Annotated in this window: 49 protein-coding genes, 1 tRNA gene and 1 rRNA gene (1 of these 51 cut by a window edge); 32 read left to right on the forward strand and 19 right to left on the reverse strand. The window is 59.1% G+C overall.

Features of this window, described 5'->3' with window-relative positions:
* Nucleotides 1-512: 512 nt before the first annotated feature.
* The 6 genes from HMPREF2884_RS03590 (at nucleotide 513) to rrf (ending at nucleotide 4252) form a co-directional block, all read left to right on the forward strand.
* On the forward strand, nucleotides 513-1742 hold the full coding sequence (locus HMPREF2884_RS03590) for an inorganic phosphate transporter (protein WP_012902636.1): 1230 nt from the start codon (nucleotides 513-515) through the stop codon (nucleotides 1740-1742).
* 14 nt (nucleotides 1743-1756) lie between these two features.
* Nucleotides 1757-2050: a hypothetical protein gene (locus HMPREF2884_RS03595; protein ID WP_044149971.1), complete on the forward strand. Its 294-nt coding sequence runs from the start codon at nucleotides 1757-1759 to the stop codon at nucleotides 2048-2050.
* 50 nt (nucleotides 2051-2100) lie between these two features.
* Nucleotides 2101-2553: a DUF3349 domain-containing protein gene (locus HMPREF2884_RS03600; RefSeq protein ID WP_012902638.1), complete on the forward strand. Its 453-nt coding sequence runs from the start codon at nucleotides 2101-2103 to the stop codon at nucleotides 2551-2553.
* Between the two features lie 205 nt (nucleotides 2554-2758).
* A complete protein-coding gene (locus HMPREF2884_RS03605; protein ID WP_246827918.1) occupies nucleotides 2759-3952 on the forward strand; it encodes an acetamidase in 1194 nt (397 codons plus the stop codon).
* A gap of 107 nt (nucleotides 3953-4059) precedes the next feature.
* Nucleotides 4060-4132 (forward strand) — tRNA-Ala (locus HMPREF2884_RS03610).
* Between the two features lie 3 nt (nucleotides 4133-4135).
* Nucleotides 4136-4252: ribosomal RNA gene (gene rrf, locus HMPREF2884_RS03615) — 5S ribosomal RNA — on the forward strand.
* A gap of 324 nt (nucleotides 4253-4576) precedes the next feature.
* On the opposite strand, the gene HMPREF2884_RS03620 is transcribed toward rrf, so the two are convergent.
* Entirely contained in the window at nucleotides 4577-4912 is a 336-nt protein-coding gene (locus tag HMPREF2884_RS03620) for a hypothetical protein (protein ID WP_070615733.1), read from the reverse strand.
* Nucleotides 4913-5085: 173 nt separating this feature from the next.
* On the opposite strand from HMPREF2884_RS03620, the gene HMPREF2884_RS03625 reads away from it, so the two are divergent.
* From HMPREF2884_RS03625 to HMPREF2884_RS03635, 3 genes are all read left to right on the forward strand, one after another.
* The gene (locus tag HMPREF2884_RS03625; RefSeq protein WP_070615735.1) at nucleotides 5086-5613 is read left to right on the forward strand and encodes a peptidylprolyl isomerase; all 528 of its coding nucleotides are present in this window, start codon (nucleotides 5086-5088) and stop codon (nucleotides 5611-5613) included.
* A 171-nt stretch (nucleotides 5614-5784) separates the two neighbouring features.
* Nucleotides 5785-6609: a rhomboid family intramembrane serine protease gene (locus HMPREF2884_RS03630; RefSeq protein WP_070615737.1), complete on the forward strand. Its 825-nt coding sequence runs from the start codon at nucleotides 5785-5787 to the stop codon at nucleotides 6607-6609.
* A 58-nt stretch (nucleotides 6610-6667) separates the two neighbouring features.
* Nucleotides 6668-7480, forward strand: coding sequence for a rhomboid family intramembrane serine protease (locus HMPREF2884_RS03635; protein WP_083309671.1), 813 nt, complete (start codon nucleotides 6668-6670; stop codon nucleotides 7478-7480).
* Between the two features lie 337 nt (nucleotides 7481-7817).
* On the opposite strand, the gene HMPREF2884_RS03640 is transcribed toward HMPREF2884_RS03635, so the two are convergent.
* From HMPREF2884_RS03640 to HMPREF2884_RS03660, 5 genes are all read right to left on the reverse strand, one after another.
* Nucleotides 7818-8636 (reverse strand): shikimate 5-dehydrogenase, encoded by an 819-nt coding sequence (locus tag HMPREF2884_RS03640; protein ID WP_005504124.1) that lies wholly within the window; start codon nucleotides 8634-8636, stop codon nucleotides 7818-7820.
* A gap of 1 nt (nucleotide 8637) precedes the next feature.
* Nucleotides 8638-8958: a glutaredoxin domain-containing protein gene (locus tag HMPREF2884_RS03645; RefSeq protein WP_005504125.1), complete on the reverse strand. Its 321-nt coding sequence runs from the start codon at nucleotides 8956-8958 to the stop codon at nucleotides 8638-8640.
* Between the two features lie 532 nt (nucleotides 8959-9490).
* A complete protein-coding gene (locus HMPREF2884_RS03650) occupies nucleotides 9491-9655 on the reverse strand; it encodes a hypothetical protein (RefSeq protein WP_005508004.1) in 165 nt (54 codons plus the stop codon).
* A 435-nt stretch (nucleotides 9656-10090) separates the two neighbouring features.
* Nucleotides 10091-11488 (reverse strand): galactokinase, encoded by a 1398-nt coding sequence (locus tag HMPREF2884_RS03655; RefSeq protein ID WP_070615739.1) that lies wholly within the window; start codon nucleotides 11486-11488, stop codon nucleotides 10091-10093.
* 263 nt (nucleotides 11489-11751) lie between these two features.
* Complete coding sequence (locus HMPREF2884_RS03660) at nucleotides 11752-12354, reverse strand: TetR/AcrR family transcriptional regulator (RefSeq protein ID WP_070615741.1); 603 nt, start codon at nucleotides 12352-12354, stop codon at nucleotides 11752-11754.
* A gap of 292 nt (nucleotides 12355-12646) precedes the next feature.
* On the opposite strand from HMPREF2884_RS03660, the gene HMPREF2884_RS03665 reads away from it, so the two are divergent.
* The 4 genes from HMPREF2884_RS03665 (at nucleotide 12647) to HMPREF2884_RS03680 (ending at nucleotide 16616) form a co-directional block, all read left to right on the forward strand.
* Nucleotides 12647-13597 (forward strand): biotin synthase, encoded by a 951-nt coding sequence (locus HMPREF2884_RS03665; RefSeq protein WP_070615743.1) that lies wholly within the window; start codon nucleotides 12647-12649, stop codon nucleotides 13595-13597.
* Nucleotides 13598-13845: 248 nt separating this feature from the next.
* On the forward strand, nucleotides 13846-15576 hold the full coding sequence (locus HMPREF2884_RS03670) for a cation:proton antiporter (protein ID WP_070615745.1): 1731 nt from the start codon (nucleotides 13846-13848) through the stop codon (nucleotides 15574-15576).
* 179 nt (nucleotides 15577-15755) lie between these two features.
* Nucleotides 15756-16280, forward strand: a complete 525-nt coding sequence (locus HMPREF2884_RS03675; protein WP_070615747.1) for a hypothetical protein — start codon at nucleotides 15756-15758, stop codon at nucleotides 16278-16280.
* Nucleotides 16281-16292: 12 nt separating this feature from the next.
* Nucleotides 16293-16616, forward strand: a complete 324-nt coding sequence (locus tag HMPREF2884_RS03680; protein ID WP_070615749.1) for an ATPase — start codon at nucleotides 16293-16295, stop codon at nucleotides 16614-16616.
* A gap of 128 nt (nucleotides 16617-16744) precedes the next feature.
* On the opposite strand, the gene HMPREF2884_RS03685 is transcribed toward HMPREF2884_RS03680, so the two are convergent.
* The 6 genes from HMPREF2884_RS03685 to HMPREF2884_RS03710 all read right to left on the reverse strand — a co-directional run bounded on the left by HMPREF2884_RS03685 (nucleotide 16745) and on the right by HMPREF2884_RS03710 (nucleotide 22671).
* Nucleotides 16745-17239, reverse strand: a complete 495-nt coding sequence (locus tag HMPREF2884_RS03685) for a hypothetical protein (protein ID WP_070615750.1) — start codon at nucleotides 17237-17239, stop codon at nucleotides 16745-16747.
* Between the two features lie 170 nt (nucleotides 17240-17409).
* Nucleotides 17410-18183, reverse strand: coding sequence for an HAD-IIB family hydrolase (locus tag HMPREF2884_RS03690; RefSeq protein ID WP_070615752.1), 774 nt, complete (start codon nucleotides 18181-18183; stop codon nucleotides 17410-17412).
* Between the two features lie 172 nt (nucleotides 18184-18355).
* Nucleotides 18356-19210: a PTS system mannose/fructose/sorbose family transporter subunit IID gene (locus HMPREF2884_RS03695; protein ID WP_005504142.1), complete on the reverse strand. Its 855-nt coding sequence runs from the start codon at nucleotides 19208-19210 to the stop codon at nucleotides 18356-18358.
* 11 nt (nucleotides 19211-19221) lie between these two features.
* A complete protein-coding gene (locus HMPREF2884_RS03700; protein ID WP_049326833.1) occupies nucleotides 19222-20091 on the reverse strand; it encodes a PTS mannose/fructose/sorbose transporter subunit IIC in 870 nt (289 codons plus the stop codon).
* Nucleotides 20088-21068: a mannose/fructose/sorbose PTS transporter subunit IIA gene (locus HMPREF2884_RS03705; protein WP_070615754.1), complete on the reverse strand. Its 981-nt coding sequence runs from the start codon at nucleotides 21066-21068 to the stop codon at nucleotides 20088-20090. The genes HMPREF2884_RS03700 and HMPREF2884_RS03705 overlap by 4 nt, the downstream gene beginning before the upstream one ends.
* A gap of 733 nt (nucleotides 21069-21801) precedes the next feature.
* A complete protein-coding gene (locus tag HMPREF2884_RS03710; protein ID WP_049345980.1) occupies nucleotides 21802-22671 on the reverse strand; it encodes a PRD domain-containing protein in 870 nt (289 codons plus the stop codon).
* A 259-nt stretch (nucleotides 22672-22930) separates the two neighbouring features.
* Here HMPREF2884_RS03710 and HMPREF2884_RS03715 point away from each other — a divergent pair, with 259 nt between their 5' ends.
* From HMPREF2884_RS03715 to HMPREF2884_RS03755, 9 genes are all read left to right on the forward strand, one after another.
* Nucleotides 22931-23674 (forward strand): response regulator transcription factor, encoded by a 744-nt coding sequence (locus HMPREF2884_RS03715; protein ID WP_049354120.1) that lies wholly within the window; start codon nucleotides 22931-22933, stop codon nucleotides 23672-23674.
* Between the two features lie 93 nt (nucleotides 23675-23767).
* On the forward strand, nucleotides 23768-25423 hold the full coding sequence (locus HMPREF2884_RS03720; protein WP_246827919.1) for a sensor histidine kinase: 1656 nt from the start codon (nucleotides 23768-23770) through the stop codon (nucleotides 25421-25423).
* Nucleotides 25424-25676: 253 nt separating this feature from the next.
* Nucleotides 25677-26378, forward strand: a complete 702-nt coding sequence (locus HMPREF2884_RS03725; protein WP_005507988.1) for a TetR/AcrR family transcriptional regulator — start codon at nucleotides 25677-25679, stop codon at nucleotides 26376-26378.
* A 183-nt stretch (nucleotides 26379-26561) separates the two neighbouring features.
* Nucleotides 26562-29375 carry an MMPL family transporter gene (locus tag HMPREF2884_RS03730; protein ID WP_070615756.1) on the forward strand — a complete coding sequence of 938 codons (2814 nt, stop codon included), beginning with the start codon at nucleotides 26562-26564 and terminating at the stop codon, nucleotides 29373-29375.
* Between the two features lie 73 nt (nucleotides 29376-29448).
* Nucleotides 29449-29904 (forward strand): fluoride efflux transporter FluC, encoded by a 456-nt coding sequence (locus tag HMPREF2884_RS03735; protein WP_070615758.1) that lies wholly within the window; start codon nucleotides 29449-29451, stop codon nucleotides 29902-29904.
* Nucleotides 29904-30356, forward strand: coding sequence for a fluoride efflux transporter FluC (locus tag HMPREF2884_RS03740; protein ID WP_012902665.1), 453 nt, complete (start codon nucleotides 29904-29906; stop codon nucleotides 30354-30356). Before HMPREF2884_RS03735 ends, HMPREF2884_RS03740 begins: the two co-directional genes overlap by 1 nt.
* A 225-nt stretch (nucleotides 30357-30581) precedes the next feature.
* Nucleotides 30582-31220 carry a VanZ family protein gene (locus tag HMPREF2884_RS03745; RefSeq protein ID WP_070507464.1) on the forward strand — a complete coding sequence of 213 codons (639 nt, stop codon included), beginning with the start codon at nucleotides 30582-30584 and terminating at the stop codon, nucleotides 31218-31220.
* Nucleotides 31221-31273: 53 nt separating this feature from the next.
* The gene (locus HMPREF2884_RS09105) at nucleotides 31274-31879 is read left to right on the forward strand and encodes a MarR family transcriptional regulator (RefSeq protein WP_065423934.1); all 606 of its coding nucleotides are present in this window, start codon (nucleotides 31274-31276) and stop codon (nucleotides 31877-31879) included.
* Entirely contained in the window at nucleotides 31857-32354 is a 498-nt protein-coding gene (locus HMPREF2884_RS03755; protein ID WP_083309672.1) for a HEPN domain-containing protein, read from the forward strand. Before HMPREF2884_RS09105 ends, HMPREF2884_RS03755 begins: the two co-directional genes overlap by 23 nt.
* A gap of 162 nt (nucleotides 32355-32516) precedes the next feature.
* Here the strand turns inward: HMPREF2884_RS03755 and HMPREF2884_RS03760 are convergent, their stop codons facing one another.
* From HMPREF2884_RS03760 to HMPREF2884_RS03770, 3 genes are all read right to left on the reverse strand, one after another.
* Nucleotides 32517-33524, reverse strand: coding sequence for an MIP/aquaporin family protein (locus HMPREF2884_RS03760; protein ID WP_070507461.1), 1008 nt, complete (start codon nucleotides 33522-33524; stop codon nucleotides 32517-32519).
* A gap of 506 nt (nucleotides 33525-34030) precedes the next feature.
* Nucleotides 34031-35260: an acetylornithine deacetylase gene (argE, locus tag HMPREF2884_RS03765; protein ID WP_070615762.1), complete on the reverse strand. Its 1230-nt coding sequence runs from the start codon at nucleotides 35258-35260 to the stop codon at nucleotides 34031-34033.
* A 145-nt stretch (nucleotides 35261-35405) separates the two neighbouring features.
* On the reverse strand, nucleotides 35406-35948 hold the full coding sequence (locus tag HMPREF2884_RS03770) for a flavin reductase family protein (protein ID WP_049338626.1): 543 nt from the start codon (nucleotides 35946-35948) through the stop codon (nucleotides 35406-35408).
* Nucleotides 35949-36343: 395 nt separating this feature from the next.
* On the opposite strand from HMPREF2884_RS03770, the gene HMPREF2884_RS03775 reads away from it, so the two are divergent.
* The 5 genes from HMPREF2884_RS03775 (at nucleotide 36344) to HMPREF2884_RS03795 (ending at nucleotide 42078) form a co-directional block, all read left to right on the forward strand.
* Nucleotides 36344-38347 carry a DUF6541 family protein gene (locus HMPREF2884_RS03775; RefSeq protein ID WP_070615764.1) on the forward strand — a complete coding sequence of 668 codons (2004 nt, stop codon included), beginning with the start codon at nucleotides 36344-36346 and terminating at the stop codon, nucleotides 38345-38347.
* Nucleotides 38348-38518: 171 nt separating this feature from the next.
* Nucleotides 38519-39256 carry a glycosyltransferase family 2 protein gene (locus HMPREF2884_RS03780; protein ID WP_070615766.1) on the forward strand — a complete coding sequence of 246 codons (738 nt, stop codon included), beginning with the start codon at nucleotides 38519-38521 and terminating at the stop codon, nucleotides 39254-39256.
* Nucleotides 39257-39634 carry a DUF2304 domain-containing protein gene (locus HMPREF2884_RS03785; RefSeq protein ID WP_005507976.1) on the forward strand — a complete coding sequence of 126 codons (378 nt, stop codon included), beginning with the start codon at nucleotides 39257-39259 and terminating at the stop codon, nucleotides 39632-39634.
* 51 nt (nucleotides 39635-39685) lie between these two features.
* Nucleotides 39686-40561 carry a glycosyltransferase family 2 protein gene (locus tag HMPREF2884_RS03790; RefSeq protein ID WP_070507453.1) on the forward strand — a complete coding sequence of 292 codons (876 nt, stop codon included), beginning with the start codon at nucleotides 39686-39688 and terminating at the stop codon, nucleotides 40559-40561.
* Between the two features lie 116 nt (nucleotides 40562-40677).
* Nucleotides 40678-42078 carry a hypothetical protein gene (locus HMPREF2884_RS03795; RefSeq protein WP_070615768.1) on the forward strand — a complete coding sequence of 467 codons (1401 nt, stop codon included), beginning with the start codon at nucleotides 40678-40680 and terminating at the stop codon, nucleotides 42076-42078.
* A 91-nt stretch (nucleotides 42079-42169) separates the two neighbouring features.
* Here HMPREF2884_RS03795 and HMPREF2884_RS03800 read toward each other — a convergent pair whose 3' ends face one another.
* The 3 genes from HMPREF2884_RS03800 to HMPREF2884_RS03810 form a co-directional block, all read right to left on the reverse strand.
* Complete coding sequence (locus tag HMPREF2884_RS03800; RefSeq protein ID WP_210398935.1) at nucleotides 42170-43285, reverse strand: acyltransferase; 1116 nt, start codon at nucleotides 43283-43285, stop codon at nucleotides 42170-42172.
* A 54-nt stretch (nucleotides 43286-43339) separates the two neighbouring features.
* Entirely contained in the window at nucleotides 43340-44332 is a 993-nt protein-coding gene (locus HMPREF2884_RS03805; protein WP_005507972.1) for a glycosyltransferase family 2 protein, read from the reverse strand.
* A 62-nt stretch (nucleotides 44333-44394) separates the two neighbouring features.
* On the reverse strand, nucleotides 44395-45381 hold the full coding sequence (locus HMPREF2884_RS03810; RefSeq protein ID WP_070615769.1) for a glycosyltransferase family 2 protein: 987 nt from the start codon (nucleotides 45379-45381) through the stop codon (nucleotides 44395-44397).
* Between the two features lie 236 nt (nucleotides 45382-45617).
* Between HMPREF2884_RS03810 and HMPREF2884_RS03815 the strand changes: the two genes are divergently transcribed.
* Nucleotides 45618-46910 (forward strand): MFS transporter, encoded by a 1293-nt coding sequence (locus tag HMPREF2884_RS03815; RefSeq protein ID WP_070615771.1) that lies wholly within the window; start codon nucleotides 45618-45620, stop codon nucleotides 46908-46910.
* 84 nt (nucleotides 46911-46994) lie between these two features.
* Here HMPREF2884_RS03815 and HMPREF2884_RS03820 read toward each other — a convergent pair whose 3' ends face one another.
* The gene (locus HMPREF2884_RS03820) at nucleotides 46995-47909 is read right to left on the reverse strand and encodes a shikimate dehydrogenase (protein ID WP_070615773.1); all 915 of its coding nucleotides are present in this window, start codon (nucleotides 47907-47909) and stop codon (nucleotides 46995-46997) included.
* A 240-nt stretch (nucleotides 47910-48149) separates the two neighbouring features.
* Between HMPREF2884_RS03820 and HMPREF2884_RS03825 the strand changes: the two genes are divergently transcribed.
* From HMPREF2884_RS03825 to HMPREF2884_RS03840, 4 genes are all read left to right on the forward strand, one after another.
* A complete protein-coding gene (locus tag HMPREF2884_RS03825; protein WP_070615775.1) occupies nucleotides 48150-53039 on the forward strand; it encodes an NAD-glutamate dehydrogenase in 4890 nt (1629 codons plus the stop codon).
* A 476-nt stretch (nucleotides 53040-53515) separates the two neighbouring features.
* Nucleotides 53516-54871: a hypothetical protein gene (locus HMPREF2884_RS03830; RefSeq protein WP_070615777.1), complete on the forward strand. Its 1356-nt coding sequence runs from the start codon at nucleotides 53516-53518 to the stop codon at nucleotides 54869-54871.
* 33 nt (nucleotides 54872-54904) lie between these two features.
* Entirely contained in the window at nucleotides 54905-56620 is a 1716-nt protein-coding gene (pelF, locus tag HMPREF2884_RS03835; RefSeq protein ID WP_049326812.1) for a GT4 family glycosyltransferase PelF, read from the forward strand.
* Nucleotides 56610-57671 carry the 5' portion of a putative glycoside hydrolase family 15 protein gene (locus tag HMPREF2884_RS03840; protein WP_049326811.1) on the forward strand. It continues 135 nt past the right edge of the window, so only the first 1062 of its 1197 coding nucleotides appear in the window; it begins with the start codon at nucleotides 56610-56612; the stop codon falls past the right edge of the window. The genes pelF and HMPREF2884_RS03840 overlap by 11 nt, the downstream gene beginning before the upstream one ends.

The raw sequence follows: 57671 nt of genomic DNA on the forward strand, positions 1-57671 counted from the left end.
GGGGGGGGGGGTAGATGCGAATACCTCGCGAAGCTGATGTGCTGCGTGCGCCGCGGGTATAGATTCAATTCTTCGTGATATTCGAATGCGCACGGCTGTAGGAAACCCCTACTGTGGAGAATGTGCTCCGCAGAAAGCCCAGCGCCGTAAAAACCCACAGGAGTATCCCGTGCGGGTAGCTTGGTGGCCCAAATGAGGTCTGAATAATAAAGGTGTGTCACAAAAAGAAAGCTGGGAGGTTCCTGAAAGTGAACACTTGGTGAACACACTTTAGCCTCTTGATGGATATAATCACCCCTCTCCCCCGCACTCTCGCATAAGCCACATAAACCAACTTAAGCATTCCGATAGGTGCACCCTTTTTTCCGCGGAATATCGGGAGATTTTCCCCTGAAATATGGGCTCTATAGTAAAACCCTCACGGAAACCCGCTCAATACTGTGGGTTTATCTGTTATTTCGTGTTAATTCGGAATACTTTAGATTTCGTGAAAACCGACAGATAATTTTCTTGTGACTACAGAACTCATTATTCTCGTGATCGTGGTGCTTACCGCACTCGCCTTCGACTTTACGAATGGCTTCCACGACACCGGTAACGCGATGGCAACCTCCATTGCCACCGGTGCACTGAAGCCTAAGACCGCCGTGGCGCTGTCTGCGTCCCTGAACCTTGTCGGCGCGTTCCTCTCTGTTGAGGTGGCACGCTCGGTTGGTAGCGGCATCGTGAACCTGGATCGTATCGATGTAACAACGGATGGCCCGGCGCTGATGCTTATCGTCTTTACCGGCCTGGTTGGCGGTATCCTCTGGAATGTTTTGACCTGGCTTCTGGGTCTTCCCTCCTCCTCGTCGCACGCTCTGTTTGGTGGCCTGATTGGTTCGGCTATTGTCGCGATCGGCTTTGACGGCGTGCAGTGGATGGGCGTTCTGTCCAAGATTATTGTTCCCGCGGTCCTCTCCCCCGTCATTGCGGCTATTGTGGCGGCAACCGGCACTTGGCTGGTATACCGTATTGCTGCCCCGGTGGCTGACGACCGTAAGCACGGCGGCTTCCGTAAAGGACAGGTTGCGACCGCATCCCTGATGTCTCTGGCGCACGGTACTAACGATGCGCAGAAGACCATGGGCGTGATCTTCCTGGCTCTGGTTGCCTCGGGCACTCTGAGCAACGATGACGCGATCCCCCTGTGGGTGAAGGCTTCCTGCGCTATCGCTATTGCTCTGGGTACTTACCTGGGTGGCTGGCGCATTATCCGCACCCTCGGTAAGGGTATCGTTGAGGTAGACACCCCGCAGGGTGTTGCTGCTGATGGTGCATCCGCCGCGATTATTCTGACCTCCTCCCACTTCGGTATGGCACTGTCCACCACTCACGTGGCATCCGGTTCGATTCTGGGTAGTGGCCTGGGCCGTAAGGGTGCTGAGGTTCGCTGGTCTGTTGCTGGCCGCATGGTGGTTGCTTGGCTGATTACTCTGCCGGCTGCCGCAATTGTGGGTGCTCTGACCTGGCTGATTGGTCACGGCCTGAACGCTCTGACCGGCACCCAGTTCGTTGGCGAAATGACCGTGTTCGCTCTGCTGGTGATCTTCTGCTTCCTGATGTGGCGTCATTCCCAGAAGGACAACATTGACGCTTCGAACGTGACTGGCGACTGGGATGAAAAGGAAGGCGCTGCAGTCACCAGCGCTGAGGCATCCGCAGAAGCCCAGACCCTTGCTACTGAGAAGGCAGGTTCGTAGTCGTGGAATATCTGATGGACATTGTGAACAAGGTTATTCCGGTGCTGATTGCCGGTTTGTTCTTTGGCGCGGGCCTTCCGGCGCTCTATGCGCTGGGTCTGCGTATGCTGGCTGGTCGTACCGAGTACACCGCGGACGGCAAGCTCGTTGAAATTGAGCCTCCGGGAACGGCGGCGAAGATTGCTGCGTTCTGCATTTTTGCTATTATCGTAGCAATCGTAATCATCGGTATTCTCTGGGTCGCTAAGGACTTTATCGACCACACTTTCGGCTGGAATATCTTCGGCGTAACCGGTGGAGGCCACTAATCCCGTGAACACTAAATTGCATATGATGACTGCTTCGAAGGAGGGGCTCGATGCCTGATAAGAGCATGATCTCTCGAGTAATCGACTGGCTGAGCGTCGGGTATCCCAAGGATGTTCCGGTGCAGGACCGCGCGGCAGTGATGGCTATTTTGAAGATGCGTCTGACCGATGAGCAGCTGCAGGAAGTTGTTCGCCAGCTCATGCAGTCCCGTGCTGCCCGTGGTGAGGCGTACGTGAGTGACCAGCGCATTAATGAGTACATTCGTCGAGTGGTGGATCATACCCCGACCCCGCAGGATATTGACCGCGTCGCTAAGATTCTTGGTGCGCACGGCTTCCTGATTGCGGAGAACCATGTGAATGAGGACGCCGAGCCTACGGCTGGCGGTACCGAGTACGTGACCTACGATGATCCGACGACCGGTGAGATTCGTATCGCTGAGTTGGCTGCCGAGTCGGCTAATATTCCGGCTCCGAACGCTACTGCTGCGCAGGACGACTAAATAGCCTGCTGTGAGAGGTGAAAACTCTCATGAATCTTGTGACCTATGGGGTGGACTCAAGTCCACCCCATAGGTTTTCTTTATGCCCTTCGAATGCTGCGCCGCGGGTTGTCAGCTCACCCATAGGTGTGGGCGGTATTCTAGAGAGACTCACTCCCTCAAACTAATGGCGGGCTTTGTGCTCGCCCTACATCATGGAGATTCTGTGTCTTCTTCACCTACTCCTGAACCCGAGAACTCTCACTTTACGTCCGCTCAAGAAGCCTCTCAGAGCTCTTCTGAGGCGGCATCGATTGCTGCGGAGGACTCTGTTGCTCAGACCCCCTCTACCCGCGTAGATGCCGCTAAAGAGGCTATTGCCGGGCAGGCGCGCCGCCTCGTGGTGCCCCGCCGTTCCCTGCTTCTGACTGGCGGAGTGGTTGCCGCCGCCGGGGTGCTCGCCGCAATGCCGCAGATTGCGGCAACCGGAGTGCTGGGTGAGGATGCGGCGGTGGTGGTTTCGACCGAGAAGCTGCTGGCGCGCCGTGAGCGTCTGATTCGTGAAAATATCGATACCCGCTACCTGAAGATTGAGTCGCTGGGGCGTATCTATGTGGGTCAGGGGCGTAGTGAACAGGACCTGCGCCTGGTGGGTTCTTTCTCCCTCACGGAGGCGGCGCAGGCCGATTTGGCGGCGGCGGCTACGGCTCTGACGAACCTGTCTGTCTACGGTTCTCTGCACCGGCTGAGCGTCACCTATGGCGGTGTGGACTCGGTGAATGACCCGCAGAATGTTGCTAATACGGTGACGGATGCGCCGGTGAGCCCACTGCGAGTCAATGATTCGGCGACTTTGAAAGAAGAGCAGTGGCTGAAGGTGCTGACCGCTAATGCGACGTTGGGAACTAACGCGAGCTACGCGCAGGTGGGTTTGCTCGCGGATGAGCTGCGCCTGAATGCCGTCGTGATTGATGAGAACTATGAGTCCCTGTTGAAGCGTTTCCGTGCGCTAGCTGAGCTGGATCTGAAAAACGAGCGGGTGCAGCAGATTCACCTGAATATTCAGTTGGCTCCGGAGAAGGCGCTGAGTCTGCCTTCGGGTGCGCAGTCGAAGATTTCGGTGAGTGTTGCCGAGTCTTCGCGTGTGGCAACGGTTGCTGATGTGCTGTCGAAGGCTGCCACGAAGAAGGAACTGAAGACTTTGGCGTCGTTCTCGCTGGTGTGGAATGCCCGTGAAAAATATCCCTCGGCGAGCCAGTGGGATGGGTTCAAGTTGGGCTTCACGGCGCCGGAGTCGAAGGAGGAGTCCGCGAAGGAGGCGCAACGTACCGCGATTCGTAAATATCTGCAGGAAGTGAGTGGTCCGCTGCAGGCTCTGACGAAGCGGGAGGCGACAGTGCCGGGTGAGGTGATTACCTAAGCCCCCTCATACCTAATCCCCTCAGGGGTGTGATGGGTCTAACTAAAAAAATGTGCCTGGGGATTTGGTGAAGTCGCAAAAGGTGTTATAGACTAGTAAAGCACCGCGGGGGCGTGGCGCAATTGGTAGCGCATCTGCTTTGCAAGCAGAGGGTTAGGGGTTCGAGTCCCCTCGCCTCCACTTTCCGGTGATTATAGCAAGAGGGAAACGCCTGGTTCCATTCCGAACCCAGAAGCTAAGACTCTTCGCGCCGATGGTACTGCACTTTTGTGGGTGTGGGAGAGTAGGTCATCGCCGGTTTATTTTTGAACCGAGAACCCCATGTCGAAAGACATGGGGTTCTTTGTATATCCGGGTACGTCAGGGTATATCCGGGCATGTCAGGGAACTACCGCAGGGGGCACCCCGGGGTATATGCACGGGGAGATTCAGCGCTCTACCTGTAGCATCTGTAGCGCCTCCTCTCTCCCCTTTCCTCCCCCCATAAAGAACAAACAATAGCCGCCCGCCAGAGTAAAACTCTTGGCGGGCGGCTATCTTTCATAAAGCGCTCCCTCGCGCCGCTAGCGGCGCCTCAGAAAGCTATCTTAGATCCCCTGAGAGAAGAAGAAGATACGGGAACGCTTATGCGTTCTTCCAGGGGTCCTCCACGGGACGAGCTGCGTTGTAGGCTGCGGCGCCTGCAACACCCAGAGCAACCAGCAGACCCAGGAACGCCAGGCCCTTACGGGGGCGCTTGCCGCCGTTACGCTCAATACGAGCCAGTTCCTTCTCAGCGGCACGAACAGTCTTTGCGGTAGCCTTACGAGCCTTCTTCAGGGCCTTCTTGTTGCCGGTCAGCTTCTCAGCGAACATCTCAGCGGTCTTGCCTTCCAGCGCGGACTCAACAGCAGCCAGAGAAGAGACAATAGTCTGAGCCTTAGCAGCCTTGCGTGCCTTACGCTTCTTGCAGCAGAACATGGGGTGACCTCCATCGGTTGAAATGCGCCAGCAGCCAGAAAACGCCGCCGCGCGCGTAGTGTTCACCTCTCAGGATATTCAATTCCCGCCCAAAAAGCCCGCCCAACGGTGCGCCCGGGGCGAAAAAACATGTTAGATGGCGAATGAGCGCCGCCCCGTGCCACAATAGAGCCATGAGTAATGCAACTGCTAAGGCAACTATCCACACTAACTACGGTGACATCGTCGTCGATCTCTTCGGCAACCACGCACCGCTGACTGTTGAAAACTTCATCGGCCTGGCTGACGGCTCCCGTCAGTGGAAGCACCCCCGCACCGGTGAAATCATGAACACCCCCCTGTACAAGGACGTCGTGTTCCACCGCATCATCAAGGACTTCATGATTCAGGGTGGCGACCCCCTGGGCATGGGCGTTGGCGGCCCCGGCTACCAGTTCAAGGACGAGATTCACCCCGAGCTCTCCTTCTCCAAGCCCTACCTGCTGGCAATGGCTAACGCAGGCCCCGGCACCAACGGTTCTCAGTTCTTCATCACCACCGTTGAGACCCCCTGGCTGAACGGCCGCCACACCATCTTCGGTGAGGTCACCGACGAGGCATCCAAGAAGGTTGTTGACGCTATTGAGAGCGTTGAGACCGGCTTCCAGGACCGCCCGGTCAAGGACGTTGTCATCTCCTCGATCGACATCGAAAAGCTCTAATAAACCCCATCGGAAGGCTCATACGAGCATTCTGCTGAAGGTGTTGAGAAAACACGTATAGTTCAGGGGCCCGCCAGGATTCTTCCGGTGGGCCCCTGTGCTTATATGCCCACGCGCGCCATCCCCCGCACACCACCCCGGTTGATCCGGTACACAACCCCTGGAGGTTCAGTGGAGAACTTTCCCAACTACGCAGGCTACGGGCAGACCCCCACCGTCTGTGTCAACCACCCCAACCGCGTTAGCTACGCCCAGTGCAAGCGTTGCAACCGCACCGTCTGCGGCGAATGCCAGGTAGCACTGGATGTGGGCATGGTCTGCCCCGACTGCTACCGCGACCTCACCGGCGGCAGCTCGAAAGCACAAGGTTCGAAGGCAAAAGGCTCGTTCCTGGCGCGCCACTGGCACATTACGTACACGCTCATTCTGATTAACGTCGCGATGTACGGTCTGCAGCAGATCATTCCCAATGAATGGGTGGTTAGGCATGGCAACATCTGGTGGCCCTACGTCCAGCACGGCGAGTACTACCGCATCATCACCTACGGTTTTCTGCATATGCAGAATGACCCGATGCACCTGGTGTGGAACATGATTAACCTCTTCATCTACGGTGTGTCCCTCGAACGCATGATGGGGCGCTGGAAGTTCCTTGTGGTGTACCTGGGCTCTATCATCTTTGGTGCCCTCGGCGTGTACGTGCTGGCTCCTGGAACGAGCGTGGTGGGTGCCTCCGGTGGCCTATTCGGCCTCATGGGCTCGTTCTTGACCCTGCTGATCATCAGGAAGCAGAAGGACACCGCACGAGTGTTCGTCATGATTACTGCCCCGAACATCATTTATAGCATTATGACCCCGTCGAATATCTCCCACGCATGCCATGCGGGTGGTTTTGTCGGTGGTGTGCTGTTGACACTGCTGTTTGTCCCGCTTGTGGATAAGCCCGAGCCTCCTCAGCAGCAGAGCCCGCAGCAATGGCAAAACGGCAGGTACTAAGCCTGAAAATACGTGAAAAATCTTCGGAAAATCCGGCACGAAAATCTTTGGAGAGGCAGTGGAGAACTTTCCCAACTACATGAATTACGGGCAGAGCCCCACGGTCTGCGTCAACCACCCCGACCGCGTTAGCTACGCCCAGTGTGGGCGCTGCAACCGCACCGTCTGCGGCGAATGCCAGACGGCGCAGGGCGCGGGTGTAGTATGCCCCGACTGCTACCGTGACCTAAATGGATTCGCCTCGAGCCCGACGCGTTCCTTCATCGCCCGGCACTGGCATATTACGTACACGCTCATTCTGATTAACGTCGTGGTGTACGGTCTGCAACAGATCATTCCATTCCGTTGGGTGTACAACCTCGGCGCGATGTCGGGTCCCAGTGTTCACCGCGGTGAGTACTACCGCTTGATCACGCACGGTTTTTTGCACTCGCAGAATGACCCGATGCACCTGGTGTGGAACATGATTTACCTCTTCATCTTCGGTGTATCTCTCGAACGAATGATGGGGCGGTGGAAATTCCTCTTTGTATATATGGCGGCTACCGTAGGTGCCGGCTGCAGTGTGTACCTCTTCACCTACTACCGTGGTGCCGTGGGCGCATCAGGCGGTGTGTACGGCCTCTACGGCGCGTTCTTCGTCCTTCTGCTTCTTCGGAAGCAGAAGGATACTGCACGCCTCTTTATTCTGCTCATGGGTATTGACGTTGTGCAGAGCCTCTTCCACCCGAATATTTCTCACGCGGGACACTTTGGCGGCTTTGTCGGTGGCGCGCTCGCGACCCTACTGATTATCCCGTTCGTGAAGAAACCCGAGTCCTCGAATCCGCCGCCGCAGAGCCCGCAGCAGTGGCTCAACGGCAGGTATTAAGCCTGGAAAACCGCGGAAATCCGGTGCAGAGACACGTTATCCACAGCAGTTTTCCACACTGTGTATAACTACATTCGTGTAATTCCACGAGTGTGAGTACATGTTAAAAACCTGTGGATACAGGCTAAAACAACCGAATTACACGGGGTGAATTACACGGGTGTAAGAGTTTTCCCCAGATTTCTCCACAGATGTGGAAAACCTTAAATACCAGGGTGTGTGTAATTACAAAAAATTCCGGTGCTACGCACCAACAAAAAGTGCCCGGAAGGATCAACCTTCCGGGCACTTTCACGTATCGAGCCCCTTACGGGGCAAAGAAGCAGCGGGTGCGAACCTAGTTCGCCTGAGCCTCCGCCTCCTCAACCTCCTCGGGGGTGAGCTCCACACCGGTGTACAGGCGGAACTGCTCAGCGGCCTGCAGAGCAATCACCTCACCGCCGTGAATAACTTCCTTACCCGCCGCACGAGCCGCACGAACCAGCGGAGTCTCAACAGGCATCGCCACCACGTCAAAGACCACCTGCGCCTCAGCAATAGCCTCCTGCGGGTAGGACAGCTCCTCGCTCTCCTCACCGCCAGCCATGCCAATCGGGGTCACGTTCACCAGAATCGGCGCTCGCAGGTTGCCCACCTCCGGTGCCCAGGCGTACTCGTAACGCTCAGCCAGCGCGCGGCCGGTCTCCTCATTACGGGCAATAATCATGCCTTGCGAGAAGCCCGCATCAAAGAACGCGCCAGCCACAGCAGCCGCCATACCGCCCGAACCGCGCAGCAAGAACGGCAGAGACGGATCCACATTATGCGAACGCAGCAGGGAAGCCACCGCAATCACATCCGTGTTGTACGCCTTCAAGAAGCCGTCAGTGTTCACAATCGTGTTCACCGCACCAATAACCGCAGCCGAGTGGTCCATATCGTCCATCAGCGGGATAACAGCTTGCTTGAACGGCATAGACACCGAGCAGCCACGAATACCCAGAGCACGCACGCCGGCGATAGCACCCTCAATGTCGGTGGTGGTCATCGCCTTGTACAGGTAATCCAGACCGTGCTTCTCATACAGGTAATTGTGGAACTTAATACCGTGATTTGACGGGCGACCAGACAGAGAAATGCAGACCGTCGTATCGCGGTTCAGTGCCGGGCGAGCCATCTTAAGCCTCGCCGCCAGCGTCGAGAGTGTTCTGGATCAGCTTCTTCACCTTGTTGCGGCTCACCAGGTCAGCGACCACAAAGTGGGTGTCGCCGGTATCCACGGTGGGAACAACCGCGTTGCCGTCGTTGAGGGACTTCACGTGCGCCTCAGCCTGCGGATCCTCCCAAATGTTCACCCAGGTAGCGTGGTCGCCCAGCTCGCCCAGCTTAGAATCCAGAGCCTCGCAGTAGGGGCAGCCGGGGCGCCAATAAATGACGACGCCGCCATCCTTCATGACCTCGCGTGCCTTCTGCTGATCGGACTGCTGACGTTCAAACATAGTTCCTCCATAAACAGGGTGCTCCGCGGTCTCCAGGAGGCGCTAAAACCTGCCTGAGGGCGCAGCTCAATAAGTTGATGTATCAAGCATAGCCTGAGTACGTAGGTGCGGGGGAGAGGCCCTCATCGGGCGAACGCCCGCGCCGCACCCCGGCAACCCGCACAGCACTCCCGCAGAAGCCTTCACCCTGCGCCCCAGAAGCCTTCCCCCGCGCATTAACGGCATACGCCCCACACCAAGGTTGCCGGACCAATGATGCGGGGCGTATACAGTTCGCGAGAAAGCGCGAGTACTTGTGCTGAGTAAGAGTAAAAGAAGAGTGAAAACAGGCTACCAGGCGGTAACCGAAGCTGAGCAATATGCCGAGTGAGTCGGTGAGTGAAAGAACCCAGGCGGGGCAGAACGCCCCATTATTTGAGAGAGATGTTGAGTGAAAGCCGTTGAGTGAAAGCCTGTAATGCAAAACCCAGGGAAAGGCGCCCTACCCCACGAGGAAGCGAGGCAGGACGCCAATCCAAAGGAGGCTGTCGCCTTACTTGCCGAACTTCTCGGTCAGCTTGGAGACGTTCTCGGTCACGACCTCTTCAACCTTGGCAACGTGCTCGTCGGTGACGATCTCCTTGCCAGCCTTTTCGTTGATGACTTCCTGAGCCTTGTCGAGGCCCTGCTCAACGGTACCCTTGATATCGAAGCCCACGGGGGCCTCCTTTCTGCGCTTTCGCGCTCTAAAGCCTCACTCTTGGTGAGGTACCTGCCCGGGGCGGGCAGAAAACTGGAGTGTGATGCTTTGGCGGACGAAACCTGCAAGCTGGGCTTGTATGTGACGGTCGAACCCAGTGTAGATGCTATCCATATGCCGGACTATGCGCATCGAAACTTTACAGCTCACGGATTGCGTCCGTCGATAAGTGTACATACCCGCGAAGGCAAGAAAAACCACCCTCAGAAAACGTGGCGCCACTTTTGACCAATGACCAAAAAATTATGGCTTATCAGCGCGTTATTACGGGGGATGAGCGGAGGAAATTTGCAGAAACTCGCAGGAAACTTCCAGCTATGAATATTGTTCAAAACCCCGAAAAAACGCCCCTATGACACCCCGCTGATTTATGACAGACTTCAGCACCCAACCCTACAACACCGGAATATCCGTAGGAGCAGCGCCCGCAGCCCAATCATGAGACGCCGCAAAACCAGCAACCATCGGCAAAAAACGAGGCGCCGCATAGCCGCGCACAGCATACGCAGTCGCCACCGCATCCGCGGCAGCCTCCAGCTGAGAGGTCGGAATCAGCGCCATCACCGCGCCACCAAAACCACCACCCACAATACGGGCACCCAACGCGCCCCGATCCAGGCACACCTGCACCGCATCATCAATCTCAGGGCGAGAAACACGCAACTCATCACGCATTGATACAAAAGACTCCGTGAAAATACGGCCCGTCTCCTCAAACGCCGCGCAACCCAACTCATCAGCATGCTGCAACAGATAGCTCGCACGACCCACCAGAGTCATATCGTGGAACGCATGACGCACCCAACCACGCGGGAACGAACACGAACGACCCGCGTCCTCCAGAGCATCCAAGGCACGATTCACCGAAGAATCCACCAAGTCAGCACGCCACGCCTTTGCCGCACGCGCATCCATACCCGCACACGACAAATCCTCCGGTAGGGCATCACGCAAAAAACGCAGACCCAAAGCGTCAGCGCACGCCTCAGACGCCGCACGACGAGCCGCAAAACCGCCATCCGTCAGCTCATGCGGAGTGTTCGTATCGATCACCAAAAAACTCAGGCCATGCTGGGCAATATCCACCGCAACTGGCTCAATCGAAAAATCACGGAAATCAATCACCAGAGCCTGCTCCGGATACGAACGCAACGACGCCGTCTGATCCAGGCCACCCGTATGCGCGCCAGCCACCTTATTCTCAGCCGTAATACACACCTGAGCCAGACGCGCACGCAACGCATCACTATCAGCCGGGGTAGCATCCGCCTGCGGGCACTCCTCACGCACCGGACACGAGAGCTCCAACAACGCCAACGCCGTCGAACACTCCAAAGCCGCCGAAGACGACAAACCGCCACCCACCGGAACACGAGAATTAATCAGCAGGTCAGCACCAAACTCATCGGGCAGCATAATATCCCTGCCGCCCTCCTGATTCATCGCCCACGCAACACCCGCCACATAAGTGAACCAGCCCTTCAAATGACCCGGTTGAATATCGCGAATCACGACCGTGCGCTCATCGCCGGGCATCTGCAAAGAAGCCGCGCGCAACACACCATCACGACGCAACGCACCCGCCACATAGGTGCGGTACGGCAGCGGCATCGGCAGGCACGAGCCACCCAAAAAATCAATGTACTCGCCCAAAAGATTCAGGCGCCCAGGCGCAGACCACACACCATCCGGCTCATAACCATACGCAGTAATAAACTCCTCACGCACACGCGCAATCTCCGCGCTATGGTCCGGAAGAGCCGCCCACTGGGCGGTAGCGGTCATCGACATGGAACACCTCTGATAAAGCCCAACGGGGCACTAAGACATAAACAACACCCCACTCGCACCAGATACCCAACGGGCAACAGCGCAAGCACGTGTCACCTCTAGACTAAAGCAGACAACCGGCGAACATCGACTCAGCCGCCAAACCGCGCCGGTATCAGAGCGCAGCAGAGCAGCCAGCACCAACGCACGCAAAAGCCCCGCACCCCCACAAGGGGGCACGGGGCACCATACACAACTAATAAACCAAAAGAGGAACAGGCGACTTACGCATCCTGCGTATAAGGCGCTTGCACTATCATCATCGAATCAATCGCAGAAAGCAGATCCTGGCGGTAACGGTTAAACGCATTCTCAATCAGAGGAACATCGCCACTCGCCACAGCTTCCTGCGGAGAAATCAGCGGCAGAGTCTGATACTCCTCCACCAGGCTCAACGCAATATGGGTCAACAAACGAGCACGACGTAGCGCCTCCGCATGGCCTAAACCAAGAGCCTGGAACTCATGAGCCATAGCCACCACCGGCTTCAACTCACGCGGGTGCAGAGTCAAACTCAAACGCACCACCTCAGGGCACTCACGAATCGGGTACAGCAGGGAGAACAGCGTATCGCCGCGGCGAATCATCGAAGCGCGAATAGCCTCCGGATTCGCCTCAGCCTCCTCAGACATCGACTTCGGGGCACGAGCCAGAATGTAATCCGCCAACAGAATCAGAAGCTGCTGCTTATTCTTCACGTGGTAGTACAGGGCGCCGGGAGCCACGTGAAGCTCCTGAGCGAGTCGGCGCATGGAAAGGTCCGCCAAACCGTAGGTCGCCAAGACCTCGTAGGCGGTATCTAGAATCTTTTCACGGGAAAGTACCACCCTTTCATTTTAGGGTGTTCAAATCTGTAACGTGAGCAAGATGCACCCCACGGCAAACAAAAACCCCACAAATACGCGGCACAAACCCAAAAACCAATGTTGATTCTCACTCACCCGGAGCGAACGTTTCGCGTTTCACGAGCACTTTTGTCACCGAAAACCCTCCAGTACACGCAGAAAAAGGCAGACGCCCACGCTCTCGGCATAAAATCACGTCTTAAACCGCCCAAAACCGCCAAGACAGGTAAACCTCGCGGGCACACGCCCCGAAATCAGGTGTTTAATATTCGGTATGAGCAATGCATTTTCTGAACTAATCGAGCGCGCCACCGCAGGCGAAGGCCTCAACCGCGAAGAAATCCACACCCTCCTCGTGGACGGTGAAGGACAGGACTTCGCCCTCATCGAGGCAGCCTCCGTCGTGCGCCGCAACGAATTCCGCAACATGATTGCGATCCACACCGAAGATGAAGCACTCGCCGACGCACTGGGCACCCGCTCCATCGCCGTGGACTCCTACGAAGTACTGGATATCTCCCGCGATATCGACTCCGAAGAACTCGCGGCAACCATCGAACGTATTGCTGAATCCTCCGCCATCGGCGTGACCGTACTACTGCCCGAAAATGCAGTACCCATGATGCTCATGCGCGTGCTGTCCATCCTGCGCCTGGCGGCACCCGCCAAGGTCATTCACCTGCCCGAAGGCTACGAACAGTCCCTGCGCTCGCTGACTTCCCTCGCAATGCACGTGGTCAGCGCTATCACCATTACCGACGACATTGAGCAGTGGCCCATGGTCAATGAGGTGCTCAAGGCGCTGCGCCACGGCGGTATCGTCATCTCCGGCACCGGTGGCCGCGATGCCCTCGCAGGCTACCTGCGCTACCTCTCCGACCTCGGCGTGGACCTCATGGGTCACCGCGACGCACGCGGCTCCGCCTGTGGCTCGGTTGACGGCGGCGGATGCGGTTGCGGTTCGGGTGGCTGCGGTAGCCACGAGGAGCCGGCACCTTCCGCTGGTGGTTGTGGCTGCGGCTCGGGCGGATGCGGTTCCTCCGCTGAAGCTCCCGCTGAGCCTCACGGTCACTCTCACGGCGGCGGTGGCTGCTGCGGTGGCCACGATGAGCCGAAGGAAGAAAAGGGTGGATGCTGCGGCGGCCACGACGAGCCCGAGCCGGTCGTCGAAGAAGCCCCCGCTGGTGGCTGTGGCTGCGGTGCTGGCGGTTGCGGATCCAAGTAACCTGCTAGGGGTTCTTGCCCCAAGCTTTATATTCCAAATATAGAATTTTCCCCTGAATAACCTGCTGAAAAGTAAGGATATTCAGGGGAAACTCTATATTCCGTAAAGGGTATTAGGCTCAGAGGTAAACAACACCACAATAAACGCTGCAGAACCCCCATATCCGAAAAACGGAATGAACCCCTCCGGTAGAGTAGAAAGACGTAGCCGACTAATCCTAGCCGCGCGAAAGGAACAACACCGGACCAATGCTTTACCTCTCCGTTATTGTCATCATCCTGCTTGCGACCGTATTCATGGTCAGCGTCGGTGACCGACTCAACCTGCCCTGGCCGGTCATGATGACCCTGCTCGGTGCCGCCGCGCTCTTCATTCCCAACCGACCGGACCTCACCATCGACAGCGACATCATCCTGCCGATCTTCCTTCCGCCGCTACTGTGGGCCATCGGCGTTAAATTCTCCTGGGGTACTCTGCGTCGCCGCTGGAAATCCGTACTCCTCTACTCGGTCCTACTCACCACCGTCTCTGCCCTGGCGATTGCCGGCGCAACCATATGGTGGGTCCCCGGCATGACCATCGCCGTCGCCCTCGCTGTGGGTGCAGCTGACCCCGTTGCCGTGGAGGCGGTCGCCGAGCCCGTCGGCATCCCCCGTCGACTCATCGGCACCCTGCAGACCGAAGGTAGCTTCAACGACGCTATCGCAATCGTGCTCTTCCACGCCGCAATCCACTCCATGACTAGCGGCCACCATATTGACCCGCTCTCCGTTGCCAAGGACTTCGTGCTCGGCTCGATTCTCGCGGTCATTATTGGTTACATCTTCGGCTGGCTCGGCGGCTACGTGCGCCAGCGCGCCCACGACGTGGTCACCAGCAACGCCGTGACCCTCGTGATTCCCTTCGGTGCCTACCTAGCTGCTGAAAGCGTGCACGCCTCCGGCGTTATTGCCGTGGTCATCGGCGCTATCCAGTTCACCAGCACCAAGTACATGGCGGCGCTCGAAGCGGAAGAACGCCTCTCCTCCACCTCCTTCTGGCAGATCATTGAGCTGCTCATGACCGGTGTCGCCTTCGGCCTCATCGGCCTGCAGGCAAGTAGCATCATCGCCACCGCCGATCCCTCTCGTATCGCCGGTCTCTTCGGCAACGGCGCCATGGTCGCACTGGTTGCCATCCTGGTGCGCCTCATTTGGTTCACCATCGTCTGGCTCGCAGGGCGCAAGAACCCCATCCACGAGGGTGCCCCCGAAAGCTTCGCCGAAGTTATCGTCATGACCTGGTCCGGCATGCGCGGCCTCGTGACCCTGATTCTTGCCCTGTCCATCCCCGTGGTCAACGGCACCGAACAGGTACGCCAGGACGCCATCGTCATGATGCTCTCCGTACTCTTCTTCACCCTCGTGCTGCCCGGCCTGACCCTGCCCCTGCTCGTGAAGGTCCTTGGCGTGCAGGCTAACCATGAAGAAGAAACCGCCGTGCCCGAACTGCTCAAGATCGCGCAGATTGCAGCCCTCGAGGCGCTCCAGGCGGAGGCAAAGGCAACCACCGACCCCGAGACCTACGCTCGCGTGAAGGAAATGTGCTCCGCCATCACCCGCCGCGACGAAATCAGCGAGGCGCTGCCCGAAGAATACAAGCAGCACATGGAGAAGATTAAGGACAAGCGGAACGACTTCGTGCGCCTGCGCGACGCCGCCCTCGTCGCCGCACAGAACGAGGTCATTGCCGCCCAGGATCGTTACGACTCCCACGACGTGCTCCGCGTGGTGCGTAAGCTGGACATCCTGGCGCAGGCAGAAAGCATCCGCTCCTCCGGCATGTTCATTCTGCCCGCCATGACCGCTGGCGCGGTCGCCATGGAACGCTACAACCTCTGGAAGAAGCACCAGGGCACCCTGAGCACCCGCGCAATCCCCGTGGTTGAGAACGCGCCCGCCTCGCCCCTGGTCACCAACGAGGTAAGCCCCAAGTCCTAGCCGGTACCTCCGCGCACGAACACTACGTTTCTGCCCCTGCATACGCCACCGAGTGAAGCCCACTGGTCTTTAGCTCACAGGCGATAGACAGGGGCAGAAGCAGATTAAGGCTCAACTATCACCTAAAATGAGAACCGAACGTTAGCTCTCTCAAACTCACGAACACATTGAAAGTAGACATGGATTTCAAGACTCTTTCGCCTGCGTACCTGACCTCCCTCGGCGTGATTTTTTGCGGCGCGCTCTTGATTGGAACTTCCAACCCCTGGCTCCTGTGGCTCGGCTGGATTCTTCTGATTCTTGCGCTGGGTCTGAACGTCCTTGCCTTCGTGCTGTCCGTGGGTAAGGCGAAGGGCAACCCGACCCCCGCACTGGTGACCAACCTGGACGGTTTCGAATCCTCCGTGGAGAACCGTATCCGCGAGCGCTCGGAGCACCGCCGTGAAGAGCGTGAAGCTGCTGAGCATGAGGTAATCGAGCAGGAGGCAGGTGAGCACGAGGTAGCGGCGCAGGCTGAGTACGATGAACAGCACGAGCAGCAGGCACCCGCTGAAACCTCCGAGGCTGTTGAGGCTGCAGAGGTTCGTGAGGAAGAGCCCACCGAATCTCAGCCGATTGTTGCCCCCGCCCCCGGTCGCATGAGCGTTCTGCCCTCGCGCCCCCGTTCGGGTCGCACCCCCAAGCCCCGCTCCAACGCACGCTAAGGCAGGTCGGTTGTGAATACGAAGTTTTTGCTTTCCCCGGCGTACTTGGTTTCTATTGCCCTGATGCTTTCCGGCGCGGTGCTTTCCGGTGGCCGTTTCATGCTGATCGGCTGGATTCTATGCATTGTGGGCGTCTGCCTGAACGCCATGACCCTGGTCGTGCTGACGAACCGCGAGCAGCTGTACACCATGGACGCGAAGGTTGCCCGAGGCACCCGCCGCGGCTTTGATGACCGCCCCTCTGTGGTGCAGCGCCTGGACGGCAAATCCGCCGCTGACAAGGCTGAAGCGGAGCCTGCAGAAGAGCCTGCTGAAACACCCGAGAAGACCAACTAGGGGCAACCCCTAAAGGCATATAGAAACCCCCTCAGAAGTTCTCTGAGGGGGTTTCTTTATGCTTGCTGCCAAGTGGTGCTCGGGTGTCTGCCCGAACGCTTAGCCGGGTATCTGCTTGATGAGTGGGATTAGCGCTGTGCACCCAGCTTCTGCGCCGCGAAATCCGCGTACTCCTGCACGTGCGCGCGAGCCTGCTTGGTTAGTGCCTTATTCTCTTCCAGGATGCGCGCCGACTGCGCCGCCATCAACTCCAGATACTGGCGGTCGCGGGTCTTCTTCCATGCGGTGCGTGCCGCCTCCAGCTCGGCGAAATCGTTGAGCGCCTGACGCTGCATCGTGTAGCGGACCCACATGAGCACCAGAATCAGCACCAGCGGAATGAGGCACGCCCAGCTCTGCCACAGCCCGTACAGTGCCGCTGCAATGGCACCCAAAACAATCAGCACCGGGGAGATGGAGACGATGGGGGAGTCCGGGCGGTTCTTCTGGTTCTTCACGAGTGATTCACGCGCCATAGCGCGGAAGGTGTCAGAGAAGCTGGACGGGTCGTAGGACTGGGCAGAATCGGGGTGCTGGCTCTTGCCGGGCTGGGGTTTGGGGGATTTAGAGGAAGACGGGCACATAGAAACCTCACGGGGTACATGGGGAGTATCGGGAAAGCGGGTGTTTCACGTGAAACGGGGGAGTAGGCGGCGAATACGCGAGAGAGACGTGGCGAGTATGCGGAAGCGTATGCGGAAGCGGCTGGCAGATGCTCAGCGCTCGCCGCGCCTATACGCCGCCTCGGCAGCTTCTACAGGGAAGCCTCAATAAACTCGTACGCCTTATCCACACAATCGGTGGTGACGGCCTTAACCTCATTGGGGGAGTAGCTGAACGACGCCGAACGGTCAGCGTAACGGTGCATGTCGATATCGTTCCACGAATCACCAATCGTATGCACCTCATAGGAGCTACCCGGATGCTCAGCCTGCAGGTACTCCACCAGATGCTGCAGACCGGTGCCCTTCGTGCAGGCGGGCGGCACAATATCCAAGAAATCCTGGTTCTTGTGGCAGTCCACCGAATCACCAAAACACTCCAGAATCCAGGTGTACGCCGCCTCGCGGATCTGCGCATCTGGAATCCACAGGGGTACACCCACGTACTCGTGGTTCTGCAGGTCATCAGCCAGCAGGGGAGTGAACTCCGGCAGAATATTCGTCGACGAACCCACCCGGTCGCAGAGGCTGTAATCGTTATCCAGAGTCGTCGCGAACAATGCCACGCCGTCCACGGTGCTGAAATGCTCGTAGCACGCCTGCACAACACTCACCGGAAGAGGCTGATGGTAAATCACCCGGTACTCCCGGTCGGTAATCACCGCCCCCGTGTACAGCACGTGGTAATCAAAGCGGATGGCGGTCGGGTTCAACGCCAGCTGCGTGGCAAAAATGCTCTTGCCCGTGCACGAGACCGCCAGGTTACCCTCCGCCTGCCAGCGGGCAATCGCCTGCTCATTGGCAGGCTCCACGGCGCGGTTAAACAGAATCGTGCCGTCCAGGTCGAAAGCCATCAACTTGGTCATAGAAACTCCTTCGCGGGAGGGCTGCATTGCCGCGAATTGTGCGCCGCAACCGATAGAAAACGGGGGTGCCGCCGGTACTTTTAAGTGTACCGACCGCACCCCCGCCACTTGAGATATAGCCCCTGAGTCTCACGCCTTCACTGAAGGGTGAAAGGGCTCATTCCTCAGATTTTTAGAGGGCCAGGAATCCCAGGTAGGAACCGAGGATGCCCACGGCGAACAGAGCGAAAATCAACCAGATAGCGTTGACCTTCTTCTTCAGCAGCCACATGCACAGGAAGCACAGGCCCAGCGACGCAAGGCCCGGCAGCAGGTCGTTCAGCACCGACTGAACGGTCACATCCACCATCGCGCCAGCCTGGTTCTTGTAGCTGGTTAGCGGCAACGGAATGTTCACGCTCGTCCAGCGGTACACCAGCGCACCCATCACGAACAGACCCATCACGGAAGCGCCCTGAGTGATCTTCTGCAGGGTGTTACCGCCCGCCTCAGTCACAATCTGGGTACCCTTCTCGTAACCGTACTTGAAGCCGTACCAGCGGGTCGCCCAGCGAATTGCGGTCAGGCCGAAGAAGAACAGCAGCGGGCCCAGAATATTACCGGTCACCGCCAGGGAAGCACCCAGAGCAGCCAGCACAATACGTGCGGTACCCCAGTAAATCGGGTCGCCCACACCAGCCAGCGGGCCCATCAGACCCACCTTCACGTTGGTGATAGCGGCCTCGTCAATGTCCTTACCGGCTGCCTTCTCACGCTCCATTGCAGCGGTCACACCCATAATCGAGGATGCAACCCACGGCTGGGTGTTGAAGAACTCCAGGTGGCGGGTCAGCGCCTCCGCCTGGTCTTCCTTCTTGGTGTAGAAGCGCTTAATCGCCGGAATCATGGAAACCGCGAAACCGATGGACTGCATACGCTCGAAGTTAAACGAACCAAGCAGAAAAGTGGAGCGGAAGTAGGTTTCGACCTTGTCGCGCTGGGTGAGCTCGGGAACTTCAACGAGCTCGACGTTCTTGTTCTCAGTCATGATGATGCTCCTTACTCGAGCTCGTTATCGAGGTCGTTTGCTGCGGCTGCCGGTGCTACGGCGGGTGCCTCGCTCTTATGGAAGAGCGGGTTCAGCTGGGTGTACAGCAGACCCAGGCAGGCGCCCACAATACCGATAGCAACCAGGTTGAACTGTGCCTGACCGGACAGGGTTGCGACGAGGTCCTTCGCGCCTTCGGTGCCAGCAATCGAAATCGACTGGGTTGCCGGGATAGCGGCGGCGGCAATGAAGCCGAGGAAGAAGAAGGGCATGAGAGCCTTCGAACGCATCATGTTGATGACCATTGCGAAACCGACCACGGTAATCATGCCACCAGCGATACGCAGGCCAACGGTCACCTCTGTGGGAATCATGTTCAGCAGGCGGGTCAGCTCTTCGGAGCTAATCAGAGCCACAATAGCGGTCGGGATAGCCACACGCAGACCCTGCAGAGCCATACCGCTGATGTGCATCAACTCAATACCGCGGAAGTTCGCGGTCTTCGCGAAATTATCCGCCTGATGCTGGAAGAACACCGTAATGGTACGAACGAAAATGGTCAGAACCTGACCTGCTGCAGCCAGCGGCACAGCAATAGCAATACCGGTGGTGATGTCCTGGTGACCCTGAATCACAACAACAGCGGAGATGGTGGATGCCAGGGCCGAGTCGGGAGCCATAGCCGCACCGACGTTCATCCAGCCCAGTGCGATGAGCTCCAGTGCGCCACCGAGCATAATGCCGGTAGTCGGGTCACCCAGCGCAAAACCCATCAGGGTACAAGCGACCAGGGGGCGGTGGAACTGACGCTCGTCCACCACGGATGCGACGCCCGCAATGAACGCCACGAGAACAACGAGAATAAACGTCAGGGCGCTCATGCGTCCAGGCCTTTCTGCTTGAGGATCTTTTCCAAATCAACCGGGGAGTGGTTGGGCAGCTGCTGCACCGTCAGCTTCACACCGCGCTTAATGAGTTCGCGGTAGGCTTCCAGGTGCTCCTCGGAGGCGTACACTGCGTCCGAGAGCTGAACCATGCCGGTCTTGAAGGTGACGCCACCAACGTTCACTTCGTTGATCTTGACGCCTTCGTTGAGCAGTCGCACCACGTCAACGGGGGATTCTACGACGAACATGGTCTTCATACCGGTGTACTTGGGGTTGTTGTACACGCGGCCAGCCTTAGCGATGTCCAGGACATTGGTCTTCACGCTGGTCGGCGCGACCTGCAGCAGCAGGGACTTGCGCAGCTGATCGTGTGCCGCATTATCGGATGCCGCGATGAAGGTCTGCGGTGCGATATGCGGAACCCAGGTGCCTGCCACCTGACCGTGAATCAGGCGGGAGTCGATGCGGGTGAAGATAGCGTCCATGGTGCCGCCGGGAACCTGCTGAGCAACCGGAACCTCGACCACCTTGGTCTCTGCGGGCTTCGCCTCGGCGGGCTTGGCGGCTGCGGGCTGGTTCGCCTCCTGGAAGGAGCGAATACCCTTAGTGCCAGCCTTGTGCGCCTTAGCGACCAGGGACTTGAGGGTTACGTTCTTACGGCCTGCGCCGGAGATGACCTCAATAAGCATCGGTACGTTGACACCGGAGACGACGTCGACGCCCTCGCGGGTGGCTGCGAACTGCGCACCGGCGTTGTAGGGGCTACCGCCGAAGAGGTCGACCAGCAGCAGGGTTTCTTCTGCTTCAGACGCCTCAACGATGCGGGTGTACTCTTCGACGAGATCTTCGGGGCCCTGACCCGGCAGGAACGTGACCGGGTGGACGTTTTCGAAGTTACCGAGGATCATGCCGGCGGTCTTCAGCAGAGCCGGAGCCGACTCGCCGTGTGCCGCCACAATGATAGTGACCATAGTGGTCCTCTCGTGTTCGTGACATGGTGTGTAGTGGCCCCGTGAAGGGCCTCATAATTCTCAGATAGTAACACGTTGTTTTTGTGTTTTGTGGGTTTTATCTGACTTTGCACACTTTAGGTTCCTATGACATTTTTTCAAGTGTTGGAATATGGGTTTTTGATGTCAAAACACGTATTTATTGCCAGGGTGTAAAAAATTTAAACAGAACACTGAAAAAAGGTTGTCGACACGGAGGGCAATGCGTTATTTTTGCGGAATTTCAGGAATGACGGCATCTTGTACGCGGGCTGACGACGTGCTTGTTGCAGGATATTTTGACTGCGATAGTGCAAGAAAATGATTTACAAAGAAAATACCGAACAAAAAATGGGTGCACGGATCAAAAGATGTGGGATTTATAAAAAACCAACATTTTCCTGCGGTCTGTCCACAGAATGGTATTTCTGGAATATGCCGCTATAAACCGTCATTTCAAAATTTAAATCGACGCGCTAACGCGCGAAGGAAAACCCGGGAAAACGACAATTTAGTGACAGGTTGTATATATAAATAGCAACCCACCTTTAACGGCCACGTTCCGCCCGGCATCACCCCTCTAGAATCCTCACTCCCAGATTCTTCACTCCCCGATTCCCCCATCCGAACCCCTCACCGGGATTCTGAGGCGCAGATTTCGCGGCATAGAAAAAGCGACCGGGAACCCTCCCGGTCGCTTTCTATCGAACATGCGCTACGCGTTAATGCCCCACATATCCCGCGCCAGACGCGCAATATGAATCGTCAAATACGTCAACTCATCACGAGTCAGGCTCTGCTTCAGCTGCATCTGCAGTACCAACAAAACCTTCTGCGCACACGCGTAGGCACGCGGTGCATCCTCACGAAGAGCCGCCAACAAACTCGGCTGCGACACCTCATCTGCATCCTCCGCGCGATTCGCGGAGGCGCGGCTCGCCCGCACAAACAGGTACCGCAGGTGCGTCACAAAACGTGCCGCACTCATCGAATCCGGGTCGATCTTCCGCTCGTAGCTTGCCTCAATAATTTCAAAAACCTGCGCGAAAACCTCGGTCATGCGGAATGCCTGAGACATATCCGCCGTCGCAAATTGCGCGTTGACCAGGTGCAACGCCAGGGGGATAGCCTCGTTCGGGTCCAGTTCAACCTGCAGGCGCTCGCGAACCATTTCCAAAACCGTGCGGCCGTACTCCACCTCGCGCGGGTAGAGGACAGTCACCTCCGGGGCGAGCGGATACTGCACCCGCACCCCGTCACGCGCACGAACCACCGCATAGTGCAGGTGATCAGCCAGCGGAAGAATAAACGAGTTCGACAGCTCCAGTGCACCCTCGGCGCGCACCTTCGACTCCAAAAGCGTGGCAATCGACAGAATCTCCGCCGGAATCTCAGACAGAGTCATGCTCAAACGCTCACCCGACATGCCCTGCTCCGGCACAAACGTCTGCTCCACCGCAGACGGGTCAATCAGCTGACCCTTACGCTTACCAAAAGCAATGCCGCGACCAATCATCACGGACTCCTTGCCGTAATGATCCACCGTGAGGACAACATTGTTGTTATAGATACGGCTAATGCGCATGTGTCCTCCTCTGCGGGTGTCGGGGCGCCTGTGTCGGGGTGGCACACTGAAACGATAAAAGGCGATTGAGCATCACCTAAGCTACTACAAATTTTACCGAAAGATTGAACCCGTATTGAAGGGTTAACGCGCATGGTTGGGATAATGGGCGGCACGAAACTGTGCCCCAGCTGTGATACAGGCAAGCATTCCATAAGTTTGCGGCTGAAAACTGGCTCCCGACCCACCGTGAACCCTAAATCGCGATACCCTTAATCACATGAGCAGCAAAGCAACCGAAATCGCAAAGAACCTTCCCACACTAGAGCATCCGGACGGTAGCCCCATCCGCGCCCTCGTTGTTGACGATGAGGAGATGCTCAAAGAACTCGTCAGCATGGGTCTGAAAATGATCGGCTGGGATGTGCAGTCCGCAGGTGATGGTCCCTCCGCGCTCGCGATTGCCCGCGATTGGCGCCCCGACGTGCTCGTGCTGGACATTATGATGCCCGGCTTCGACGGCCTGGAGCTGCTCTCCCGTATCCGCAAGTTCTACCCCGAGGTTCCCTGCCTCTTTCTGACCGCTAAGGATTCGGTTGATAACCGTATTGAAGGCCTTGCCGCCGGTGCGGATGACTACGTGACTAAGCCCTTCTCCATGGAAGAGGTCATGATCCGTTTGCACCGCCTGGTACAGCGCTCCGGCGTTGCCGCCATTGATGATGCCGAGCTGGTCGTTGGCGACCTGGTGCTGAACCAAGACACCCGTGAGGTCACTCGCGGTGGCGAGCAGATTAACCTCACTGCAACCCAGTTCGACCTGCTGCGCTACCTCATGGAGAACGCGAAGCGCGTGGTCTCCAAGAGTCAGATTCTTGATAATGTCTGGAACTACGATTTTGGTGGTCAGGCAAATATTGTGGAGCTGTACATCTCGTACCTGCGTAAGAAGATTGATGTGGGTCGCGAACCGATGATTCACACCGTGCGCGGTGCCGGTTACGTGCTACGTCCCGCTGTCTAAGTTTATTCTCTGCTCTTCATATGGCGCGGTATAACACCCGGTTATACCGCGCCATATCAGCTATATTCCGTATTTCGAATATAGAAAGAAAGGATGCTCGTGGGCTCCTACTCACCCGGTGACCCCGCCTCCCCGGATAATGAAGCAACCCGCCCCCTACGCGCGGGTACCCCCGCACGAGGCGGTGCCGCGCCCTCCCCGGGGAACTTCTTCGTGCGCCTACGCGCCGCCTGGAAGAGCATGAGGAACCCCGAAGCATCCCCCGAAGAACTCGGGTACGTACCCCATCTGCGTTCGCGCCTTATCGCCATCCTCGTGGCAGCCCTCGGCATCGCCTGCCTCATTATTGGCCTGTCCACCTACGTGACCCTGCAGAACTCCCTCTACCAGCAGGCGCAAAGCGACCTCAAAGAAACCAGTCACCGCGTAGTGCAGCCGACCTCCCGAAACGGCAAGCGAGAAGAAGTGGACTGCAGTGACCTGCAGAAGAGCAGCTCTCTCTTTGCGCCCGGTCAGGCGTCCGGAACCATCATTACCTGTGTTGAATCCGAAGGTGCTGTGGAAATCGCCAGCAAGCTCGGTAAGGACGGCACCGTACAAACCCTCTCCGCCAACGACCAGGTAACCCTCGGAACCATGGCGCTGAACGCCACCAAAGAAGAAGTCCGAGAGGTCAAACTGGAATCCGGCCTGTACCTCATCAAAATCACCCCGAAGGCTAATAGCAGCGCCGACGCCCAGGTGGTTGGTATTCCGCTCGCCAACGTACAGCAGACCCTCACCATCTTCGTGATTGTGGTATCCCTCGGTTCCATCGCCGTGATGGTCGGCGCCGGCGTGGCGGGCTCCTACATTATTCGCGGCACCATGAAGCCCCTGGAGCGAGTCTCTGCGGTGGCAACCGATGTGGCGCACCTGGATCTGGAGGAGCACACCATCTCCTCGGCGGTGCGAGTGGATCCGCGAGATTCCGACCCGCGCACTGAAGTTGGTGCCGTAGGCTATGCCCTCAATCAGCTGCTCGATAACGTGAACTCTGCTCTGGAGGTGCGCGAACGCACCGAACATCAGATTCGCGCCTTTATTGCGGACGCCTCCCACGAGCTGCGCACGCCCCTTGCCGCCATTAAGGGGTACTCCGATATGCTCCGATGGACCGAGCCGCTCAGTGAATCCGGCCAGTCCTCCCTGGCGCGTATCGACTCGCAGACCGAACGTATGTCCCGCCTCGTGGAGGATCTTCTGACCCTTGCCCGCCTGGACGAGGGTCGCGAACCCAAGCTGGAGCAGGTTGACCTGACCGAGCTGGTGCTTGAATGCACCTCCGATATGCAGGCGGCAGCGCGCACCCACGAATGGCACCTGAACCTGCCCGACGAGCCGGTTGAGGTCGTGGCCGATCGCTCCCAGATTCAGCGCGTGATCTTGAACCTGCTCTCGAATGCCCGCAAGCACACCGATGAGGGTACGCGCGTGACTGCGGGTCTGGCCGTGGATACTGCACGCCGCGAGGCTGTGGTGACCGTGACCGATAACGGCCCGGGCATTGACCCTGACTTCTTGCCGAAGATTTTTGACCGCTTTACCCGTGCCGATAAGGCACGCTCCGGTTCGGTTGGAACCACCGGTCTGGGTCTGGCGATTGTGCAGGCGATTGTGCAGGCGCACGGCGGTTCGATTCAGGTGCAGAGCCAGCCAGGGCATACAGTCTTTACGGTGCGTCTGCCTTTGGAGGCGGCGCGCGCCTAATGCGCTTCATCTGTGGCTCGCTGAGCCGGTAGCCGGGGGAGTGTTCGAGGGGAGGGGTGTGCGCGATACGCCCCGCCCCTTTTGTTTACACTTTTGGGGTGTTTATAACGCCCTGACGTGCCAAAACACTAAATTACTTGTTGAGTAAACATTAAATCTGCACTTCAAGTTTATTGCCTTGAGTGCAAATATGTGGTGAATCTAACCCCCAAATAGTTACTCCCGGTGAAACATTGCGCGTATTGTAAAAAGCATGGCTAATCTTGTTGAATCCCCCGCAAACATCGCGGACAAGCGTTCCGCCCGCAAGGCAGAGAACCGTATCGCAATCGTTGAGGCAGCAGAATCCCTCATCCTCGAGGGCGGCTACGGCGCCCTCAACGCAGAAGCACTCGCAGAACGCGCAGGCGTCTCCCGCCGCACCATCTTCAACCACTTCGCCTCCGTAGATGACGTACTGGTCACCCGCATGAACCAGTACTTCAACCGCATCTTCGAAGAATGCGACTTCACCGTCTCCGGTGAAAACGCAAGCATGGAAGCCGAAATGCTCTCCATCGCCCGCAAGGTCTTCAAGAGCAACACCCTCGAAGAGTACATCGCACCCTTCGCGCACCTGCTCTACGCCCTCGAAATGGACAGCCCCGCGAAGTTCGAAGAATACTCGCACGTCATCCTCGAGCGCACCTACGACATCTTCCTCGAACGGTACCTCGCGGCATACCCCGACCTGCCCTACCTGCGCGTGGCAGTCTTCGCCTCCAACCTCGCCGAAACCATCGGTGAAGGCGTCTACTACTACCTCACCCGCGCCGAAGAAATGACGGTCAAGGTTGCAGCAGAAGCCCCCGAGGGCACCCACCCCGAAGCACTCGCCATTGAAGCAATGCGCCAGTGTGTCCTCGAAGCACTCGACTACCTGGGCCGTCTGGTTCAGGGCGAATTCGCAAGCTAAGCCCCCATAGCGTCAACGCTCAAACACTCTCGCTTCGGGCACCTCACCTGCAGGTGCCCGGGGCGGGGTGTTTTTTGCCTAAAAACAGGACACAGCGTTCGCCGTACAGGGCAAACCACACACCGCATTCACACGCACCCAACACCCAAACTCTTCACTCACTCAACTTCAAAGGACTGAATCATGGCTACATGGCTCTACCGCATCGGTGAAGCTGCCGCCCGCCGCGCATGGGCTGTCATCCTCACCTGGGTACTCATCGTCGCCAGTGTAGCGGGTGCCTACACCGCGTTCCACGGCAAGCTCAGCAACACCTTCACCATGCCCGGAACGCAGACCCAGCAGCTCTCCGACGAGCTCGCACAGCGCTTCCCCAGCGCCAACCGCGGCTCCGGCCAGATCATTCTCACCACCGGTGACGGCACCGCCCTCACCGAAGAGCAGAAGCAGGCATTCTCCGCCGCACTGAGCGCACTGCCCAGCGAGGTGCCCTCCGTGGATGCGGTCACCGACCCGTTCACCACCACCTCCAAGCTTGCAGAAGCGAAAACCCAGCTCGACGAGGCGCACGCCAAGATTGACGCCGCCCCCTCCCAGATCGAGGACGGCAAAAAGCAGCTGAATGCCGCCACCTCGCAGCTTGAGGACGGCAGGAAGCAGATTGCCGACAACGAGAAGAAGCTCGACGACTCGCAGGCGCAGATTAGTGCAGGTCAGGAGCAGCTCGCCTCCGCGCAGAAGCAGTTGGACGACGCGCAGGCACAGCTGAAGGATGGCTACGCCCAGGCGGAGGCGGCAGGCTCACCCGCCGCCATGATGGAGCAGCTCAACACCCAGCAGGCGCAGCTGAACGAGCAGCAGAACGCACTCAATCAGCAGCGCGATACCCTGACCGAGAGTCAGAAGCAGGTTGATGCGGGTCGCGCAGAAATCGCCTCCAAGAAGGACGAGCTGGCTGAGGGCAAGAAGAAGCTGGACGAGCAGCGCAACCAGCTGCAGAAGACCGAGAGTGAGCTGCCGGCACAGCGTGAGCAGCTGGAGCGTCAGCAGAAGCTTTACGACTTCACCTCCGGCTACCGTATGGTCTCTGAGGATCAGTCCACGGCGATTGCCACCGTCTCGTTTAAGAAGAAGATTTACGAGGTGCCGTCCGCCGAATTGCAGAAGGTCATGTCCGATATCGAGTCGGCGAACCTGCACGGGGCGACTGTCCAGTTTGATGCGAACCTGAGTGAATCCGCGCTTGGCGGCGGCTCGCACACCGGTGAGGTTGCGGGTATGGTCATCGCCTTCATCGTGCTCATGGTCATGCTCGGCACCCTCGTGGCTGCCGGTCTGCCGATTCTGATGTCTCTGGTGGGCGTGGTGGTGGGTGTGCTCGGCACGCTCTCCCTGTCCTCCGTTGTTCAGATGAGCTCCACCGCCTACACCCTGGGCCTGATGCTCGGTCTGGCGGTCGGTATCGACTATTCGCTGTTCATTCTGAACCGCTACCGCACGAACCTGCTGGACGGCATGCCGAAGGTTCAGGCGATTGCTCTGGCGAACGGCACGAGCGGTAACGCCGTGATTTTTGCGGCGAGCACCGTGATTATTGCGCTCGTGGCGCTGAGCGTGACCGGTATTCCCTTCCTGGGCGTGATGGGTAATGCCGCCGCGTTCTGCGTGGTTGTTGCCGCCCTGATCGCGGTGACGCTCACCCCGGCGGTGCTGTCCTTGGCGGGTACCAAGATCATGTCGAAGAAGCTGTGGGCTTCCATCGATACCCCGCAGAAGATTGCGGAGTGCCGCGCGCAGGATGCCGAACGCACCGAGAAACCGAACGGCTGGTTGCGCCTCGTGCTGGCGCGTCCGCTACTGACTCTGGTGGCCGGTACGCTGGCGCTGCTGGCGGTTGCCGCCCCCATGTCTCAGATGCGCCTGGGCCTGCCGGACGCTTCGAACTACCCCTCTGATAGCGCCGCGTACAAGTCGTACGCGTTGGGCAAGGACAAGTTCGGTGAGGGCATGAGCGCCCCGCTGGTTGCGGTCGCGCACACCCCCGCGAATATGAGTGAGGAGCAGGCTCAGCAGGCGCAGATTGATATCGCCTCTGCGGTCAAGGAGCGCGGCGGCGCGAACGTGCAGGCTGTGGTTCCCGGCGGTATGACTGATGATCGTACCCTCATGATTTTCCAGGTGATTCCTGCCCACAGTGCAAGCTCCGTGGAGACTGAAGAGCTCGTCCACGAGCTGCAAGCTGTGACCGTTCCGGTTCAGGGCTCTGAGGTGTCTCTCGGTATTGCGGGTCAGACCAGCGGCAATATTGACGTCTCCGAGGTGCTCGCGCAGAAGCTACCCCTGTACCTGGGCGTGGTGATGGGCCTGTCCTTCCTGGTGCTGATTCTGGTGTTCCGTTCGATTATGGTTCCGCTGGTTGCCTCGGTGGGCTTCCTCTTCTCGGTGCTGGCAAGCTTCGGTGCCGTCGTGTCGATTTACCAGCTGGGCTTCATGAGCTCCCTCTTCGGCGTGGACCACCCGGGCCCGGTGCTGTCCTTCCTGCCGACCCTGCTTATCGGTATTCTTTTCGGTCTTGCGATGGATTACCAGATGTTCTTGGTGACCGGCATGCGTGAAGCGTACGTGCACGGTAAGGATGCGGCGACCGCCATTGTGAGCGGTTACAACCATGCGGTGCGTGTGGTGGTGGCTGCCGCGATCATTATGATTTCGGTGTTTGGTGGCTTCATCTTTGCTGACTCGACCATGATTCGACCGATGGGCTTTGGCCTGGCGTTCGGCGTGCTCGTGGATGCGTTCATTGTGCGCATGACGCTGACCCCGGCGATTATGGCTCTGCTGGGCGATAAGGCGTGGTGGATGCCTAAGTGGCTGGATCGTCTCACTCCGAATATGGATGTTGAGGGCGCCGCGCTGAGTGAGAAGATGAGCGAGAATATTCAGCACGAGCGTGAGTCTGCTGCTGCCGACTCGGGTAGCAAGCTCGGGTCAGAGTAAAGTATTAGTGTGCGTTTGTGCGCTACGGCGCACTCTGAAGACTAGTACGAGACGAAAGGGCAGGTGCACGGTGATGAGGAATCGCGCGAGTATCCGACAGTGGATAGGAGGCGTTCTGAGCCGTGTGCCTGCCCCTTTTCTTGTCTTTTTGGGAGGCGGTACGGGGGCGCTGTGTCGCGTGTACACTCCCGGTGGTGTGCTGGTGGCGAACCTGCTGGGTTCGTTTACGCTGGGCCTGCTGACGATGGTGTGGAACGCCTACGCGCGCCGTGACGGTGAGGAGCGGATTCATTCGTTCCGTCTGCTCTTTGGTGCCGGCATGATGGGCGGCTATACGACGTATTCGTCGATTGCGGCGGTTTTGGCGCAGACGATTTTTCTGCCGTACACGGTGCATGCTCAATATATGGTGCTGGCTGTGGCGGTGCTGCTGGTGGGTGGTTTGGTTGCCGCCGCGGCGGGCATGCTGACGGGTCGTTTTGTGGCGTCCCGCTTGGTGCCCGCCCGTGATGTTGAGGAGGGCCGCTAATGTTTTTCGCTTTGATGGTTTTCCTGTGCGGCGGTTTGGGTGCGATGACCCGCTTCTTCCTGGATAAGGCGATGTCGCCTCGCCTGCGTACGGAGTCGTCGATTATTAGCCCGGTGTTCGTGATTAACCTGGTGGGCTCGTTCCTGTACGGCCTGCTGATTATGCCGGTGTCCAATCCTCGCGCGCTGGGCGTTCACTATAACGCCACGGATCAGGTGGCGTTCTGGTGCACGGTGATTACGACCGGTCTGCTGGGTGGTTTTACGACCTTCTCGACCGCCATGGTGGAGGCGCTGACCGCCCGCTCTGAGGGCAAGATGGTGAAGTTCCTGATGCTGTGGCTGGTGCAGGTTGTGGGTGCGATGGTGGCAGCGATTGCGGGTGCGCTCTTGTTTGTGCTGCTGTTTGGTCGGTATATTGCGCCGGTGTTCCCGCCAGATGTTCTGTACTGACGGCGCCGGCTGTGGTGGTTCTCATGGTGTGTTTGGGTGCGTGTACAGCTTTTTCACAGTTTCGCCTAGGGTGAGCCATAGAGCGGTCTTTTACACTGGTGGTGAACGATATGCGGCGGGTATGAACGGTAACCCGCTATATACCACCGGGAATATATATTAGAACAGGCATATATGCAGGTGGAGTTCATATAACTCACTCTCACGACCTAAGGAACACACGGCATGCAGGAACTACTGAATAAACACATGATTGGCACCTTCGCCATCGAGATTGCGGCGCTTACTGTCGCGCTCTCCATCATCGGATTTATTGGTATGCGCCTGCGCACCAAGAAGACCGGTCGAGCGCACAGCATCCGCCAGTACCTGTTGACCGCGTCCTTTGCGCTGTTCCTTGCTTCTATTCTTTCTCTGACGCTGACCCCGATTGGCTCTTCCAATAGCGTCACGAACCCCGAGCTGTACTACCCGCGTTTCTATGTGGGCTGGAGCTGGCAGCAGGCGTGGGATCTGACTGCCGGCATGGGTCTGCGCCGCTTCGCAACGACCGTGTATGCGCAGCTCTTCTTCAATATCGCCATGTTTATCCCCTTGGGCTTCTTTACTGCGGGCTGCCTGCGCTGGGGTCTGCGCGCCACGGCGCTGAGTGGCTTCGCGCTGTCGAGCTTCATTGAGTTGAGCCAGTTGACCGGTAACTGGGGCCTGGCGGGCTTCACCTACCGCACTTTCGATGTGGATGACATTGTGAATAACACTGCTGGCGCGGTTCTCGGTGCGGTCTGCATCTGGGTGGTGCGCGCGATTCAGAAGCGTCGCGCGGCTAAGCATGACCGGGCGCTGGCAATGGCTACCGCCGCCTAGTAGATTCTCGGATCGCCAGACGTTTTCATAACATGATTGATATAATTCATGTTATGAAAACATCTGCTCCTAGCCTCCTTCCTATCTTGCGTAGCGACCTGCAGGGTGAAGTGATGGCATTGTTGTTCTCTCACCCTGAGCAGCAATACACGGTGTCACAGATTGCTGATGCGACACGTGCATCATTGCCGACTGTTTCCCGAGAGGTGAATCGTCTGGAACAGTCCGGTTTGGTGACTGTCCAGAATGTTGGTAGGACCCGTATGGTGCAAGCCAAGGTTGATAATCCGGTGGGCCAGGCGATGCGTCAGTTGATTCTGGTAACTTATGGTCCTGTTCCGGTGCTCCGGGATACTTTGCAGGGTGTTTCCAATATTGAGGGTGCCGCTATTTATGGCTCGTGGGCTAGCCGTCGTTCTGGGGTGGCTGGGCACGTGCCGAACGATATTGATGTGCTGGTTGTGGGCTCCCCTTCACGGCAGAAGCTGTATGAGGCTATCGATGATGCTGAGCAGAAGCTTGGCTATGAGGTAAACGTGAAGCGGCTATCTCCTGAGGCTTGGAATTCGCAGGATGGCTTCGTGCAGACTGTGCGGTCGCGTCCTATGGAGGTTCTCTTTGGGCAGCTGGAGGTGAATGATGTCCACGCTGAAGCCTAATGCCCCAACCCCGGGTCCCTGGACTGTAGGCCGGGAACGCATTCTTGAGCTGATTGAATCTGGCGAGCTGGAGCGGGTCGTTGTAAATCGTGAGTATGCTCAAGGCCTGTTGTTGCGTGCTCGCCGGCATCTCAAGACGGCGCATCGTCTGGTAGTTGATGATCCGGAAGGCGCCTATACGCTCCTCTATGATGCTTGGAGACTAGCCATGACTGCCGCCTTGGCGGTGCAGGGTCTGCGTCCGACTACTCGGGGAGGTCATATCGTGGTGGGTGATGCCTTGCGTGCTCAGCGAGGCCCTCATGATGCGGTGGGTAAGCTGTATTCTCGCCTGCGTCGAACTCGCCATGAGGTTGAGTATCCTGGTCTAGATTATGAGCCTATAGCTGTGGAGGAAGCTGAAGAGGCTTTGGAAGATGCAGAGTATATCGTTCAGGAGATGACTCTTTTTATTCCTAAGCTAGGACCTTTCTAGACTGTATTTCTTTTCGGCACCCCTGAATGAACCTCCTTCCGTGAGGTAGACGCAACGAACCCCTCATTTTCATAACCTGACCGATATTGTGCAGGTCATGAAAATGAGGGGTTCGCCGTTTTTAGATGAAACCCTAGACAGGGAAGTTCTCGGGTGGGAAGACTACTCGTCCTCGGTCAGCCGGTTCACGACGCGGGTGCTACGGTTGCCCTTCACCTCTTCGGGGAGCAGAATCGGCATGGAGCCGGTCGGCGTGTAGGTTGCCGCGCGTGCCGCCGCGGTAGCGTGGGTATCCTCAAACTCGGGGATAACCTCGGAGCTGGGTGCACGGTACAGGTGGCTATTAGCCCACCACGCGAAGAGCAGAACCGCAATCGCCAGGGCGCTGGAGACGAACAGCCACGGGCTGACCTGACCCTCGTAGTAGAGCTTGAAGAATGCGCCACCCATGAAACCGCCGGCAATCGGGCCGCAGATCGGAACCCACGCGTAGAACCAGCGCGAGGAGCCCTTATCGTGGATGGGCAGCAGGGCGTGCATGAGGCGCGGACCGAAGTCACGGGCGGGGTTCAGGGCGTAGCCGGTCTGACCGCCCAGGCCGATGACGAGTACGGTGACCATGAAGCCGAAGGCGAGGGGCTTGAGCACGTCGTTGAGGTTGAGAGAGAGTTCCACACCGCCGCTGATGGACGGCTTGAAGTTTACGCCGGTGTACAGTGCCGAGAAGACCAGCATGAACGTGCCGATCATTTCGGAGAGGGCGTTGGTGAAGTAGTTGTGAATAGCGGGGACGGTGCCGAAAACGCCGAGCTTAATCTTCTTGTCGGCGGTTGCTTTCCAGTGCGGCAGGTAGTTGAGGTAGACCAGTCCGGCGCCGACCATTGCGCCGAGTACCTGGGCGATGATGTAGCCGGGGACCTTCTCCCAGGAGAACTCGCCGAACGCTGCCAGGCCGATAGACACAGCGGGGTTGAGGTGGCCGCCGGAATAGGCGTGGGAGGCGTAGACGCCGAAGGTGACGGCGAAGCCCCAACCGAAGGCGATGGTGAAGAAGTTGTCGCCGTGGCCTTTGGATCGGCGAAGTTCGACATTGGCGATGACGCCGCAGCCGATGGTGCACATGATGAGCGTGCCGAGGAATTCGGCGAGGTAGGGGCTGATGGTGTACACGGGGTGTCCTTCAGGTAGTGAACTGCGGGTGGTAAACCGGGATTCGGTCGGGTGCGCAGTGCCGAGCGTGAGGGAGGTGTGGTTTTGTGTGGGGTTATGCCGCCCGAGTGGCGTGTTTAAACCTTTGGCATCTATGGAACCCTGAATGCCCTAGAAGGGCAATACTTTTGTGTTATTTCACCCTTAGACATAAGCGGTTTTTCGGGTTTTTCGTTTAAAAATAAATGTGGCGAATGAGGGGAAAATCGGTCATAGTCCACAACTTGGACTCATTCCATAAACTCGCGGTTGAACCCATGGAGAAACTCACGAATAAACCCGCGATCAAACCAACACTCACCCCCGCCATCAGCACCCGCCCACACCACTTGCCATCAGCATAAAAATGCCCGGGCACCTCACGGGGTACCCGGGCAGTTTCTGTAATTTTTATGCGGCTCTAACTGCGGCTCTTGCGAACCGCGGTGGACTGGCTGTTACGCCGCTACACGGTTGCTATGTGGCCGCTACTTGGCGCTCGCCCAGTCGAGAATCGCCTCGAAGAAGCGCTCGCATTCACTCAGCTGCTCCAGCTCAATCCACTCGTTCGGGGAGTGCGCCTGGGCAATATCGCCAGGACCGCAAATGATGCTCTGCACGCCGGCGCGCTGGAACTGGCCCGCCTCGGTGCCGTAGGTGACCTTCTGCGGTGCGTCATTGGTGCCCAGCCACTCGTGGGCGAGGTGCACGATGGGTGCGTCGTCCTCGGTACCCAGGCCCGGCACGGCTGCGAGCAGTTCGTGCTTCACACCCACGCGGGAGGTGAGGCTACCGGGCTCTGCGCCGGTCAGCTTTTCGGCGCGTGCGGCGCGCGCCTGCAGGTCGGGCAGTATGACCTCCGAAAGTTCGCGGTCAATGCGCTCCACGAAGGATTCGGTGGTCACCTGCGGCAGAGTGCGCACATCGTACTCCACCACAGCCTGCTCGGCGACGATGTTGTACTGCAGGCCGCCGGTTGCCAGGTTCACGCTACCGGTGGAGTGGGGAATGATGAACGACTCGTCGAACGGGCCTTCTTCTTCCCACTGGTCCGCCATGTCGGTGAAGAAGGTGATGAACTCGCCTGCTGCGGCAACCGCGTTCACGCCATGGGTGGCGAGGGAGCCGTGCTTGGGCACGCCGGTGAAGGTGACGCGGCCGCGGTGTGCGCCCTTGTGCGCGTCGATAATGCGCATGCTGGAGGGCTCACCAACAATCGCGTAGTCGGGGGCGAGGTCGCGCGCCACGAACTCCTCGATAAGGGAGGGTGCACCAATGCAACCTATTTCCTCATCGTAGGAGAACGCGAAGTGCAGGGGAGTGCGCAGCTTCGCCTCCGCAACGCGCGGCAACAGCCAAAGCGCCACGGCGAGGAAGCCCTTCATGTCGCACACGCCGCGACCGTAGGCGCGGGTACCCTCCACACGCAGGGTGAAGGGGTCGGCGTCCCACGCCTGACCGGCGACGGGTACGACGTCCGTGTGGCCGGAGAGAATGAGGCCGCCGCGGGTGGTGCCGTCAGCGGCAGGGACGGTGACCAGCAGGTTGGCGCGGGTGCCGTCCTCGTTGTAGGTGCGCACGCCGCTGTAGCCGTAGCGGGAAAATTCGGCTTCGATGAGCTCAATAAGTTCCAGGTTGGAGGTTCCGGAGATAGTGGGGAACGCGATGAGCTTTTCGAGCCAGGGGAGGGATGCGGGCTGGGTGGTCTGAGCCGTCATGACTGTTCCTTCTGTGCTGTGTTGGGTGCGCTGTGTTGCTGTGCGCTGTCATGTGCTGCGTGCGCTTTTATGTTCAGGGTACGCCGCGGGGCGGTATTCGTCGCCTCATTGTCGTCGAATACCGCCCCGTGACCCCTGCGCGGGGTTAGATGCTGTAGTTGTTCACGTTCGAGTGGTCGCCCAGCGCGTGGAAGTTACGCGAGTGGTAGACCAGCGGGGTGCCTTCGCAGTCGTTGCGGATGAACTCTTCAACCTGCGCGGTGAAGACGAGTGCGGGGCCTGCCTCAACGCGGCTGAGCGGGGTTGCGCGCAGTACGCGGCGTACGCCGTGGACGAGGGGCTCGCCGGTGTGGACGAATTCCCAGGTGCTGGGGTCGTCGAAGCGGGGGTAGTCGTGGGTTGCGAAGTTCTTCGCGAGGGTCACATTCTCAGCGTCGAGCATGTGCACGAGGAAGGAGGACGCAGCCGCGATCTTTGCTGCGGAGCCGCTGTTTGCCTTGAGGGAGAAGGCGATAATCGGCGGTTCTGCGGCGACGGAGGTCAGCGAGGAGGCGGTGAAGCCTGCGGGTTCGCCGTTTTCGTCGGTGGCGGTGATGATGGCGACGCCGGCGGGCTGGTGGCCGAAGGCGAGCTTGAACTGCTCGGAGGTGTCGGCGATGGGTGCCTGTGCTGCAATGGTTTCGGTCATGATCGACCCTTTCTTCTGCGGCTGCGTTTAGGGTTCGTCCAGATGTGTATGCGTTGGGCGACCCTTTGTTAAGGGGAGATATGTTTCAGGGTAAAGCTAAAGGGTGGTGAACACCTTATTTATTGCCCTATGTTTCTTAGGTGAACCTTTCGTGACATTGAGCGTGAAATATTACGTCATATTCTTCGCCGTTTGGGGGATGTGCCGGTGGTGTCCCATGGGGTTCCCGGTGAAAAGTTCCGAACGGCGGGTTGCGGGTGCTGTCCCTCTCTCTTCTGCGGGGTTTCGCCGGGTTAAAGAAGCCTCTGGGGTATCCTTGCTAGGTACTCGAAAGCGCGCCGCGCCCCGTATTTGAGGGGTTTTTCGGTGTGTGAACTGTGGGGAGAAGAGGGCTAATGAGCTGGTTGGCAACTATTCCGCTGCTACTTTTTGCGGTCGTGTTGGCTTTCGGTCCCGGCTATGCGATGGGCTGGGCGTTGCGTGTTCCTGCACGTTTGCGCGTTTTTTATGCGCCGCTGTTGACTTTTGCCCTGGTGGCTGTCTCTGCGATTGTGCTGGGTAAGACCGGCATTGCGTGGAGCCTGATTTCTTTTGTGTCGGTCGCTGTCGTGTTGGTGGCTGCGGCTGCTGGTCTCATGTGGCTGGTGGGTCGCCGTTGGCCTGCCCTGGCGTCTGCCTCGTGGCCGGGTAATGATGTTCCTGTGGCGTGGCCGGTGGTGGGTGCTGTTTTAGGCGGATTCCTGGTGCTGCACATGACTGAGGACATGGTCTACGGGCCTGAGGCGTTCTCGCAGAGCCTGGATAACTCATTCCATATGAATGCAATCCGATGGATTCAGGAGCACGGTGACGCGTCGAGCCTGACCCTGGGCGCGGTATCTGCGGCAGACCAGCAACCGGCATTTTACCCGGCGGGTTGGCATGATTTTGTGTCCCTGATTTATAGCACTATGGGTACGAGCATTGCGACTGCCACCATCGTGACCGTGTTACTGGCTGCCGGCATTTTGTGGCCCTGCTCGCTGGTGGCGCTAAGCCTGAGCATCCCGAAGCTGCGTCGCCTGCAGGCGTTGGCAATCCCTGCGCTGACCTGTGGTTTTGCAGCGTTTCCCGGTCTCCTCCTGCGTTGGGGTGTGCTCTTCCCGAATCTGCTGGGTTACGCTCTGGTGCCATCATTTGTGGCACTCATGGTATGCCTGGTGCAGGTGATGGTGCGCGGCGAGTACGCAGCTCTGCTTTCCCTGTGTCTTGCCGCCCTGGTGGGTGTCGCGGGTCTAGCGCTTGTGCATCCGAACGCGGTGGTGTCTGCTGTGGTCTTTGCTCTGCCGCTGGTGCTGGCCGGGGTGGCGTGGGTAGTGCGCTCGCGCGAGCTGGCCTCTCGCCAGAAGTGGGTGAGATCCGCTCTACTCGGGCTGGTAATTCTTGGGTGTGTGGGTGCCTGGTGGTTCCTGCGTCCTGGCGCATCTGCCAGCAACACGTGGGAGCCTATGCTCACCGAAGGTGAGGCGCTCTACCAGTTCCTCTTCTTGGGCCTGGAGAACGCCAATCAGTTGAGAGATACGTTCAATCCCTCGTATCTGGCCGGTTTCCTGGCTCTGTGGGGCGCGGGGTACCTGCTGTACAAGCACCGCAACCTGTGGCTGATTGCCAGCTGGGTGCTGATTGGTTACCTATGGATTGTGTCCGCCTCGGTGCCGCGCGGCGAGTTCCGCTTGTTGATGGTTGCTCCCTGGTACACGGATCATTTCCGCTTGGCGGCGCTGGTGGTGTTCCCCTCCGTGCTACTTGCCGGTATCGGTCTGGGTGGCGCCGTGGAGGGTATCTTCGTGCGCATCATGCACGCTATTCCGCGTGAGAAGCACGCGAAGGTTGCCCCGGCAATGATGGGTGCCGCCATGGTGCTGGTGCTCGCGGTTGCGGGCCTATCCTCGCGTGTACCCTCGGTACAGGAGACAACTCTGGCGGTATCGCAGGAATACCGAGTGACCCCGACCTCTGTGGTGCTGAATCAGGACGAGATGAACGTCATTAACGAGATCCCGAAGATCGTGCCGAAGGGCGATGTGATTGTGAACAACCCCTGGGACGGTAGCGCCTATATTTACGCGCTGGCAGATCGTCACCTGACGGGATACCACTTCGAGTTTGAGACCTCACCCAAATACTCGGCGATTATGCACAACCTCAAGGACGCTCGTACAAATCCGGAGGTGTGCCGCGAAGTGAACAAGTACAAGGCCCACTGGTACGTTCACCTGGAGAACCAGTTGAACTTCGGCCCAGACGCACAGAAAAACTACGACGGCCTCGTGGCTGCCATTGGCACGGACGTGCTGACCCCGGTGTACTCCTCGGGTCCGATGACTCTGTATCGCATTAGCGCTTGCGATAATAACTAGTATCTGGCACTTTTGGGCTGCCTGAAGTATTGCGGGGGTGGCATGGAGACTAGGCCACCCCCGCAGTGCTACTTCGAGCGTCATTAAGAGAGTGCTGATAAGATGTAAAACCGGTATGCCTTTGTGCGCATACTAACTTCCGTATGCCATACACACAAGAGATAGCACCGCATGGAATCAGAGACTTTTACGCAGACCCCTCGGCCCCTCATCATTATGCCCGCGTGGAATGAAGAGGAAGTTATTGGGGGCACAATTGAAGAACTTTTCCGCATGATGCCTGAGGTCGACCTGGTAGTCGTCAATGATGGGTCCACCGACCGCACCTCTGAGATTGCGCGCGCTACCGGCGCTTTCGTGATTGATCTTCCCTACAACATGGGTATCGGTGGTGCTTTGCGCACCGGTTACAAGTATGCTCGCCAAGCCGGATATGAATGCGCGATTCAGGTTGATGCTGATGGCCAGCATGACCCGAAGGGTATCCGCACTGTGCTTGCTGGCCTGGAGGATGTCAATATCTCGATCGGTTCCCGCTTTGCTGAGGCGACGAACTATAAGGTTTCTGGTCCGCGTAAGTGGGCGATGGTGGTTCTGGCCCGTATGTTTACGATGATTTCAGGCGAGAAGTTCACCGACGCCACCTCCGGCTTCCGTGCGGCAGACCGCAAGGCGATTGAGCAGTATTGCGAGCATCTGCCTGCTGAGTATCTGGGTGACTGTATCGATGCCTGCGTGATGGCGATTCGTTCTGGCTTGACTGTAAAGCAGGTGCCGGTTGAGATGCGTGAGCGTCAGGGCGGTACTCCTTCTTCAAGCCCGTGGAAGTCTGCGGTGTACCTGGTTCGTTCTTTCTTCTCGTTTGGCATGTCGATGACTCGCCAGAAAACGAATGTGGGGTCTAAGTAAATGAGTGCAAATATTTTCTTCCTTCTCATCGTGGTGGTGATGGAGGTTCTCGTTCTGGCGCAGGTACGCAACCAGAAGATGAAGGAAAAGTACGCCGCACTGTGGCTTATCGTTGGCGTCATCATGATTGTGCTAGCGCTTTTCCCGAAGCTTTTGGATGCCCTCTCGCGTCTGGTGGGTATTGAGACCCCGGTCAACCTGCTGTTCCTACTGGCGATTATTATGCTGATGGGTATTAGCTTGCACTTGACCCTGGCTATCTCGAAGATTACGGATGATATGCGTACCCTCGCTGAAGAAGTTGCGATTATGAAGGCTCTTCAGCGTCAGCCGCAGGGCGCTTCCCGCGCTACGGAGCGAGAGCAGAAGAAGCCCTAAAGCCCCTGATTTTTATACGTTTCTACACGTTTGAGCTTGGAGTAATACCTCATGACCGTTGATATTCTGTTCCCCTACTACGGAGACGTCGCCATGATGAAGCAGGCTGTGCTGTCTGTGGTCGGTCAGACCAACCCGGACTGGCGCATGATTGTTGTTGATGACGGCTACCCGGACGACTCGATTCCCGGCTGGTTCGAGTCGCTGAAGGATGAGCGCATCACCTACATGCGTAACGAGAAGAACTTGGGCGCGAACGGTAATTACCGCAAGTGCTTGACCTTCGTAGAGAATGACCTGGTCACCGTCATGGGTGCTGATGACGTCATGCTCCCCAACTATGTGCAGTGGCTGGTGGATTCGGCGGCGAAGCACCCTGAGGCATCCATTTTCCAGCCCGGCGTGGTCGTGATTGATGAGAACAACGGCCTGTCGAATACCCTGGTGGAGCAGACTAAGGCGTTCTACCGTCCCAAGGGTGAGGCTGTTCTGCAGGGTGAGGAGCTGGCTACCTCCCTGCTGCGCGGCGCGTGGTTCTACTTCCCGTCCCTGGGTTGGCGTAAAGACGCTATCGTGGGCACCGGCTTCCGTGAGGGCCTGAACGTTGTGCAGGATATGGCGCTGATTCTGGACATTACGATGCGTGGCGGCTCCCTGTACTACGATCCGCAGGTTGCGTTCATGTACCGTCGTCACGGTGGTTCTGACTCGTCCTGGCGTGCCCTGGAGGGTACCCGCTTTGATGAGGAGCGCCGCTACATGAACACCATTGCTGATGAGATGACTGCCCTGGGTTGGACGAAGGCTGCCCGCGTGGCCCGTATCCGTTTCTCCTCGCGTGCTCACGCGCTGACTCTGCTGCCGAAGGCGGCCCTGGCGAAGAAGTGGCAGGGTGTTAAGAACCTTGCCGAGCATGTGGTGAAGTAAACCTATATTTGTGTGCGGTGCGTCGTACATCCTGCGGTGGATGTGCGGCGCATCTGCGTATGTAATGATGGTTTGTGTTGGCGGCTATATTGGCGGCTAGGAATGAGGAGGACGCGGTGAGCGAGTCGGTACAGCACCCCGATAAGAGCGGGGTGGAGGAACACCCCTCTCGGGAGGCCCAGTCTTCGGGTACGGTCACCCGCTACCAGTCCCTGGCGCTTTTGGGTTCGTCCCTGTTGGCGGCGGTCTCCACGCTGTTGGTGACCATGATTGCTCAGCGTGCCCTGAACGGTTCGGAGCTGACGGAGTTCCTGCTGTTCTGGGCGGCGCTTTTCACTGTGACGGGTATTATCACGGGTATTCAGCCGGAGATTACGCGCGCGGTGGGTACGGCACGCACCCGTGCTGTAGCTGACAGGGCTTTAGCTAACAGGGCTGCATCCGGCGGGGCTGCATCTGCTGAGGGTTCCGCGCCGCAGGGCGCCCGCGTGGTTACGGTGACCGCGGCTCTGGGTGCTATCGCTGGTGCGCTGGTGTTGGTGAGCTCCCCTCTGTGGGCGGGCCAGCAGATTCCGCATTCGGCGGCGGTGGGCGTGACCGTTATGGCGGTGGGCGTGTTCCTCTACGCCCTGCAGGCGACTATGAGCGGTGTGACCGCCGGTGAGGACCGCTGGTACCTTTTCGCTGCGGTGGGCGGTCTGGAATCTGCCGGGCGCCTCATCCTCATGCTTGCGGCTGCGCTCATGATTCCTTCCCTTGCCGGCCTTGAGGTGGCAACCGTCGTGCCGATGGGTCTGTGGCTTATCCTGGCGTTCGTGACTGTCTCGGGTCGCCGTCTGTGGGTTGCCCGCGCCGATGTGCCCGCGCGCCGCCTGAGCTTAAATATCCTCTGGTCGTTCCTGTCCTCTGCCGCCGCGGCGGTGCTGATGATGGGCTTCCCGAACGTGCTGAAAGCGAGCGGCGCCGCGGAGAGCGAACCGGTCGTGCTGGGTACCCTGATCCTGGCGATTTCCATTACCCGTTCGCCGATTATGATTCCCCTGCAGGCGTTCCAGGGTGTGGCGGTTTCCGCCTTCTTGAAGCAGCGCCACCGCCCCGTAGCGGCGTTCATTAAGCCTGCCGCCGCAGTGGTGGCTGTGGGCGCTGCGGGCGCGTTGGCGGCGTACCTGGTGGGTCCGCTGCTGTTCCGCCTGATTTACCCGCCTGCCGCAGGTGCAGAGTCCGCGTACGAGGCGGCAGCCTCCGGCATCACCCTGGGTGCACTGGTCTTCGCCTCGGCACTGCTGGCGCTCATGACCCTCTCAGGCAATATGGCGCTCGCGGTGAACCAGCACCGCATCTACCTCGCCGGTTGGGTGGTTGCCGCGGCGGTGACCTTGAGCTTGGCGTTCCTGGTCCCCGCGCCGCTGGTGCCGCGCGCTATCGTGGCGTTGGCGGTCGGCCCGGTCTGCGGCTTCGTGGTGCACATGGTGGGCGTGGCTTTGGCATCCCGCACGGAAGAAGCTCACGCCGAGTAGCTTAAAAACCTCTGCTTAAAAACCTATGGGAGGGGCACGTACATGATGTACGTGCCCCTCCCAACGTTTAAACCTGGTAAGCGGCTCACCGCTAGGGAATCAGCCACTTGCGGACCGGCGGAATCCAGCGCAGCAGCCATACCAGAATCAGCGAAGAAGCCCACACCAGCAGCGCGTAGGGTGCCTCCAGACGATAATCCACCAGCGGCCAACCGTAGGCGGCGAGGCCCTGAATAATCAGCAGGTGAATCAGGTACACACCAAAAGTCAGAGCTGACAGCTTACGCAGACCCGTCTGAACCGCCTCCGGCAGACGATTCAGCGGCAGAGACTTGAAGAATACAAAAACCGCCGAAGCCCAGAAAATCGTCGGAACAGACAGGTACTCGGTCGCCAAACCGCCCAGACCCGGGTGGTTCAGCACCAGGTACGGGCCCACCAGAATATGCGTCAGGGAACCGGCAATACCCAGCACATAGATGACCAGACGCCACGGCAGGCTGAACTCCGTATTCGCCAGCGCATAACCTAAGAAGCAGAAGCCCACATACCCCACAATGGGTGCAGAGAACTCCGGCATAAACTGCGGATTAATCTTCTGCAGAGAAGCAGTTGCAATGGGCATCAGCAGACCCAGAGCAGCCATCAGCCACGCCAGCTGCACCTTCTTCTCACCGGCACCGCGCAGGGCGTACGAGAAGATCGGCAACACCAGGTACACACCGATGAGTGCCTCCAAATACCAGAGGGTCACACCCACCTTGTTCGGTGCCAGCAGTACCGCCAGAATCTCCTCACCCGTAGGCAGGGGAGTGTGCATAAACCAGCTGCGTGCAAAGAGATACACCTGACCCCACACCAGCAGCGGAATCAGAATCTTCGTGAAACGCTTCTTATAGAACGTGCCGACACTCTCACGGTTCGTGAAATTCAGCAGGGTAATGCCCGAGGCCATGAAGAAAAGCGGCACCGCGGCAACCGCGGTACCCGAAAGAATGTTCTCGAGAACCCAACCGGGCGAATCATAATCCACCCGGTAGTTGAACCGCACGTGCAGCGCCACCACGAAGATAATGGCGAGAACGTTAATGAGGTCCAGGTACACCTTTCGCGCAGGTCTAGGGCGCGCGGCAGGCACCTGAGACTCAGGCTGAGCATCCGCAGGTTGAGAAGACGCCACCTGCGCCGATGCAGGTTTGGAGGACATGAAAATCCGCTCCAATCAATGTGTGTGAGTGTGATGGGTACAAGCACCCGAATTCTAAAGGTTATAGACCCGCTTAACGTACGCGCCGTACAGCAGACGGTACAGCGGCATGCTAGTCTTCAACAGCAGACCCGCCGCACCAAACACCGGGCGGATGCGCAACGCAAGCAGCGCATCGCTCACCGTAAAACCGGCACGGCAACCCGCCAGCACAGCCGGTGCGCTCTCACCGCCCACAATCAGCGCCTGCTGCGCGTTATTCAGGTACGCAATAACCCGGGCAATCGTCAGCGCCTCCTGACCGGCAAGCAGATGATACGTGCTCGTACGCTGCAGAGACTTCTCAAAATACTCCAGCAGGCGGCGAGTCTCAGACAGGGGAGTAATACGGCTCCACGTCAGGCTTCCCGCGCTCACCGCGTACGCGTACAGCGGCTCGTCAATGACGGTCACGCTCTGTGCTCGTAGGTAGCAGTCCAATAGCGCGCACTCATCCTCGGCTCGTTCAATCTGCGGGTATCGAACACCTTCAAATAGTTCGCGGCGAATAATCTTATCCCAAGCGTAAGGAGACAGCTCATCCTTAAGCAGGGCGAACGCCGCCTCCTGACCGGTCAGCGTGCCGGGGGCACCCTTCAGGCGCTGCGTAGTCGAACCGTCGGTCGCCACCATGTTGTGGGCGCAATTGACCACCTGCGCCCCCGTACGCTCCGCGTGGTGGTGCAGGCGCTCCAGGAAAATCGGGTAGAGAGCATCATCAGAATCGGGGAACGTCACCCAATCGCCACGCGCCTCATCCAGGCCCTGGTTACGCATCGCGGACAGGCCCTGATTCTTGGGGTTATTGAACACGCGCACGCGCTCATCCGGGTTCTGCTGCAGATAGTCGGCAATCAGTTGCGCCGAATGATCCGGGGAGCCGTCAATCATGACCAGAAGCTCAAAATTGGGGTCGGTCTGCGCCAGCACCGACTTAATCGCCGCAATGACGGTGGAAGCGGTGTTGTAGACCGGCATAATGATGCTCGTGCGAGGGATGGCAGACATGAAAGACAGGAACCTTTAAGAACGGGGCTAATAAGAACTGTGATGATAAAAACGCTGAGGGGTTACATGCCGTAGGCGCGGCGAACGTACGCGCCGTACAGGGTGCGGTACAGGGCGGGGGAGAGCTTCAACAGCAGGCTCGCCGCACCCACCACCGGGCTAGAACGTAGCGCCGGCACAACCCAACCCCACTCGATTTGGCGGCGGCACTCGCGGATTACCGCGTCCGAGTCGGCGCTATCGCTCATGAGCGCCTGCTGGGCATTATTCAGGTAGGTCACCGCAGAAGAAATCGCCATCGCCTGCTGACCCTCCTTCGAGGAGAGCAGGGGTGCACCCGCTTCACGCATGTAGCGGGTGTGGCGGATACTTTCCTCCACCGGGGTCACGCGGCCCCACGTCAGACCCTCAGAGCCCATGTGGTACAGGTACAGGCAGTCCGGGATAACCTCAAGCTTCTGCGCCTGCATGAGGCACTCAAAGACCGCGAGGGCATCCTCGGCGCGGTGAATATCGGTTGCGAAACGTACCGAAGAGAAGAGCGAAGCGCGGAAAATTTTATCGTGCACAAAACCCGTAAAACGGTTCAGCAGATAGTTGATGGCAATATCGCGACCCGTGTACGTACCGGGCGCATCCTGCGGGCGGTCCATCGTGGAGCCGTCGGCGCGGGCAATGGTGTGACCGCAGGTTGCCACATCCGCGCCGTTACGTGCCGCCGCGGCGTGTAGGCGCTCCAGGAACTCGGGGCGGTACGTGTCATCAGAGTCAATGAACGTAATCCACTCGCCGCGCGCCTCATCCAGACCCTGGTTGCGTGCTGCAGACACGCCGGCGTTCTGCTCATTGTCGAACAGACGGATGCGGGGGTCGGGGGTGTTCTGCAGGAACTCGCGAATCACCTTCGAGGAACAATCCGGGGAGCCGTCAACTACTACCAGCAACTCAAAATCGGGGTCGGTCTGCGCCAGAACGGACTCCATCGCGGCGATGACAGTGTCAGCCGTGTTGTAGACCGGCATGATGATGCTGGTGCGCGGTGAAGACATGGTACCTCTTAGAGAACATTGGTGACGGAACTACATACAGATACATCATACGGGGGCTGGGGGTATCAGCCTGCTATTCCTACTTCATACTGTCTTCACACTCTGGGAACTTAGGTAACCCTATGGAAAACAGGTGGTGTGCTCCCTACACTGGAAGGGCACATTGACAAACCGCACGGGCCGCCTACACCGCGGCCCCGCCCCTCCCAACGGGTATAGTACCGAAGGAGCCACCCATGAGCCGACGCACCGACGCGCCCGCCCGATCACCACGACGAGCCGCCCTCGCCAGCTGGATAGGCTCCGCCCTCGAATACTACGACTTCGCCGTCTACGGCACCGCCGCGGCAATCGTGCTCAACCGCATCTTCTTCCCCGAAGACACTGCCGCCATCGGCATCCTCAAGTCCATGGTGGTTGTGGGCGTCGCCTACGTTGTGCGCCCCTTCGGCGCCATGATTGTTGGACCCCTCGGTGACCGCTACGGCCGCCGATTCGTCCTGATGCTCACGCTCTTCCTGATGGGCTTTGCCACTTTCGCAATCGGTTGCCTGCCGACCTACAGCGAGGCGGGTATCCTCGCCCCCACCCTGCTGGTCATCTGCCGCATGATTCAGGGTCTCTCCGCCGCCGGCGAGCAGGCAAGCTCCATTTCCATCTCCCTGGAGCACGCCAACGAGCATCAGCGCGCTTTCACGACCAGCTGGACCCTGCAGGGCACCCAGTTCGGCTCGCTGCTGGCAACCGCCGTGTTCATTCCCTTCGCCGCTCTGCCGGACGAGCACCTGCTCAGCTGGGGCTGGCGCGTACCCTTCTGGCTCTCCGCCTTCGTGGTGGTGACCGCCTGGCTGATTCGCCGCACCCTCTCCGAGCCGCCCGCATACCTGCAGCGCGAAAAGCTCACCGAATCCCCGCTCATGCTGGTCTTCAAGCACCACAAGCGCGCCGTGCTCACCATTGCCGTATGCGCCATGGTCAACACCGTGAACATGGTCTTCACGACCTTCGCGCTTTCCTTCGCCACCAAGGGTTACGGCCTTGACCGCAGCACTATGCTGCTGGTGCCGGTCGCCTCCAACACCCTCGGCCTGATTGCGATTCCGCTCGCCGCCATGCTTGCCGACCGGATCGGTCGTAAGCCCGTGTTCATTACCGGTGCGGTTGCATCGTCCCTGGTGATGTTCCCGTACCTCGGCGCGATTACCGAGGGCAACTGGGTGGGTATCTTCACCTACGGCGTGCTCATGCACGGTGCGCTGTACTCCATGGCGAACGGCGTGTGGCCCGCCTTCTATGCGGAGATGTTCCCGACCCGCGTGCGCGTGACCGGCCTGGCGCTGGGTACCCAGATTGGCTTCGCAATTTCTGGAGGCGTGGCGCCCGCCGTGGCGACGAGCCTCGCCGGTGCCGACCTGCATAACGCGGTGCTGCCCGCCATGTTCACGGTTGCCATGTGTGTGCTCGTGGCGTTGGGTGCGCTGACGGCTCGTGAAGGGTACAAGAAGTCCCTGGCTGAGCTGGATGCATAGCCCACAGAATATATTCCGAATATAGAATAAATACAGGTGGGGTTGGATAGATATCTATCCAACCCCACCTGCGTGTTTAACCTTCTAAGCCCCCTGCTGAGCTGCAATCAGCGCCTCAAAATGCGCCGCCATACGCTCAGCGTTCGGTTCCAATCCGGTGAAGAGACGGAACGCATCCACTGCCTGACCCACCGCCATGTAGCCGCCCGTCAGCACCTCGCACCCGGCGGCACGCGCCGCGCGCACCAGCTGCGTCTGTTGCGGCAGGTAGATGACATCCGCAACCCATAGGCCCTCACGCAACACCCCGGCGTTCAGCGCCGACTCGCTCAACGGCATACCCGGATGCACGTGCATACCCACCGGGGTTGCGTTCACTAAACCCTGAGCTTGTAGTAGAGCTTCAATCAAGCGCTCATCGTCGCTCAGCACCTCGACCCGGGTCTGCGGGAAGAGCCCGCCCAGCTGCTCCGCAAGCTCCTGCGCCTTCGCCGCGTCACGCTCAAAGAGACTCAGACGGCGCACCCCCAGGCGGCACAGCGCGTACGCCGTGGCGCTACCGGCACCGCCAGCACCCAGCTGCACCACGTGCTCCAGGCGCGCCGGGTTCTCCGCCACCTGCGGCAGGCCGCGCTTCAATCCCGCAATGAACCCGGAGTAGTCCGTGTTGTCGCCGTAGAAGCTGCCGTCCTCGCCAATCACTACGCAATTGACCGCGCCCAGGGCGCGTGCCGCATCCGAAAGCTCGTGCAGGTGCTCCATGACCGACTGCTTGCACGGGTGCGTGATGTTGAAAGCGTTGAAGCCGAGTAGCGCCGCCGCATCCAGAAGCGCCGGGGCGGAGGCGCCATCCAGGTTCAGGGCGTCCAGGTCGACGGGGCGGTACAGGTAGCGCACCCCGTGCGCGTCCGCCTCCGCCTCATGCATGGGAGGGGTCAGGGAGGAGGTGATGCCGTCACCAATGAGGCCCACCAGGAAAGATTCAGTACGCAAACTCATAGTTTCACTGTACGTGTCCGCCTCGTAAGATGCACCTACTTTCTTGAACCCGTACCAAATGCGCGCTGGAGTTGGGAAGAAGATAAAAATAATTTCTACGCCCACAAGAGCGATATGTCTGACAGAAACACCTCGAAGGTATAAGCTTGGTATAAGTGCTCGCGCGCCACGGCGCGCACATGAGACCACACAGACACCGTCACAGTGAAGTGATACCGATATTCGGAGGATAGATTGTCAATGACTGACAAGGCTATGGCACACTTCGCTGGCGCCGATGCATGGGTCGAGCAGTATTTCCTGAACAGCCCCGAAGATGAGCGTGAAGAGTTCACCCCGGCAGAGTTAGAGGATTTGGCTCGCACCCACCGTGCGCTGGCTCAAATCCGCCTGCCCAAGACCCCTGTCGTTGCCGCACGCAACGACGAGTACAACACCACCCTGTACGTCGCGACCGACGACATGCCGCACATCGTCAGCTCCCTGACCGCATGCCTTGCCACGCACTTTGGTGGTTTCGTCACCATTCTTCACCCTACCTTCCTCGCTGAACGCGGCCCGGACGGTACCCTCCTGAGCCTGCGCGGCACCGGCATGCGCGGCAACCTTGCCAGCGGTGATACCGCCACCCTTGGCGTGCCCTCCCTCAAGCTCAGCGAGAACGCCCCGGCGGGTACCACTGTCGCTATTGAATCCTGGATTGCGGTTCGCCTGACCCGCTACCTCACTGAGGAAGAGCAGCGCCGCTGCGAGAAGGAAGTTGAGCGCGTCCTCGCTGACGTTCGCGCCTGCCACACCGACCTGGATGCCATGGTCGCCCGCGTTTTCGACCTGGCGCAGTCCATGTACGACCTGCGCGGCGCAACCCTGGGTCATGGTGAGGAATCCTACGCCGCCAACCCGCGCGGTGTGGAGCCTGCATCCCGTGTGGAGGTGGCACAGGACTTCCTGCGCTGGCTGGCCCGCGGCAACTTCGTGTTCATGGGTGTTAAGGAGCGTGTGCTGGACGGCACCTCCGGCGCTATTTCTCTGGTGGACCGCCCCGGTTCGGCGCTCGGTATTCTGCGCACCACGGAGGGTAGGAGCCGCATCCCCCTTTCGGGTGAGACCCTGGAGCGTGCCCTGTTCCCGCGCCCCCTGTACATCACGAAGGCGAATTCCCGCTCCACTGTCGCACGGAACGACTACCTGGACTACATTGGTGTGCGCCGCTTCGACCTGAACGGCCGCGTGATTGGTGAGTACGTCATTCTGGGTCTGTTCACCCGCCAGGCGTACGCACTGCCCGCTATTGAGACTCCGCTGGTGCGTGAGCGTATCGCGATGGTGCGCCGCCGCCTTGGCTACCACCCCGGTTCTTACTCTGACAAGGCGCTTCTGGGTGCCTTGGAGGATTACCCGCGCCTGGAGCTGCTGCACGCTTCCGCTAATGATCTGACCGATACGTTCGGCGGCATCATGGGCCTGGAGGAGCGCCGCAAGACCCGCCTGTTCCTGCGCGCTGACCGGTTCAACCGGTTTATTTCCGCCGTGGTGTACCTGCCTCGGGATCGTTACAACACGAACGTGTGCTCCCGTATCCAGAGGGTGTTCCAACAGGAATTTGATCTTAGTGCCATCGACCATGAGGTGTACCTGTCCTCCTCATCGTTGGCGCGTCTATTTTTCCGCATTCGGCTCACCAACCCCAACGATGTGCCGAAGACGGATCATCAAGCTCTCGAAAAGCGACTGCAAGAAGCCGCCCGCTCCTGGGTGGAAGCAACCGCAGCTGCTATTGAGGCATGGAAACCCGGAGCGGCAGGCCGCCGACTCGCATCAGCCTGGGCAGATGCGACTAGCGCAGCCTACCGAGCCGATTACACAGTAGAACAAGCAATCGAGGATATCGTGATTCTTGAATCTCTCTCGGGCCAGAAGCCCGCCGCAATCAAGGTTGAAGCCGGCGAAGCCAACACCACCCGACTGAAGACCTACCTGTCCGCACCTCACACCCTCACCGAGCTTCTGCCGGTTATGCAGAATATGGGTCTGGTCGTTGTTGATCAGAAGCCCTACGAGTTCAAGCCTGAGGACGGCGAAGACTACGGCTACCTCTACGACTTCGGAGTTGAATTCCCCGAGGGCGTGGACGCAAACGCTGTGGCTTCCCTGTACGAGGATGCCCTGAACGCCTACCTGCTCGGTGAGCGCGAGTCCGATACCCTGGACCGCCTGATCCTGGCTGAGGGCCTGACCTGGCAGGAAGTACGTCTGTTCCGTGCCCTGAACCACTACCTGATTCAGCTGGGCCTGGGCTACACCCCGTCCTTCATGTCGAACACCCTGCTCGCTAACCCGGCCATCACCAAGCACCTGGTCGAGTTCTTCGAGGTCAGCTTCGACCCGAACAACGGTCTCAACGATGAGCAGCGCAATGCACGCCGTGACGAAATCGAAGCAGCCCTGGTTGAGGAACTGAACCAGATCCCCACCCTGGACGCTGACCGCTACCTGCGCTCCCTCGGCAAGGTTATCCGCGCTATCCTGCGCACCAACGCATACCTTGCTGACCGCCCCGCACTCGCGTTCAAGGTGGCACCGCAGGAGATCGACTTCGCACCCCTGCCCCGCCCCAAGTTCGAGATTTTCGTCTACTCCCCGCGCGTTGAGGGTGTTCACCTGCGCTTCGGTAGCGTTGCACGTGGTGGCCTGCGCTGGTCGGATCGCCGTGACGACTTCCGCACCGAGGTGCTCGGCCTGGTCAAGGCCCAGATGGTGAAGAACGCCGTCATTATCCCCACCGGCGCGAAGGGTGGCTTCTACCCCAAGCAGCTGCCCGACCCCGCAGTGGATCGTGACGCATGGATCACCGAGGGCCGCGAGTCCTACAAGGTCTTCATCGGCTCCCTGCTGGATGTCACCGACAACCTCGCAGTGGGCACCGACGGCTCCGAGACCGTTGTCCGCCCCGAAGGTGTTGTAGCACGCGACGCTGACGACTACTACCTGGTGGTTGCAGCGGATAAGGGCACCGCAGCATTCTCCGACACCGCAAACGCAATCAGCCTGGAGCGCGGCTTCTGGCTGGGCGACGCCTTCGCATCCGGCGGCTCCGTCGGTTACGACCACAAGGCTATGGGCATCACCGCACGTGGTGCATGGGAGTCCGTCAAGCGTCACTTCGCTGAGCTCGGCCACGACGCTCAGACCGAAGAGTTCACCGCAGTCGGCATTGGCGACATGTCCGGTGACGTGTTCGGTAACGGTCTGCTCCGCTCCAAGGCAACCCGCCTGGTCGCAGCATTCGACCACCGCGACATCTTCCTGGACCCGAACCCGAACGCGGCAGTGTCCTTCGACGAGCGTCAGCGCCTGTACAACCTGCCCCGTTCCTCCTGGCAGGACTACAACCGCGACCTGATTTCCGCCGGTGGTGGCGTGTACTCTCGCGGTCTGAAGTCCATCGAGATTACCCCCGAGGTGCGCGAGGTTCTGGGCCTGGATGAGTCCGTTACCGAGCTGGCACCGACCGAGCTGATTTCCGCAATCCTCAAGGCACCGGTCGACCTGATTTACAACGGCGGTATCGGTACCTACGTGAAGGCATCCACCGAGACCAACGCACAGGTTGGCGACAAGGCTAACGATGCACTGCGCGTCAACGGTAAGGACCTGCGCGCCAAGATTGTTGGCGAGGGCGGTAACCTCGGCTTCACCCAGCTGGGTCGTATTGAGGCTGCGCTCAACGGCGTTATCCTCAACACCGACGCAATCGACAACTCCGCAGGTGTGGAAACCAGTGACCGTGAGGTCAACATCAAGATTCTGGTGGACCGCCTCGTGGCACACGGCGAGCTGTCCAGCGAAGAGCGTGCTTCCTTCATCGAGTCCCTGCAGGACGAGGTCGGCGGCAAGGTCCTCGAGACCAACGTTGAGCAGAACGTTCTGCTGCAGGGTGAGTTCCACGGCTCCTTCCTGGGCACCAACCTGTACAAGCGCCTCATGCACGACCTGGAAGAGCACGCCGGCCTGAACCGCGCCGTCGAGTTCCTGCCCACCGACGAGGAGCTGGACGAGCGTCTGGAGACCACCGGCGACCGCCTGACCCGCCCCGAGCTGTCCGTCCTGGCTGCGTACGTGAAGATTTACCTCACCCACGCACTGGAGCAGACCGACTTCGCGGACGACCCCTACCTGGAAGGCGTTCTGCGCAGCTACTTCCCGGCAGCACTGGTCGAGCGTTTCGGTCAGCACCTGGACTCGCACCCGCTGCGTAAGGAAATCATTTGCACCCGCGTCGCTAACGAGCTGGTCAACATTGGCGGTATCACCTTCGCATACCGCGTGATGGAGGAGTTCAACGTCGGTATCGATTCCGTCGCACGCGCCTTCATCGTCGCTCGCGAGCTCTTCGAGCTGGGCACCGCAGCTAAGCTGCACCGCGAACTGCCCCCGAAGACCCCGCTGGACGCATGGTTCACCGTTCTGCGCGACAACCAGCGCGTTCTGGATCGTGCTGTCCGCTGGTTCATCACCGAGCGTGGCGTGGTTGCTGGCACCAGCATCTCTGAGCTGCTGGAGACCTTCGGTTCCGTCGTCGAGATGCGCCATAACCTGCCCGAGTACCTCTCCGGTACCTCCCGCGAGCGTGTTCGTGCAAAGCGCGACGCAGGCGAGGCATGGGGCCTGCCCGAGGAACTCATCGTCATCTGGATCCGCGGTTTCGAGGGCTACGCCCTGCTGGACGTCATCCGTTCGGCACGCGACCACGACTTCGAGGCAACCTCGCTGGCACCGGTCTACTTCGCAACCTACGACCGCTTCAAGGTGGACGAGCTGCTCGGCCTCATCTCCGACCTGCCCCGCAGCGACCGCTGGGAGATCCTGGCACGTCAGGCACTGCGCGGCAGCCTCTACGAGACCGCTGCAGGTCTGGCACTGTCTGTGGCAGAGGGCGCGAAGGGTGACTTCTCCACCGTGGACGGTGCGCAGAAGGCACTGGCTACCTGGATTGAAGAGCACCCGACCCGCGTGGGTAACATCGACCGCATCCTGAAGGAGATTGGCGAGGCCGCTCTGGACGTCACGGGTCACCCGCGCCTGGCTGTAGTGTCCGTGGCACTGCGTACTCTCTCGAGTGCATCCTAAATAGCTAAGGCCCGTTAGGGTCGCTTAGAGCATCCCGGTTCCCTCCCGGTGGGAGGGGCCGGGATGCTTTTGCGCAGGGACACATGGTGCGTGCACAGGTAGTGCGGGGGATCCTTGGTTGGGTGAACCTTGTGCCGGTGTGCCAGCGCGTCAGCACCTAGCGTGGAGCACCCAAATCAAGGTTGTTGCACCCCGCGTATATTGCATAGAATATTGCTCTCACTAGATGTTTTGCATTCTTGTGTGATGCGCATTATGTGGGTGTGTCCTAAATCCCTCCAAATATCAAGTAGAGGGTTAAGGAAACCAAAGGTTTTAGTTGATATATGCCGTATATTGATTCACGGCGGCATCAGCGCAAGCCATGGGGACCCGGCACTTCTCGGTACGACGACTCTTTCCCCTGGCGCGTCACACGGTGCTGTTCAAACACACTGCCCCTAATCTTTACGATTATCGACTGAAAGTCTGCAAGATTGTCTACCAACCACGGTACTGAGGAAAAAAGCAACAGCGCATGGCGCCTCCTCATTAACTTTCTGCTTTACGTCTCTCCGGTCGCCCTGCTGACCACCGTCTTCCCCATGGTCACCCCGACCATTAACCGGTACAACCTTGATGGTGTACCCCTGATCCAGGTGATTCTGGCGGCGTCCATTACCGTTCCTTGGCTCAGCCAGGCAGCCTGCCTGCCCCTTTACCGTGCTATCCAGATGGAGCACAAGAAGATTGCGGATGCCCGCGAAGGCCTGCGTATTCACGCTGAAACCCTTGAGCACCAGCTCAAGCGTGCCGAAGCACGAGCCGTACGCGCACGTATGTCCGAGCCGCAGTTCCAGGACATTACCGACCTGACCGCGTTCACCCGCAACTGGCTCTATCTCTTCTTCATGACCATGCCGCTGGTGCTGCTCTTCGCAATTCCGGTCGCCCTCGTTCTTCACTGGAGCCCGACTGCATTCGGTGCGTTCTTCGTCCTGGGCGTTCTCAACATTGCGTTCGCGCAGCTGCTGGTCATCCCGAACCTCGCGAAGAACCGCATCATCTGGTTCATCGCGTGGCTTGGCTACACTCTTGCCTTGTACTGCTATCCCGTCATCTGGTTCCTGCCGCCGCTGGTTGGTTCGCTCATCCTGCTTGTGAGCCTCGGTAAGGACCTGGTGCACCTGCTGCACTTCGCGCGCATCCCGCTCAAGGACATTGCGCTCGACGCCCTGCGCGGCTTCTTCACCGGCTCCATCATCTGGGCTGATAAGTACATGCTCTTCCTGGTCACCGGCGGTGAAATCAACGTCGTGGCAATCTACCTGAGCCTGATCCCCTGCGTTATCGCCTACAACTACTTCTTCGTGGTGGAGGCAGACCGCGTCAACGCAAGCATCCAGCACCTGTGGACCATCTTCGACCGCCTGCCCTACAAGGGTGTTCAGGAGGAGTCCTCGAAGGCTCTGCGCACCTCCAACCACGCTATCCGTAACTCCCTGCTGATTTACATCGCCAGCGCTATTGTCACCGGCATCCTGATGTTCATCTTCCTGCCGCAGTCCTACCCGCTGGCGCTCTCCGGCCTGGTCGTGGCGTTCCTCTTCGTTGCAGTGGCACTGCTGATTTACCAGATCGAGTACATGACCATGTACGTCACCGTGCAGCTGCTCTCCGCAGCGCACCTGGTGCTGCTCTTCATCTCCTTCATGATCCTGCCCAACGAGACCGGCTACCTGCCCATCATCGTGGGCGAGACAGTGCTCGCCTTCGCATGCTACCGCGTCTACCGTCAGGCGTGGGCTGCACCCGAGTACTCCCTCTTCTGGCGTCGAGCCCTCGCCTGGTAAGAACCGCACGGTCCGCGAAAGATACACACGACAATGACTGAACAGATGTACCGAAACCACTACGCGCCGCTGCAGCTTCCGGCTCCCGGCCCCCACTACAGCGACCCCGAATACCCGGACGTTGACGTCGCCATCATCATGGAATCCACCTACCCCTACCTCAAGGGTGGGGTGTCCGCGGTGGTGCACGATATCGTCTGCGAAAACCCGGATCTGACCTACGGCATTATTCACATCGCCTGGGATAAGAACTCCCCCCACGAAGACCTCTACGGCATGCCCGAGAACGTCAAGTGGGTCAAGGTGCTGTACCTGAGCCTGGAAGTCAACCGCGACGCCTTCGCGGAAGCCTGCGACCCCTCCGCACTGCGCATGAACTTTGCGGAGCGTCAGGCGCTCACCCAGCGCCTCATGGACGGATTCAGCGCCCTCATCGCCGGCGACGTGAACCCCCTCTGGAAGCTCTACGACGAGGGCATCAACCCCGCAACCCGCAGCTACAACCTCTTCGGTCTCTTCGGAACCCGTGAGTTCATGCAGGCGATTGCGGGTCTGGGCTTCTTCTCCGAGGTGCCCTTCGGTGAGCTCTTCTGGAAGGTGCGCGACTTCGTCTCCATCCTCTTTGCGATCCTGCACGAGCGGATGCCGCACGCCCGCGTCTACCACGCCCACACCACCGGGTACGCGGCACTCATCGCCGCCGCAGCCGCACGTGACCACGGCACCAGCTTCCTGCTGACCGAGCACAACCTGTACATTCGCGACACCGTGAACACCAAGCTCGAGCGCAACATGGCGAAGCCCGTCACCACCGACTACGCCTTCCTCAACGAGGAGCGTGAGCACCCCGGCCTGGGCCCGGTCACCCTCGACGAGCGTGCCTGGTCCGTCTGGTTCGTCGAAATGGGACGCTTCTGCTACCCCAGCGCCGACATGGCAACCTACCTGTACCCCAAGGCACTGGAAGAGGCACGCGGTATTGGTGCGCCCATCGACCAGATGAACGCGGGCGAGAAGGACCGCGCAATCATTCTGCCCAACGGTATGCTCATCGAGTCCGTGGCGGAAGCCTACTACGCCCGCCAGTCGGCGCGTGCCCGCATCCTCGCTGAGGGCCGCGGCCACGTGTGGCGCTTCGTGTTCATCGCCCGCGTGGTGCCTATTAAGGGCCTGACCGACCTGATTCGCTCCCTCGCGGTGCTGCGCGATCAGGGTCTGGTGAACTTCCACCTGGACGTGCTCGGCCCCAAGGACCACCTGCCCGAGTACTACGAGCTGTGCCTGCGCACCATCGAAGAGCTCAACATGGGCGAGTACATCACCTTCCACGGCACCGTGAACGTGCGTGCGATGCTCGACCGCTTCGACCTGCTGCTCATGCCCAGCTACAATGAGGGTCAGCCGATTGTGGCGCTCGAGGCGATGGCTGCGTCCATCCCGCTGGTCAGCACCGACGTGGGCGGTATGTCCCAGCTCATCGACGATGTGCTGGTCGCCCCCGACGGCCACGAAATCGGTAACTGCGGTATCTTGACCATCCCCGGCGATATTCACGGCTTCGCGGCGGCGCTGCGCACCCTCATGGAGGAGCCCAGCATCTACGAACGCTACTGTGTGAACGCCTACGACCGTATCGTCAGCTTCTTCCAGCTGCGACTGGTCATGGACCGCTACAACACGATCTACCGCGAGCTGGGCAAGCTGCCCCCTCGCGCCCCCGAATTCGACCCGGAGTACGATGGCGAATAAACTCACCCGCTTGGGCGGACCCGGCAAATTTGGTGCCTGGGTCCGCTACGGCGGTAAGCCCATTACCCAGCAGCAGCTCGATTTTGCGGTCAAGAACTACTCTGTCGCAATCCTGCAGCCCTGGGAACTGGACGCGGCACGCTACCTGAAGAAGCGTGCACCTCAAATGGTGGTGCTGGCGTACAAGTGCCTGTCCTCCACCCGCTCTTATGAGCCCGGCCCGATCTATTCTTCGGGTGTCTCTTACCCGCTGGCGCAATCGATGGCGAACTCCGGTAAGGATTTCTTCGCCCACCGCCTCAACGGTGACCGTATCGAATGGAAGGGCTACCCCAAGCACTTCCAGATGCAGGTGTGGAACGCCGACTACCGTTGGCAGTGGGTGGACGCTGTGGTGCGCGAAATGCGTAACTCACCCTTCGACGGGGTCATGGCGGATAACGACATCGAGAACGACTACTACGACCTGAACTTGCCCATCCAGGGTGTGGAGTCTATGACGAAGATCCGTGAGCACCTGGATTTTCTGGTCGCGTACGCCGGTATTGAGCTGAATAAAATCGGCAAGATTCTGGTGCCCAATATTGCTGAGTCTCGTCTGCGTTACGGCAAGTGGGAGCGTCACAGCGCCTACGGTGGCGGCTTTGAGGAGGTGTGGCTCGGCTGGGGTCCGAACGACTACCTGTCTTCGCCGTACGCCGTGATGCAGGGTCGTGAGATTGCGAACGGCTCGGCGGGCGACGTGAACCTGGGTACTACTTTTGCGGGTCTGGGTGGCCGTAGCGCCGCCTCGCAGAAGAAGGTGACGATTCTGCGTACCCCGCTCAGCGACCGCAAGGCTGCTATTACCGGTACGGATGAGAACTTCCTGTACGGTTTGGCGGGCTTCTGGGTGTTTGGTGGAGGCGCCTTCACCGGCATCAGCGCAACCCACCACGACGCCTACGACGAGATCCCGCACGCCCCGGAGCTTTCCTACGACCTGGGCGATCCGGTCGGCGGCATTATCGCTCAGAAGACCGCTCAGACTCGTGCCTTTACGCGCGGTTGG

The sequence above is a fragment of the Rothia sp. HMSC073B08 genome, from assembly GCF_001812975.1.
Taxonomy (GTDB): domain Bacteria; phylum Actinomycetota; class Actinomycetes; order Actinomycetales; family Micrococcaceae; genus Rothia; species Rothia mucilaginosa.

Coding starts and splice junctions, on each gene's coding strand:
- HMPREF2884_RS03665 (WP_070615743.1), top strand. CDS start 12,647: ATGAGCAATGCATTTTCTGAACTAATCGAGCGCGCCACCGCAGGCGAA.
- HMPREF2884_RS03600 (WP_012902638.1), top strand. CDS start 2,101: ATGCCTGATAAGAGCATGATCTCTCGAGTAATCGACTGGCTGAGCGTC.
- pelF (WP_049326812.1), top strand. CDS start 54,905: ATGACTGAACAGATGTACCGAAACCACTACGCGCCGCTGCAGCTTCCG.
- HMPREF2884_RS03755 (WP_083309672.1), top strand. CDS start 31,857: ATGATGTCCACGCTGAAGCCTAATGCCCCAACCCCGGGTCCCTGGACT.
- HMPREF2884_RS09105 (WP_065423934.1), top strand. CDS start 31,274: ATGAAAACATCTGCTCCTAGCCTCCTTCCTATCTTGCGTAGCGACCTG.
- HMPREF2884_RS03820 (WP_070615773.1), bottom strand. CDS start 47,909: ATGAGTTTGCGTACTGAATCTTTCCTGGTGGGCCTCATTGGTGACGGC.
- HMPREF2884_RS03730 (WP_070615756.1), top strand. CDS start 26,562: ATGGCTACATGGCTCTACCGCATCGGTGAAGCTGCCGCCCGCCGCGCA.
- HMPREF2884_RS03825 (WP_070615775.1), top strand. CDS start 48,150: ATGACTGACAAGGCTATGGCACACTTCGCTGGCGCCGATGCATGGGTC.
- HMPREF2884_RS03775 (WP_070615764.1), top strand. CDS start 36,344: ATGAGCTGGTTGGCAACTATTCCGCTGCTACTTTTTGCGGTCGTGTTG.
- HMPREF2884_RS03805 (WP_005507972.1), bottom strand. CDS start 44,332: ATGTCTGCCATCCCTCGCACGAGCATCATTATGCCGGTCTACAACACC.
- HMPREF2884_RS03745 (WP_070507464.1), top strand. CDS start 30,582: ATGCAGGAACTACTGAATAAACACATGATTGGCACCTTCGCCATCGAG.
- HMPREF2884_RS03670 (WP_070615745.1), top strand. CDS start 13,846: ATGCTTTACCTCTCCGTTATTGTCATCATCCTGCTTGCGACCGTATTC.
- HMPREF2884_RS03620 (WP_070615733.1), bottom strand. CDS start 4,912: ATGTTCTGCTGCAAGAAGCGTAAGGCACGCAAGGCTGCTAAGGCTCAG.
- argE (WP_070615762.1), bottom strand. CDS start 35,260: ATGACGGCTCAGACCACCCAGCCCGCATCCCTCCCCTGGCTCGAAAAG.
- HMPREF2884_RS03655 (WP_070615739.1), bottom strand. CDS start 11,488: ATGTCGATGACCGCTACCGCCCAGTGGGCGGCTCTTCCGGACCATAGC.
- HMPREF2884_RS03735 (WP_070615758.1), top strand. CDS start 29,449: ATGAGGAATCGCGCGAGTATCCGACAGTGGATAGGAGGCGTTCTGAGC.
- HMPREF2884_RS03640 (WP_005504124.1), bottom strand. CDS start 8,636: ATGGCTCGCCCGGCACTGAACCGCGATACGACGGTCTGCATTTCTCTG.
- HMPREF2884_RS03695 (WP_005504142.1), bottom strand. CDS start 19,210: ATGACTGAGAACAAGAACGTCGAGCTCGTTGAAGTTCCCGAGCTCACC.
- HMPREF2884_RS03710 (WP_049345980.1), bottom strand. CDS start 22,671: ATGCGCATTAGCCGTATCTATAACAACAATGTTGTCCTCACGGTGGAT.
- HMPREF2884_RS03690 (WP_070615752.1), bottom strand. CDS start 18,183: ATGACCAAGTTGATGGCTTTCGACCTGGACGGCACGATTCTGTTTAAC.
- HMPREF2884_RS03780 (WP_070615766.1), top strand. CDS start 38,519: ATGGAATCAGAGACTTTTACGCAGACCCCTCGGCCCCTCATCATTATG.
- HMPREF2884_RS03595 (WP_044149971.1), top strand. CDS start 1,757: ATGGACATTGTGAACAAGGTTATTCCGGTGCTGATTGCCGGTTTGTTC.
- HMPREF2884_RS03740 (WP_012902665.1), top strand. CDS start 29,904: ATGTTTTTCGCTTTGATGGTTTTCCTGTGCGGCGGTTTGGGTGCGATG.
- HMPREF2884_RS03685 (WP_070615750.1), bottom strand. CDS start 17,239: ATGTGCCCGTCTTCCTCTAAATCCCCCAAACCCCAGCCCGGCAAGAGC.
- HMPREF2884_RS03625 (WP_070615735.1), top strand. CDS start 5,086: ATGAGTAATGCAACTGCTAAGGCAACTATCCACACTAACTACGGTGAC.
- HMPREF2884_RS03675 (WP_070615747.1), top strand. CDS start 15,756: ATGGATTTCAAGACTCTTTCGCCTGCGTACCTGACCTCCCTCGGCGTG.
- HMPREF2884_RS03705 (WP_070615754.1), bottom strand. CDS start 21,068: ATGGTCACTATCATTGTGGCGGCACACGGCGAGTCGGCTCCGGCTCTG.
- HMPREF2884_RS03645 (WP_005504125.1), bottom strand. CDS start 8,958: ATGTTTGAACGTCAGCAGTCCGATCAGCAGAAGGCACGCGAGGTCATG.
- HMPREF2884_RS03815 (WP_070615771.1), top strand. CDS start 45,618: ATGAGCCGACGCACCGACGCGCCCGCCCGATCACCACGACGAGCCGCC.
- HMPREF2884_RS03700 (WP_049326833.1), bottom strand. CDS start 20,091: ATGAGCGCCCTGACGTTTATTCTCGTTGTTCTCGTGGCGTTCATTGCG.
- HMPREF2884_RS03785 (WP_005507976.1), top strand. CDS start 39,257: ATGAGTGCAAATATTTTCTTCCTTCTCATCGTGGTGGTGATGGAGGTT.
- HMPREF2884_RS03770 (WP_049338626.1), bottom strand. CDS start 35,948: ATGACCGAAACCATTGCAGCACAGGCACCCATCGCCGACACCTCCGAG.
- HMPREF2884_RS03810 (WP_070615769.1), bottom strand. CDS start 45,381: ATGTCTTCACCGCGCACCAGCATCATCATGCCGGTCTACAACACGGCT.
- HMPREF2884_RS03725 (WP_005507988.1), top strand. CDS start 25,677: ATGGCTAATCTTGTTGAATCCCCCGCAAACATCGCGGACAAGCGTTCC.
- HMPREF2884_RS03720 (WP_246827919.1), top strand. CDS start 23,768: ATGCTCGTGGGCTCCTACTCACCCGGTGACCCCGCCTCCCCGGATAAT.
- HMPREF2884_RS03715 (WP_049354120.1), top strand. CDS start 22,931: ATGAGCAGCAAAGCAACCGAAATCGCAAAGAACCTTCCCACACTAGAG.
- HMPREF2884_RS03790 (WP_070507453.1), top strand. CDS start 39,686: ATGACCGTTGATATTCTGTTCCCCTACTACGGAGACGTCGCCATGATG.
- HMPREF2884_RS03800 (WP_210398935.1), bottom strand. CDS start 43,285: ATGTCCTCCAAACCTGCATCGGCGCAGGTGGCGTCTTCTCAACCTGCG.